At 73.1% G+C, this 56877-nt stretch carries 49 protein-coding genes, 1 pseudogene and 1 riboswitch (2 of these 51 running past the window's edge); of the genes and pseudogenes, 24 read left to right on the top strand and 26 right to left on the bottom strand.

Going from position 1 to position 56877, the window contains the following annotated elements; all coding sequences use genetic code 11:
• The 3 genes from ACFYT4_RS01415 to ACFYT4_RS01425 all read right to left on the bottom strand — a co-directional run.
• Window positions 1–113: the beginning of a DoxX family protein gene (locus ACFYT4_RS01415; RefSeq protein WP_389264078.1), read on the bottom strand. 352 nt of this gene lie to the left of the window's left edge; 113 of the gene's 465 nt are visible here — the first part of the coding sequence; its start codon is at window positions 111–113; the stop codon falls past the left edge of the window.
• 183 nt (window positions 114–296) lie between these two features.
• Window positions 297–1985 (bottom strand): alkaline phosphatase D family protein, encoded by a 1689-nt coding sequence (locus ACFYT4_RS01420; RefSeq protein WP_389264080.1) that lies wholly within the window; start codon window positions 1983–1985, stop codon window positions 297–299.
• A gap of 134 nt (window positions 1986–2119) precedes the next feature.
• Window positions 2120–2800: an HNH endonuclease family protein gene (locus ACFYT4_RS01425; RefSeq protein WP_389264082.1), complete on the bottom strand. Its 681-nt coding sequence runs from the start codon at window positions 2798–2800 to the stop codon at window positions 2120–2122.
• 174 nt (window positions 2801–2974) lie between these two features.
• Here ACFYT4_RS01425 and ACFYT4_RS01430 point away from each other — a divergent pair, with 174 nt between their 5' ends.
• Together ACFYT4_RS01430 and ACFYT4_RS01435 are read left to right on the top strand one after the other, a co-directional pair.
• Window positions 2975–3712, top strand: a complete 738-nt coding sequence (locus tag ACFYT4_RS01430) for an ABC transporter permease (RefSeq protein WP_389264084.1) — start codon at window positions 2975–2977, stop codon at window positions 3710–3712.
• A 471-nt stretch (window positions 3713–4183) separates the two neighbouring features.
• Window positions 4184–4765, top strand: a complete 582-nt coding sequence (locus ACFYT4_RS01435; protein ID WP_389264086.1) for a TMEM165/GDT1 family protein — start codon at window positions 4184–4186, stop codon at window positions 4763–4765.
• A gap of 136 nt (window positions 4766–4901) precedes the next feature.
• On the opposite strand, the gene ACFYT4_RS01440 is transcribed toward ACFYT4_RS01435, so the two are convergent.
• A complete protein-coding gene (locus ACFYT4_RS01440) occupies window positions 4902–5561 on the bottom strand; it encodes an HAD-IA family hydrolase (protein WP_389264088.1) in 660 nt (219 codons plus the stop codon).
• Window positions 5562–5774: 213 nt separating this feature from the next.
• On the opposite strand from ACFYT4_RS01440, the gene ACFYT4_RS01445 reads away from it, so the two are divergent.
• Entirely contained in the window at window positions 5775–7838 is a 2064-nt protein-coding gene (locus ACFYT4_RS01445) for a DHA2 family efflux MFS transporter permease subunit (RefSeq protein WP_389264090.1), read from the top strand.
• Between the two features lie 519 nt (window positions 7839–8357).
• Here the strand turns inward: ACFYT4_RS01445 and ACFYT4_RS01450 are convergent.
• Window positions 8358–8726 carry an antibiotic biosynthesis monooxygenase family protein gene (locus ACFYT4_RS01450; RefSeq protein ID WP_389264092.1) on the bottom strand — a complete coding sequence of 123 codons (369 nt, stop codon included), beginning with the start codon at window positions 8724–8726 and terminating at the stop codon, window positions 8358–8360.
• 83 nt (window positions 8727–8809) lie between these two features.
• Complete coding sequence (locus ACFYT4_RS01455; protein WP_389264094.1) at window positions 8810–9394, bottom strand: TetR/AcrR family transcriptional regulator; 585 nt, start codon at window positions 9392–9394, stop codon at window positions 8810–8812.
• Window positions 9395–9466: 72 nt separating this feature from the next.
• On the opposite strand from ACFYT4_RS01455, the gene ACFYT4_RS01460 reads away from it, so the two are divergent.
• Entirely contained in the window at window positions 9467–10009 is a 543-nt protein-coding gene (locus ACFYT4_RS01460) for an SRPBCC family protein (protein ID WP_389264096.1), read from the top strand.
• Between the two features lie 180 nt (window positions 10010–10189).
• Here ACFYT4_RS01460 and ACFYT4_RS01465 read toward each other — a convergent pair whose 3' ends face one another.
• On the bottom strand, window positions 10190–10648 hold the full coding sequence (locus ACFYT4_RS01465; protein WP_389264098.1) for a pyridoxamine 5'-phosphate oxidase family protein: 459 nt from the start codon (window positions 10646–10648) through the stop codon (window positions 10190–10192).
• A gap of 335 nt (window positions 10649–10983) precedes the next feature.
• Window positions 10984–11679: an O-methyltransferase gene (locus ACFYT4_RS01470; RefSeq protein ID WP_389264100.1), complete on the bottom strand. Its 696-nt coding sequence runs from the start codon at window positions 11677–11679 to the stop codon at window positions 10984–10986.
• 300 nt (window positions 11680–11979) lie between these two features.
• On the opposite strand from ACFYT4_RS01470, the gene ACFYT4_RS01475 reads away from it, so the two are divergent.
• Window positions 11980–14133 carry a bifunctional glycosyltransferase 87/phosphatase PAP2 family protein gene (locus tag ACFYT4_RS01475; RefSeq protein WP_389264102.1) on the top strand — a complete coding sequence of 718 codons (2154 nt, stop codon included), beginning with the start codon at window positions 11980–11982 and terminating at the stop codon, window positions 14131–14133.
• 343 nt (window positions 14134–14476) lie between these two features.
• Here the strand turns inward: ACFYT4_RS01475 and ACFYT4_RS01480 are convergent, their stop codons facing one another.
• Window positions 14477–15724 (bottom strand): cytochrome P450, encoded by a 1248-nt coding sequence (locus tag ACFYT4_RS01480; protein WP_389264256.1) that lies wholly within the window; start codon window positions 15722–15724, stop codon window positions 14477–14479.
• A gap of 281 nt (window positions 15725–16005) precedes the next feature.
• Between ACFYT4_RS01480 and ACFYT4_RS01485 the strand changes: the two genes are divergently transcribed.
• Window positions 16006–17175 carry a steroid 3-ketoacyl-CoA thiolase gene (locus ACFYT4_RS01485; RefSeq protein ID WP_389264104.1) on the top strand — a complete coding sequence of 390 codons (1170 nt, stop codon included), beginning with the start codon at window positions 16006–16008 and terminating at the stop codon, window positions 17173–17175.
• 178 nt (window positions 17176–17353) lie between these two features.
• On the opposite strand, the gene ACFYT4_RS01490 is transcribed toward ACFYT4_RS01485, so the two are convergent.
• On the bottom strand, window positions 17354–17890 hold the full coding sequence (locus ACFYT4_RS01490; RefSeq protein WP_389264106.1) for a CPCC family cysteine-rich protein: 537 nt from the start codon (window positions 17888–17890) through the stop codon (window positions 17354–17356).
• A 291-nt stretch (window positions 17891–18181) separates the two neighbouring features.
• Here ACFYT4_RS01490 and ACFYT4_RS01495 point away from each other — a divergent pair, with 291 nt between their 5' ends.
• From ACFYT4_RS01495 to ACFYT4_RS01505, 3 genes are all read left to right on the top strand, one after another.
• The gene (locus ACFYT4_RS01495; protein ID WP_389264108.1) at window positions 18182–18325 is read left to right on the top strand and encodes a hypothetical protein; all 144 of its coding nucleotides are present in this window, start codon (window positions 18182–18184) and stop codon (window positions 18323–18325) included.
• Between the two features lie 267 nt (window positions 18326–18592).
• On the top strand, window positions 18593–19138 hold the full coding sequence (locus tag ACFYT4_RS01500; RefSeq protein WP_389264110.1) for an RICIN domain-containing protein: 546 nt from the start codon (window positions 18593–18595) through the stop codon (window positions 19136–19138).
• A 683-nt stretch (window positions 19139–19821) separates the two neighbouring features.
• Window positions 19822–20793, top strand: coding sequence for a helix-turn-helix domain-containing protein (locus ACFYT4_RS01505; protein WP_389264112.1), 972 nt, complete (start codon window positions 19822–19824; stop codon window positions 20791–20793).
• Here the strand turns inward: ACFYT4_RS01505 and ACFYT4_RS01510 are convergent.
• From ACFYT4_RS01510 to ACFYT4_RS01535, 6 genes are all read right to left on the bottom strand, one after another.
• Window positions 20738–21673 carry an ECF transporter S component gene (locus ACFYT4_RS01510; protein ID WP_389264257.1) on the bottom strand — a complete coding sequence of 312 codons (936 nt, stop codon included), beginning with the start codon at window positions 21671–21673 and terminating at the stop codon, window positions 20738–20740. The two genes, ACFYT4_RS01505 and ACFYT4_RS01510, sit on opposite strands and share 56 nt — an antisense overlap.
• A gap of 62 nt (window positions 21674–21735) precedes the next feature.
• The gene (locus ACFYT4_RS01515; protein WP_389264114.1) at window positions 21736–23361 is read right to left on the bottom strand and encodes an ABC transporter ATP-binding protein; all 1626 of its coding nucleotides are present in this window, start codon (window positions 23359–23361) and stop codon (window positions 21736–21738) included.
• The gene (locus ACFYT4_RS01520; RefSeq protein WP_389264116.1) at window positions 23358–24494 is read right to left on the bottom strand and encodes an energy-coupling factor transporter transmembrane protein EcfT; all 1137 of its coding nucleotides are present in this window, start codon (window positions 24492–24494) and stop codon (window positions 23358–23360) included. The genes ACFYT4_RS01515 and ACFYT4_RS01520 overlap by 4 nt, the downstream gene beginning before the upstream one ends.
• A 146-nt stretch (window positions 24495–24640) precedes the next feature.
• Window positions 24641–25348: an SCO2322 family protein gene (locus tag ACFYT4_RS01525; protein ID WP_389264118.1), complete on the bottom strand. Its 708-nt coding sequence runs from the start codon at window positions 25346–25348 to the stop codon at window positions 24641–24643.
• A complete protein-coding gene (locus ACFYT4_RS01530; protein ID WP_389264120.1) occupies window positions 25345–26595 on the bottom strand; it encodes a prenyltransferase/squalene oxidase repeat-containing protein in 1251 nt (416 codons plus the stop codon). Before ACFYT4_RS01530 ends, ACFYT4_RS01525 begins: the two co-directional genes overlap by 4 nt.
• 129 nt (window positions 26596–26724) lie before the next feature.
• Window positions 26725–26823: riboswitch (cobalamin riboswitch) on the bottom strand.
• 236 nt (window positions 26824–27059) lie between these two features.
• Complete coding sequence (locus ACFYT4_RS01535) at window positions 27060–28094, bottom strand: MBL fold metallo-hydrolase (protein ID WP_389264122.1); 1035 nt, start codon at window positions 28092–28094, stop codon at window positions 27060–27062.
• 135 nt (window positions 28095–28229) lie between these two features.
• Here ACFYT4_RS01535 and ACFYT4_RS01540 point away from each other — a divergent pair, with 135 nt between their 5' ends.
• Window positions 28230–29690: an aldehyde dehydrogenase gene (locus ACFYT4_RS01540; protein WP_389264124.1), complete on the top strand. Its 1461-nt coding sequence runs from the start codon at window positions 28230–28232 to the stop codon at window positions 29688–29690.
• Window positions 29690–29923 carry a ferredoxin gene (locus ACFYT4_RS01545; protein WP_389264126.1) on the top strand — a complete coding sequence of 78 codons (234 nt, stop codon included), beginning with the start codon at window positions 29690–29692 and terminating at the stop codon, window positions 29921–29923. The genes ACFYT4_RS01540 and ACFYT4_RS01545 overlap by 1 nt, the downstream gene beginning before the upstream one ends.
• Before the next feature lie 195 nt (window positions 29924–30118).
• Here ACFYT4_RS01545 and ACFYT4_RS01550 read toward each other — a convergent pair whose 3' ends face one another.
• Complete coding sequence (locus ACFYT4_RS01550) at window positions 30119–30757, bottom strand: TetR family transcriptional regulator (RefSeq protein WP_389264128.1); 639 nt, start codon at window positions 30755–30757, stop codon at window positions 30119–30121.
• A 228-nt stretch (window positions 30758–30985) separates the two neighbouring features.
• Between ACFYT4_RS01550 and ACFYT4_RS01555 the strand changes: the two genes are divergently transcribed.
• The 3 genes from ACFYT4_RS01555 (at window position 30986) to ACFYT4_RS01565 (ending at window position 34297) form a co-directional block, all read left to right on the top strand.
• On the top strand, window positions 30986–32311 hold the full coding sequence (locus tag ACFYT4_RS01555) for a glycosyltransferase family 4 protein (protein WP_389264130.1): 1326 nt from the start codon (window positions 30986–30988) through the stop codon (window positions 32309–32311).
• A 181-nt stretch (window positions 32312–32492) separates the two neighbouring features.
• Entirely contained in the window at window positions 32493–33224 is a 732-nt protein-coding gene (locus ACFYT4_RS01560) for a class I SAM-dependent methyltransferase (protein ID WP_389264132.1), read from the top strand.
• Entirely contained in the window at window positions 33221–34297 is a 1077-nt protein-coding gene (locus ACFYT4_RS01565; RefSeq protein ID WP_389264134.1) for a prenyltransferase/squalene oxidase repeat-containing protein, read from the top strand. The genes ACFYT4_RS01560 and ACFYT4_RS01565 overlap by 4 nt, the downstream gene beginning before the upstream one ends.
• A gap of 30 nt (window positions 34298–34327) precedes the next feature.
• On the opposite strand, the gene ACFYT4_RS01570 is transcribed toward ACFYT4_RS01565, so the two are convergent.
• From ACFYT4_RS01570 to ACFYT4_RS01590, 5 genes are all read right to left on the bottom strand, one after another.
• Window positions 34328–34618 (bottom strand): hypothetical protein, encoded by a 291-nt coding sequence (locus tag ACFYT4_RS01570; RefSeq protein WP_389264136.1) that lies wholly within the window; start codon window positions 34616–34618, stop codon window positions 34328–34330.
• 232 nt (window positions 34619–34850) lie between these two features.
• A complete protein-coding gene (locus ACFYT4_RS01575) occupies window positions 34851–35861 on the bottom strand; it encodes an LLM class F420-dependent oxidoreductase (protein ID WP_389264138.1) in 1011 nt (336 codons plus the stop codon).
• A gap of 189 nt (window positions 35862–36050) precedes the next feature.
• The gene (locus ACFYT4_RS01580) at window positions 36051–36887 is read right to left on the bottom strand and encodes a hypothetical protein (protein ID WP_389264140.1); all 837 of its coding nucleotides are present in this window, start codon (window positions 36885–36887) and stop codon (window positions 36051–36053) included.
• 224 nt (window positions 36888–37111) lie between these two features.
• Window positions 37112–38158: an N-acetylmuramoyl-L-alanine amidase gene (locus ACFYT4_RS01585; protein ID WP_389264142.1), complete on the bottom strand. Its 1047-nt coding sequence runs from the start codon at window positions 38156–38158 to the stop codon at window positions 37112–37114.
• A gap of 23 nt (window positions 38159–38181) precedes the next feature.
• Window positions 38182–38871, bottom strand: coding sequence for a class I SAM-dependent methyltransferase (locus ACFYT4_RS01590; protein ID WP_389264144.1), 690 nt, complete (start codon window positions 38869–38871; stop codon window positions 38182–38184).
• 336 nt (window positions 38872–39207) lie between these two features.
• Between ACFYT4_RS01590 and ACFYT4_RS01595 the strand changes: the two genes are divergently transcribed.
• The 3 genes from ACFYT4_RS01595 to ACFYT4_RS01605 all read left to right on the top strand — a co-directional run bounded on the left by ACFYT4_RS01595 (window position 39208) and on the right by ACFYT4_RS01605 (window position 44446).
• Window positions 39208–41535, top strand: a complete 2328-nt coding sequence (locus ACFYT4_RS01595) for an acyl-CoA dehydrogenase (RefSeq protein WP_389264146.1) — start codon at window positions 39208–39210, stop codon at window positions 41533–41535.
• Window positions 41536–41564: 29 nt separating this feature from the next.
• Window positions 41565–42755: a lipid-transfer protein gene (locus ACFYT4_RS01600; protein ID WP_389264148.1), complete on the top strand. Its 1191-nt coding sequence runs from the start codon at window positions 41565–41567 to the stop codon at window positions 42753–42755.
• A gap of 236 nt (window positions 42756–42991) precedes the next feature.
• The gene (locus tag ACFYT4_RS01605) at window positions 42992–44446 is read left to right on the top strand and encodes an MFS transporter (RefSeq protein WP_389264150.1); all 1455 of its coding nucleotides are present in this window, start codon (window positions 42992–42994) and stop codon (window positions 44444–44446) included.
• A 293-nt stretch (window positions 44447–44739) separates the two neighbouring features.
• On the opposite strand, the pseudogene ACFYT4_RS01610 reads toward ACFYT4_RS01605, so the two are convergent.
• A pseudogene (locus tag ACFYT4_RS01610) lies at window positions 44740–45209 on the bottom strand (response regulator); the annotation flags it as partial.
• 664 nt (window positions 45210–45873) lie between these two features.
• Between ACFYT4_RS01610 and ACFYT4_RS01615 the strand changes: the two are divergent.
• The 3 genes from ACFYT4_RS01615 to ACFYT4_RS01625 all read left to right on the top strand — a co-directional run bounded on the left by ACFYT4_RS01615 (window position 45874) and on the right by ACFYT4_RS01625 (window position 49366).
• Window positions 45874–46728, top strand: coding sequence for a MaoC/PaaZ C-terminal domain-containing protein (locus tag ACFYT4_RS01615; RefSeq protein ID WP_389264152.1), 855 nt, complete (start codon window positions 45874–45876; stop codon window positions 46726–46728).
• Between the two features lie 130 nt (window positions 46729–46858).
• A complete protein-coding gene (locus tag ACFYT4_RS01620; protein WP_389264154.1) occupies window positions 46859–47935 on the top strand; it encodes a Zn-dependent alcohol dehydrogenase in 1077 nt (358 codons plus the stop codon).
• A gap of 480 nt (window positions 47936–48415) precedes the next feature.
• Entirely contained in the window at window positions 48416–49366 is a 951-nt protein-coding gene (locus ACFYT4_RS01625) for a 3-oxoacyl-ACP reductase (RefSeq protein WP_389264156.1), read from the top strand.
• A gap of 427 nt (window positions 49367–49793) precedes the next feature.
• Here the strand turns inward: ACFYT4_RS01625 and ACFYT4_RS01630 are convergent, their stop codons facing one another.
• Window positions 49794–49958, bottom strand: a complete 165-nt coding sequence (locus tag ACFYT4_RS01630) for a hypothetical protein (protein ID WP_389264158.1) — start codon at window positions 49956–49958, stop codon at window positions 49794–49796.
• 60 nt (window positions 49959–50018) lie between these two features.
• Entirely contained in the window at window positions 50019–51431 is a 1413-nt protein-coding gene (locus ACFYT4_RS01635) for a hypothetical protein (protein ID WP_389264160.1), read from the bottom strand.
• Window positions 51432–51701: 270 nt separating this feature from the next.
• Between ACFYT4_RS01635 and ACFYT4_RS01640 the strand changes: the two genes are divergently transcribed.
• The 4 genes from ACFYT4_RS01640 (at window position 51702) to ACFYT4_RS01655 (ending at window position 56163) form a co-directional block, all read left to right on the top strand.
• On the top strand, window positions 51702–52742 hold the full coding sequence (locus ACFYT4_RS01640; protein ID WP_389264161.1) for an ABC transporter substrate-binding protein: 1041 nt from the start codon (window positions 51702–51704) through the stop codon (window positions 52740–52742).
• Window positions 52743–53153: 411 nt separating this feature from the next.
• Window positions 53154–53993, top strand: coding sequence for a Nif3-like dinuclear metal center hexameric protein (locus ACFYT4_RS01645; protein ID WP_389264163.1), 840 nt, complete (start codon window positions 53154–53156; stop codon window positions 53991–53993).
• On the top strand, window positions 53990–54733 hold the full coding sequence (locus ACFYT4_RS01650) for a zinc ribbon domain-containing protein (RefSeq protein WP_389264259.1): 744 nt from the start codon (window positions 53990–53992) through the stop codon (window positions 54731–54733). Before ACFYT4_RS01645 ends, ACFYT4_RS01650 begins: the two co-directional genes overlap by 4 nt.
• On the top strand, window positions 54733–56163 hold the full coding sequence (locus ACFYT4_RS01655; protein WP_389264165.1) for a bifunctional RNase H/acid phosphatase: 1431 nt from the start codon (window positions 54733–54735) through the stop codon (window positions 56161–56163). The genes ACFYT4_RS01650 and ACFYT4_RS01655 overlap by 1 nt, the downstream gene beginning before the upstream one ends.
• A 395-nt stretch (window positions 56164–56558) precedes the next feature.
• Here the strand turns inward: ACFYT4_RS01655 and eda are convergent, their stop codons facing one another.
• A protein-coding gene (gene eda / locus ACFYT4_RS01660) for a bifunctional 4-hydroxy-2-oxoglutarate aldolase/2-dehydro-3-deoxy-phosphogluconate aldolase (RefSeq protein WP_389264167.1) crosses the window boundary here: on the bottom strand, window positions 56559–56877 show its 3' portion. 299 nt of this gene lie beyond the right edge of the window; the window shows 319 of its 618 coding nt (coding positions 300–618); the start codon falls outside the window, past its right edge; its stop codon occupies window positions 56559–56561.

Raw genomic sequence — 56877 nt, forward strand, 5'->3', positions numbered from 1 at the left:
AACAGGGAGGCCGCTCCGTGACAGGCGAACAGCAGTCCGACGACGATGCGGAACAGTCCGAGAACGTATGGCTGGGAGCGGTCCAATCGGGAGGTCAACGAGGTGTTGGCCATGGGGGGACTCCTACGTGTGGGGACGTGGTGAGCCCCAAGTTAGGTATCCCTCACTTTGCTTACAAGTTCAACATCCGTCTGTGGTCGGATTCTCATCCGACTCTCATTCCGGATCCGCATTCCGGTTACCGGGTTCCGGATCTCGCGCCGACACTCCCACCGGCACGCTTCCGGCCGGGGATCTCACTCCCGTTCGGACCGTGCGGGCGTCCGCGAAGCGGTCAGTTCCCGGGCGTCCGCGGTCACCAGGCGCACCCCGTCCTCCTCCGCCCGCGCCTGGTCCAGCCGCAGGGTCGCCGAGCGCCCGCGCAGGGACAGGGTCATCAGATGGTTGCCGAACCAGGGGCCGCCCGTCCGGTCCCAGTGCACCGACGGTCTGCCCGTGCGGCCGTGGCGTGCCAGCAGATGGCCGAGCCGGCGTCCCGTACGGCTCCAGCCGAAGCGGAAGCCCCACTGGATCGAGCGCGGAATGGAGTTGTGCACGGGGGAGCAGGTCAGTTGCAGCACCCGGGAGTCCGGCTCTCCCGCGCCGCGCCAGTCCGGCTCGGCGACGTACGCGTGATGGACGTCCCCCGACAGGACGCAGACGGTCGCCGGGGCGCCTTCGCCGGTGCCCGCCTCCGCGATCAGCCGGGTCAGCGCCTCGAAGGAGTCGGGGAAGGCCGCCCAGTGCTCCAGATCGGCGCGTCTGCGCACCTTCTCCCCGAAACGGGCCCAGCGCGGGCCGCGCTCGCCGCGGCTCAGCGCCGCGTTCCAGCTCTCCGCGTCGTGGATCAGGGGCGGCAGCAGCCAGGGCAGCGAGGTGCCGATGAGGAGGTGGTCGTACGTCCCGGGGGCGTCCAGGGCCTGGTCGCGCACCCAGCGCGCCTCGTGCGCGTCCAGCATCGAGCGGTGCTGCTCGTCGAGCACCCGGGCGGCGCGGGTGTCGACCATCAGCAGCCGGGTCCGGCCGAAGTCACGGCGGTAGCTCCAGCGTGTGAAGGCGGGATCGGCGTCCGCGCGGGCGGCGAACTCCCGCAGCGCGCCCGTACCGTCGGGAGAGGTCCGCACGGCCGTGAAGACCGGGTCCGCCGCGAGCGCGGCGGGGGAGAGGTTGCCCAGGTGCTGGTGGACCCAGTACGACATGAGTCCGCCGAGGACCCGCTCCTCCCACCAGGGCAGGGCCCGCATCTCGGCCCGCCAGGACTCGCTGGTGTTCCAGTCGTCGATCAGATCGTGGTCGTCGAAGATCATGCAGCTGGGGACGGTGGACAGCAGCCAGCGCACCTCGGGGTCGAGCCAGGACTCGTAGTAGAGCCGGGTGTACTCCTCGTAGTCCGCCACGTCCGGGCCGGGCGGCTCGCTCAGATCGCGGCGCCCCGCGATCCACGCCCGGGTCGCCTTGGACGTCTCGTCCGCGTACACCTGGTCGCCGAGGAGGAGCAGTACATCGGGGCGGGCGGCGGCCGGGTCGGCGGCGAGCCGTGCGGCGAGGGTGTCGAGGGCGTCCGGGCCGATCGGGTCGTGCTCGTCGAGGGGCGGGGCGGCCCAGCGGCAGGAGCCGAAGGAGACGGTGACCCCCGGTGAGGGGACCTCGGGCGCGGTGATCGTGGACGCGGGGAAGCGGGAGCCGTCGACCGGCCACACCCGGTCGGCGCCGAGCAGGACTTCGTACGCGGTGGTCGTGCCGGGTGTCAGGCCGGTCACCGTCACCAGGGCGTAGTGGTGTCCGGCGACGGTGAAGGTGGGCGCGGAACCGCCGGCTCCGTCCGCGCACCGGACCTCGACCGCGCACGGCCGGTCGACCTCGACCCACACGGTCGCGGTGCCTCCCGTCTCCCAGTCCACGTACCGCAGCAGCGGTCCCAGGCGAAGCCGTGCCGTGGCGGCCATAGTCCGTCCTCCTCAAGGGCCTGTCGCCGGGTCGGGCGCCAGTCGCCCCGTACGGTACGGAACGACCGGGGGGTACGGACAGGTTCCGGCGCGCGTCCGCCGGAACCCGTCCGGCCGCAGGCGGGGAGCGGGGCTCAGCAGCCGCCGAGCACGGAGGTGAGCGCGTTCTTCTCCGCGGTGTCCACGGTCAGGCCGTAGTGGTGCTTCACCTGGACCCACATCCGGGCGTAGACGCAGCGGTACGACGGGCGCGGCGGCAGCCACTCGGCCGGGTCCAGGTCGCTCTTGGCCTGGTTCACACGGTCGGTGACGGCGATCAGCTGCGGGCGGGTGAGGTCGTTGGCGAACGCCTGGCGCCGGGCCGTGGTCCAGCCGCTGGCGCCCGAGCGCCATGCCTCGGCGAGCGCGACGACGTGGTCGATGTCCACGTCGGAGGCCGCGGACCAGGTCGCGCCGTCGTACTCCGAGTACCAGGTGCCGCCGGTCGCGGCGCAGGAGGCGTTCTGGACGACGTTCCTGCCGTCGCGGTGGAGGACGACCTCCCGGGTGTTGCACGCGCCGTACTGGGTGGTCCAGTGGGGGAAGAGAGCGCGGCTGTAGCCGCTGGAGGAGCCCTCGGCGCGCACGGTGAGCTGTCCGAGGTAGAGCCGGGCGGTGGCCGCGCTAACGGGGGTGGGCGGGGCGGCCTGGGCGGCGGGCGCGGTGGCGAGGAATCCGGTCGCGGCGACGGCGGCGGCCAGGGTGAGGACGGTGGTGCGGCGGATACGGCGCGTACGCGGTATCCGGCGGTCGTGACGCGCGTAGATCGTGGGCATGACAACTCCTTGGGTGTGAGGGTCCGGCCGGCGGGGCGCGGCCGTGCCGGGCGCGCGGCATGGTGCGGGGCGGGCGCCGGGTAACAGAGTGACGTCATGGACACGTCATATCAAGGGCTGGGCGGCCCGATCTGACGGAACGGCACCCGCCCCCGGGCGTCGTAGGGTTGACGGGTGCTGCTGACCGTCAATGTCACGTTCGGGGCGGTCCTGGCCGTTCTCCTGGCCGCCGCGGCGACCGTGACCGCCGTCGCCCGGCTGGGGCGCTCCCGCGAGATCGTCGTCGCGGGCGTACGGGCCGCGGTCCAGCTCGCCGCCGTCTCCCTGGTCATCGGCTGGGTGGTCCACGCGCTGCCGCTGCTGCTCGGGTTCGTGCTGCTGATGTACGCGGTGGCGGTACGCACCGCGGGGCGCCGCATCACCCGCAACCGGACCTGGTGGTGGGCCTCGGCGCCCATCGCCGCCGGGGTGTTCCCCGTTCTCGCCGCGCTGCTGCTCACCGGGCTCGTACCGCTCAAGGGCATCGCGCTCGTCCCCGTCGCCGGAATCCTCATCGGCGGCGCGCTCACCGCGACCGTGCTCGCGGGGCGGCGGGCACTCGACGAGCTGAAGCTGCGGCACGGGGAGGTGGAGGCCGGCATGGCCCTCGGGCTGCTCGACCGCGACGCCCGGCTGGAGGTCGCCCGGGTCTCGGCGGCGGACGCGCTGCTGCCGGGCCTCGACCAGACGAGGACGGTGGGGCTCGTCACGCTTCCGGGCGCCTTCGTCGGCATGCTCCTCGGCGGGGCGTCACCGCTGCTGGCCGGAGCAATTCAGCTGTTCGTCCTGGTGGCGCTGATGGCCGTGCAGGCGGTGGCGGTCGCGGTGGTGCTGGAGCTGGTGGCGCGGGGGCGGCTGTACCGGGAGCCCTGAGGGGCGGTCCGGAGCGGGGGCGGGGCCGGAGTACGAGGCGCCGGGCCGGGCCGTGGCGGGAGTGCTCCGGGCCGGTCCGGGGCGCGGATGTTCCCGGCGGGTGCGGTGCGCGGGTTCTTTGGGCTGGTACGGGCGGGTGCGGTGCGGGCGGGTGCGGTGCGGGTGCGGGGCCCGGGCTCCGGTGTGGCGTACGTCGCAGTGGGCCGGGCCGGGCGTCGCGTACCCTGAACGGAGCAGAAGGGGAGTAGCTCTTCGCCGGACCGTCGACATACTGCTGGGCCTCGTGCCCGGCCGGCGCCCGGAGGCGGAGTTCCGCGCCCATGAGCCGCCGAGGCCCATGAGCCGGGTGCCCGCCAGCGAGACCTTCGGCCGCAGTGTCCTGTTGTCATGACGCTGCCGTGCCGAAGCGACCCCTTTTCAGTCTCGCGGTCTCTCGGTACGGGCAGCCCGACCGATTGAGGAATCCCACCCGTGATCAGCTTCACCATCATGGCGATCACCTTCGGCGTCGTCTTTCTCGCCGAACTCCCCGACAAGACGGCGCTCGCCGGTCTGATGCTCGGCACGCGCTACCGCGCCTCCTATGTCTTCGTGGGGGTCGCGGCGGCCTTCGCGGTGCATGTGGCGCTCGCGATCGCGGCCGGCAGTGTCCTGACCCTGCTGCCGCACCGGCTGGTGCAGGCGGTGGTGGGCGTGCTGTTCCTCGCGGGCGCGCTCGTGCTGCTCCTGCGCAAGAGCGACGACGGCGAGGAGAACATCAAGGCGCCCGCCGACCAGTCCTTCTGGAAGGTCTCCGGGGCAGGCTTCATGCTCATCCTGGTCGCGGAGTTCGGCGACCTCACCCAGATCATGACGGCGAACCTCGCCGCCCGGTACGACAACCCCGTCTCGGTCGGCATCGGCGCGGTCCTGGCGCTCTGGGCGGTCGCGGGCATCGGCATCGTCGGCGGCCGGACGCTGATGAAGTACGTACCGCTGAAGCTGATCACCAAGGTGGCGGCGGCGCTGATGCTGGTCCTGGCGGGATTCAGCCTCTACGAGGCGCTGGGCTAGGGACCGGGGGCGGGCGCTCGCCCGGTGCGGGTTCCCGCCTTACCCCCGGGCGCCCGCGCCCGGGGGTAAGGCGGGAAGGGGCAGCCCCGCCGGTGATCGAGGCGCGAGGGGCCCGCTCGCCGGGGCGGCGGCAGGGTCACGGGGTACGGGCGCGGAGGCGGACGTGAACCCCGGTGATCGTCAGCTCCAGCGCCGTGAGGTCCTCGACATGGAGGTCCGGGGCGAGCCGGGAGGCGCGGGGGCCGACGCCGACCACCCGCATGCCCGCGGACCGCGCCGCCGCGATCCCCGCCTCGGAGTCCTCGAAGGCCACACAGTCCGCCGGGGTGAACCCCAGCTCCGCGGCCCCCTTCAGAAAGCCCTCCGGGTCGGGCTTGCTCGCGCCGACGGACTCCGCCGTGACGCGGACACCCGGCATCGGCAGGCCCGCGGCCCGCATCCGGGCCCGGGCGAGCGCCTCGTCGGCCGAGGTCACCAGCGCGTGCGGCAGTTCCGCCAGCGCGGCCATGAAGGCGGGTGCCCCCGCCACCGGGACCACGCCCTCGATGTCGGCCGTCTCCCGCGCGAGCATCACCGCGTTGTCCGCGTGGTTCTGCTCCATGGGCCGGTCCGGCAGCAGCGCCGCCATCGTCGCGTACCCCTGCCGTCCGTGGACGACCTTGAGCGTCTCCTCGGGGTCGAGGCCGTGCTCCAGCGCCCACTCCCGCCAGCAGCGCTCGACCACCGCGTCCGAGTCGACGAGTGTGCCGTCCATGTCGAGGAGAAGGGCCCGGGCGGTCAGGGTGCTTTCCGGCATCGGCGTACTCCAGGGCGTTGGCGCGGGAAGAAGCACAAGAGCGGCTCCGCCCACCGGTCAGGGAGACGGGCGGAGCCACTTTGTTTAAGGATGATACAAAGCGGCTCCCGGGAAAGCCACCCCTCGCGCCCTCCGCAGGACGTAACGGGACATAGCCGCCAATATGAAGGGGTTGAAGGGGTTGACAGGGTTCCGGTCGCGAGGAGTTTCCGTATGGCCCAAGAAGTGCGCACCCAGCCCATGAGTCCGGCCCCCGGCGAGGGACAGAGCCGGCGGACCGTCCTCGCCGCTGTCGGCGCACTGCTGCTCGGGATGCTGCTCGCCGCGCTCGACCAGACGATCGTCTCCACCGCACTGCCCACCATCGTCAGCGACCTCGGCGGGCTGGAGCATCTGTCCTGGGTGGTCACGGCCTATCTGCTGGCGTCCACGGCGGCGACCCCGCTGTGGGGCAAGCTCGGCGACCAGTACGGCCGGAAGAAGCTCTTCCAGACCGCCATCGTCATCTTCCTCATCGGCTCCGCGCTCTGCGGCCTCTCGCAGAACATGCCGCAGCTCATCGCCTTCCGGGCCCTCCAGGGACTCGGCGGCGGCGGGCTCATGGTCCTGTCCATGGCGATCGTCGGCGATATCGTCCCGCCCCGCGACCGCGGCCGCTACCAGGGACTCTTCGGCGTGGTCTTCGGCGCCAGCAGCGTCCTCGGCCCCCTGCTCGGCGGATTCTTCACCGAGCACCTCTCCTGGCGGTGGGTCTTCTACATCAATCTGCCCATCGGAGCGGTCGCCCTCGCCGTCATCGCCGCCGTGCTGCACATCCCCGCCCGCCCCACCAGACACACCATCGACTACCTCGGCACCTTCCTCATCGCGTCCGTCGCCACCTGTCTCGTCCTGGTGGCCTCACTCGGCGGCACCACCTGGGGCTGGGCCTCCCCGCAGATCATCGGGCTCGCCGTGCTCGGCGCGGTGCTGCTCGTCCTGTTCATCGGCGTCGAACGCCGGGCCGCCGAACCCGTGCTGCCGCTGCGCCTCTTCCGTATCCGTACCTTCACGCTCGTCGCCGTCATCAGCTTCATCATCGGCTTCGCGATGTTCGGCGCGATGACCTTCCTGCCGACCTTCCTCCAGGTCGTCCAGGGCATCAGCCCCACCCTGTCCGGCGTCCATATGCTGCCGATGGTGGTCGGCATGCTGGTCGCCTCCACCGTGTCCGGGCAGATCGTCAGCGACACCGGCCGCTGGAAGGTCTTCCCGGTCGTCGGGACCGCCGTCACCGCGATCGGGCTGCTGCTGCTCCACCGGCTGACGGAGTCCAGCCCCACCTGGGAGATGAGCGTCTATTTCTTCGTCTTCGGCGCGGGACTCGGCCTGGTCATGCAGGTGCTGGTGCTGGTGGTGCAGAACGCGGTCCGTTACGAGGACCTCGGCGTCGCCACCTCCGGTGCCACCTTCTTCCGCTCCATCGGGGCCTCCTTCGGCGTCGCCATCTTCGGCACGATCTTCAGCAACGGGCTCCAGGACAAACTCTCGGCCGCGCTCACCGGCCGGCCGGTCCCGCCCGGCGCCGGAGCGAGTGAGCTGGCCGCGGACCCCCATGCCATCGCCAAGCTGACGCCCGCCCTGCGCGAGCCCGTGATCCACGCCTACGCCTCCGCCATCACCAACGTGTTCCTGTACGCGGTGCCCATCATGGCCCTGGCGTTCGTCGTCTCCTGGTTTCTGCGGGAGGACCGGCTCCGGGCCTCCGTCACCGCCCCGGACCCCAGCCAGACGCTCGCCTCCAACCCGGTCGAACGCTCCTCCCGCGAGGAGGTCGCCCGGGCGCTGTCCGTTCTCGGCTCGCGCGAGGGCAGACGCCGGATCTACGAGAAGATCATCGTGCGGGCGGGATACGACCTGCTGCCCGCAGCCGGCTGGCTCCTGCTGCGCATCCGCCGTCACGGGACCGTGGAGCCGGGGCTGCTCGCCGACACCACGCCCGTGCCGCTGCGGGCGATCACCGACGCCGCCGTACAGCTGGAGGTGCGCGGGCTCGCCCGCCGTGAGGGGGTGCAGCTGGTCCTCACCGAACAGGGGCTCGACACCGCCGTGCGTCTCGCCAAGGCCCGGGAGGAGTCGCTCGCCGAACTGCTCGGCGACTGGTGGGGTCCCGACCGGCCGACCGATCTGGTGCAGCTGGTGGAGGAGCTGAACGCCGAGCTGTGCGGATCGGACCGGGAGCGCCCGACCGGCCCCGGACCCCGGCGCGACCACGCGCCCCCGGGCCGCGGCCACTGATCACGCGGTGAAGACGGCGGGGTACGCGCCGCGGGCCACGCTGCCGGAGCCGGAGCCGGAGCCGAGGCCATGCGGCGGGTCGCGGTCGCCCCGGTCACCCGCCGTCCCGGTGACGGCGGGCGGCTTCCGGCGCGTGCGGGGTCCGGCTTCCGAGGCGCGGCCTGCGGCCCTCCTCCTTCGGTTCCGGCCTCCGGGCGCGGTCACCCGGCTCCGGAACCGGACCGCCCGGCCCCGTCCGCCGGGCGCTCGCCGGAGCCGGCTCCTTGCCGTACCGGATCGCCACGGGGCGGGCGGACCGGGAGGCAGAGGGGCGGCCGGGCGCCGGGAGATGGGCGGGCTTGCCGTACGTACGCACCCGCCGGGTGTCCTGTACCGGCCGGAACCGGGCCGGAACCGCCGGGACCGGACCACCCTGGACGGTCTTCCCGGACGGATCGCCCGGACCACCGTGGACGGTCTTCCCGGACGGATCGCCCGGGACCGGGCCCACAGGCCGGGGCCCGGAAGCCGGATGCCGGATCAGTCCTGGGACTTGGGGCCCGCCGACTGGACCACCTCGAACGACCAGAGCGTGGCCCCGGTCGCCGCGGGCTTGGCCTGCTCGCCGCCCTGGTCTCCGGCACCGGGCGCGCCGCCGCCCTGGGCACCGCCCTGCGGGGCGTGCGCGCCGCGCATCGAACCGGCCATCCACGCCTCGAAGTCGGCCTCGCTGCGCCAGCGGGTGTAGACGAGGTACTGGTCCGTGCCCTCCAGCGGGCGCAGCAGTTCGAACCACTCGAACCCGTCGGAGTTCTCCACGCTTCCCGCGCGGGCGGCGAACCGCTTCTCCAGGACCTCGCGCTGCTCGGCGGGGACGGTCAGGACGTTGATTTTCACCACGCTGGCCACAAGGACATCCTTCGCATAGGAGGGATCTCGACCGTACCCCCCGACGGGGTCCGCCCTCGTCCCGGGGCACCCCGGGTCACCCGTCAGCCGGGCTCCGGCCCGGGGAGCAGGGACTTCGCGCACTCCTCGGCGAGGTCTTCGGCGTGCCGGGGCAGGGGCGTACCGGCCCGCAGATGGCGGCGTACGAGCGAGAGCGGCAGATCGACCAGGGCGAGCGCGGCCTTTTCGAGGGCGCGGGGGCCCTCGGCTCCCCGGGCCCGGGCGAGGCCGGTGAGGGCGAGGCGCACCTGCCGGTTCCCCCGGTGCGCCCGGTCGCGGTGCTCCTCGGACCAGTCGGCGCGTCCGAAGTCCTCGGGGCCGTACAGCAGCAGGGCGGCCTCGGCGGGATGCGTACGGCTCCAGGCGACGACATGGCGGGCCGCGGCGCCCCCGGAGGGATCCGACGCGAGAGCCCGGAGAAAGCCGTCCTGGAACCGGCCGACCGTCCGCAGCCACACCTCGGCGAGCAGCGCCGGACGGCCCGGGAAGCGGTGGTAGACCGACCCGCTCGGTGCCCCGACCTCCTGGGCGACCGCCGACATCGTCACCCCGGACGGCCCGGACGCGGCGGCGAGCCGTACGGCGGCGTCGAGGAACTGGTCCTTGTCGAAACGGGGTGGTCTGGCCATGAAGTAGAGAGTACTCTCCACAATAATGGAGAGGTCTCTCCAGAACTGACGGACGCGGGGGAAGGGGACCGGATGGGCGTCTACAACGTGCACGAGCGGCTGCTGGCGGTGGATCAGGCCGTCGCGGGAGCCCTCATCGACACCCTGTCGTCGGGGGACGGCGACCGCCTGTGGCCGTATCGGAGCTGGCCGCGGATGCGGTTCGACCGCGCTCTGGAGGCGGGCGCGGTCGGCGGCCACGGCCCGGTCCGCTACACCGTCACCGCATATGTTCCCGCCACCTGGGTGCGGTTCGCTTTCACCGGCCCGCGCGGCTTCCACGGCTTCCACGAGTTCGCCGCGCTGGCGGCGGGGGAGGGGCACACGGTGCTGCGCCACACCCTCGCCATGAGCCTCCGCGGCCCCGCCCGACTCACCTGGCCCCTGGTCTTCCGGCCGCTCCACGACGCCCTGCTGGAGGACAGCCTCGACCTGGCCGAACGGGCGTGTACGGGCACGGTGTCGCGCCCCGCCCGCCGGAGTCGTTACGTACGGCTGCTGCGGAGCCTCGCGCGAACCGCCGACCGCCGGAGCTCTGATCCGGCGTCCGCCGACCGCCGGACCGCGAACCGGTGACCCGCCGACTCCTGCCTGTGGGCCGCCGACGGCTGCCGCCGACCGGTGCCGCTGAACCCGGCCGGCCGGTCGCCCGGCCCGCCGGGTGGTCCGTACGCGGAGAAACCGGTCGGCGCCCACTGCTGGACGTTCTGGTGGGACCGAGCCGGTCCCCCGGCGGGCGCGGCCCGGCCCGCCGGGTCAGCCGCTGACGTCGAGCGCCGTCCCGTACAGCCGTCCCACCTTCAGCCGGATCACGACGCGCCGCTCGGCCACCAACTGCTCCAGGAAGGCACCCTCGTCGTCGGGCCGGGCGGCCTCGGGCAGCATCGCCAGCAGTTCGCGCCCGGTCGCGTCCCCGGCGGCCGAGGTCACGTCGGAGACCTCCGCCTCCCCCTCGGCCACGGCGAACGACCACACGTCGTCGCCCCTCACATGCAGGGCCGCGCGCGGGTCGCGCCGGAGCTGCTTGACCTTGATGCGGTCGGCGGTGGTGGAGAACCGTACGATCCGGTCCTCCGGGTCCCACCGGTAGAGCATCGTCGTCAGATGCGGATGGCCGCTGCGTTTGTTGGTGGCGAGCGTGCCGAACTGCTGTGAGTCCAGCAGTTCGGAGAGGGCGTCGTCGGTCAGGGCGCGGGGTGCTGGTCCTTTGGTCATGACAGGGCAACTCCCGCGAGGGTCGCCGGGTTCCGGAACTCCGGGAATACGTGTACCCGGCATGGGGGGGAGCGCGCGTGCGGGAGGGGCGGCCGTACCGCCCGCCCCTCGACGGCGGGCCACCGCCCTGGCCCGGGGCGGCGGCGGCCGGAGGTCAGCCGCGCCCGTACCGCGTGCCCGACTCCGACTCCTGGGCCGGCCGCCGCAGGGCCGACAGCGCGGGCGGCGGCTGGACGCGCAGGCCGCCGGGCAGGCCCGCGCAGGCGGCGCCGAGCCGCGGCCGCCCGGCGGTCCGGGAAGCCCGGCCTGACCCGGACGTGCCGCCCCGGGGCGTGTCAGGAGACCACGCGCGCCAGCAGGAAGCCGTCGTACCCCTTCGAGCCCACGGTCTGCACCGCCGTCGCGTCCAGCCGGGGCTCCCGCGCCACCAGCTCGTACATCTCGCGCGTGCCCCGCACGGCGGGGTCGTCGGTGCCCGCGTCCAGGATCGATCCGCCGCGTACGACGTTGTCGACGACGATCAGGCTGCCGGGGCGGGAGAGCTTCAGGGCCCATTCCACATAGCGCGGGTTGTTCACCTTGTCCGCGTCGATGAAGAACAGGTCGAACGGACCGGCGCCCGGCTCCGCCGCCAGCATCGGCAGGGTCTCCAGCGCGGGTCCCGTCCGGATCTCGGCGATCGAGTCCAGACCGGCACGCGCCAGATTGGCACGGGCCACCTCCGCGTGGTCGGGGCTGTACTCCAGGGAGATCAGCCTGCCGGTCGCCGGAAGCGCTCTGGCCAGCCAGATCGTGCTGTAGCCGCCCAGAGTGCCGATCTCCAGCACCGTCCGCGCGCCCAGCGTCCGCGCCAGCAGATGCAGCAGCTTTCCCTGATTGGCCGCGACCGCGATCGAGGGCAGCCCGGCCGCGTCACTGTCCGCGAGCGCCCGGGTGAGCGCCTCGTCGGGCGGGGCCAGCAACTCGGTCACATAGCGGTCGACCGCATCCCACCGCCGGCGCCACTGGTCCGGTGTCAGCTCCTGAGTCATGGGTCCAACCTATGCCGACCGGTGGCCGCCCGCGCCCTCCGCAGGGAGAACCCGCAGGTGCGGGGCGCTCCGTTCTTGTATGTTCCCCCGCATGCCCTCCGCGCGGCCGTACCGGCGTCCACACCGGGACGTCCCGGGGCGGGGCTGCCGGACATCCGAACAAAACCGGGTGACTGTCAGGCAAAGAGGGGGTTGCCCGAGTCTTTTTCATCGGGCAATGGGAGGCTTCTCCGGGGCATCGACCGGTCCCGGGGGCCGGAACAACGCGGACATACGGACGTAGGGGAGGCGCGGCGCGACGTGGCGAACGCGGAGCACAGCGTGCGCGGAAGTGCGACGACGGACACGAGGATGGGCGCGGTGAGGGCCGCGCTGTGGCTCGTGGCCGCCGTCCTCGCCGTACGGCAGACGGCGGCGGTTCTGCGCCAGCCGCCCGGTGAACGGCTGATGGACCTGGAGACCTGGATCGGCCCCAACGGCGTGCTGCATGTGAACGGCTCGCTGTACGACGCCGACCGGTTCACCGGTACCCCCTTCGCCGGGCTGGTACTCAAGCCGCTCACGCGCTCCGCCGAGCAGAGCCTCGGCGTCGCCTGGACCTTCGGCACCCTGCTGCTGGTCGCCGGCATCGGCATGCTCGTCGCCCGCGCCCTGCCGGGGCCCGTCTCGCGCCGCAGCGGACTCCTCGCCGCTCCCATCGCGATCAGCCTGCTGATGCTCTCCCTGCCGGTGCGCAACAGCTTCTACCTCGGCCAGACCAGCATCATCCCGGTGCTGCTCGTCCTGCTCGGCTGCTTCGCCGCCCGCGGTGAACGGGCCTCCGGGCTGCTGATCGGCATCGGGGCGGCCCTCCAGCCCACCGTCCTGCTGTTCGCGCCGCTGCTGTGGTTCACCGGGCGCAGACGCGCGGCCGTCGCCACGGCCGCCACCTTCACCGCCGCCACGGCGCTCGCCTGGGCCGCCATGCCGAGCGACTCGTGGACGTACTGGGTCCACCACGTGGCCGGAGCCGGGCTCGGCAGCCGCCCCGACGGGCTCGCCAACCAGTCCCTGCACGGCGCACTCCTGCGCTTCGGCCTCGAAGGCCCGCTGGAGATCGTGCTCTACCTCTCCCTCGCCGCCGTCGTCGCCTGGTTCGGACTGCGCCGCGCCATCCGGTACGCGAAGGACGGCCAGCTCCTCCTCGCCGTCGCCGTCACCGGCTGTGTCGCCGTCGCCGTCTCGCCCACCACCTGGCAGCACCAGCTGCTGTGGGTGCTCCTCGCCGTCGTCGGCCGGGTCGGCAAGCGGGCCGCCGACCGGATGCTCTGGCCGGTGCTGGTCGTCCTCACGATGACCCTGCCCAACAAGATGCTCCTGCCGAACATGGAGGTGCTCCACCCCGTACGCGACAACGCCGTGCTCATCGCGGCGCTCGCCGCCGCCTGTGTGGTGCCGTTCCTCTCGCGCACCGCACCGGAGTTCCGGCGCCCCGTGCCGACCGAGTACGCCACACCCGTCGCGTCCCGCTGGAGCCGTATCCCGCTGCTGCCCTTCTGGCGGCGAGCGCTGAGCCGGCCCAATCTGCTGCTCGAACTCCTGGTGATCCGCGTCGGATACTCCATCTACTCGCAGATCCGGCTGGCCGCGACCGCGAGCACCGCCACGGCCGAGGAACACGGACGGCAGATCGTCTCCATCGAGCGGGCCCTCGGCATCGACATCGAGCACTGGGTCAACCAGGCCACGGTGAAGGTCCAGTGGCTGGAGGACTTCCTCGGCTTCTACTACACGTCGTTCCACTTCCCGGTGCCGCTGGCGATTCTCGCGATCCTCTACATCCGGCGTCCCGCGGAGTACCGCTGGGCGCGCGCCTCGCTGGCCTTCGCCACCCTCCTCGCGCTGGTGGGTTTCTGGCTCTACCCGCTGGCCCCGCCGCGTCTGATGCCCGGCATGGGCTTCGTCGACACGGTCCACGGCACCCAGGACCTCGCCAACCCGGAGTTCGGCGCGATGACCGCCGTCACCAACCAGTACGCGGCGATGCCGTCGCTGCACTTCGGCTGGTCCCTGTGGTGCGGTGTGGTCGTCGTCGTCCTCGCGCCGAAGCTGTGGATGAAGGCACTGGGACTGCTCCACCCGCTCATCACGCTCTATGTGATCGTGGCCTCCGCCAATCACTGGGTGCTGGACGCGGTGGGCGGCGCGGCCGTCGTCGGTGCGGGCTTCGCCCTGACATACGTCCTGTCGGGGCGGCGGAAGCTGCTGCCGCGGGCGGGCACGGGCAGCGGTACGGGCACGGACTCCGCAACAGGCGGCGAGACGCGTACCGGTGCGGGTACGGGTGCCGTACCGGCGGCGCGGACGTCCGGAGACCAGGACCGGGGCGCGGGTTCGGCGGCCGGCGCGGGGTCCGGGACGAAGACCGTACCGGGCAGCCGCGAGGAATCCGCGGTCCCGGCCGCACCGAAGTAGCCCGCCGGAGCGGCCCCACGCGCGCAACGGCCCCCGGGGGGTACGGACAAGGGACTGCCCGTACCCCCCCCGGGAGTGGATCGCCGCGTTCAGCCAGGATCCGCCGACTCGCGGGGTTCCGCCACTCGGGAGCGGTCATGACGCGGCCGAGGCGATGGTGTCCCGGCCGGAACACATGCCGTACGGACCCGAACCGGTGCCGTGGGGACCCGATACCGGTGCCGTGTGGCGCCGGAACCCGTAGGGCGCCGAACCGAGGGCGCGCGGGGCCGGGGTGGCCGGGCCGGCACCGGACCGGCGGGGCCCGGCGACGGGTTGGGGTGCCGGTTCGGTGCCGGATCGCTCAGGCGCCAGCGGTGACCTGGAGTTCCTTGATGCCGTTCAGCCAGGCCGAGCGCAGCCGCCGGGGGTCGCCCGCGAGACGCAGGTCGGGGAGGGCGTCGGCGATCGCGTTGAACATCAGGTTGATCTCCATCACCGCGAGGGACTTGCCCAGGCAGAAGTGCGGGCCCCCGCCGCCGAAGCCGAGGTGCGGGTTCGGGTCGCGGGTGATGTCGAAGACCTCGGGCGAGTCGAAGACTTCGGGGTCGTTGTTGGCGGAGGAGTAGAACAGCCCGACCCGGTCTCCCTTCTTGATCTCCTGACCGCCGAGGACGAGGTCCTCGGTCGCGGTCCGCTGGAAGGAGACGATGGGAGAGGCCCAGCGCACGATCTCCTCGGCGGCCGTCTCCGGGCGTTCGCGTTTGTAGAGTTCCCACTGCTCGGGGTGGGTGAGGAAGGCGTGCATCCCGTGCGTGATGGCGTTACGGGTCGTCTCGTTGCCCGCGACCGCCAGCAGGATGACGAAGAACCCGAACTCGTCCGACGACAGATTGCCCGAGCCCTCCGCCGCCACCAGCTTGGTGACGATGTCCTCGGCCGGGCACTCCTTGCGGGCGGCGGCGAGGTTCATCGAGTACGCCATGAACTCCATCGTCGCCTCGACGCCGGCCTCCTCGGTGATCGCGAACTCGGGATCGTCGTACGAGGCCATGGTGTTGGACCACTCGAAGATCCTGGCCCGGTCCTCCTGGGGGACGCCGATCAGCTCGGCGATGGCCTGGAGGGGGAGTTCGACGGCGATGTTCGACACGAAGTCGAAGGATCCACCGGTCCGTGAGCGCTCGACGGCCGCGGCCACGATCCGGTGCGCGCGGTCCCGGAGCGCGGCCTGGAGGGAGTTGACCGAGCGGGGGGTGAAGCCCCGCTGCACGATCTGCCGTACGCGGGTGTGCTCGGGCGGGTCCATGTTCAGCATGATCAGCCGCTGGACGTCGATCTGGTCGCGCTTGATGGACTCGTTGAAGCGGATCACGGCGGTGTTGGTCCAGGACGAGAACAGCTCGGGGTGCGTGGAGACGTACTTGACGTCGGCGTGCCGTGTCACGGCCCAGTAGCCCTCGTCGTCGAAGCCGGACACACCGCGCCGCTGGGCGCACCACGACACCGGTGCGGTCTTTCTCATCAGGGCGAACTCGGGGTGCGGCACCCGGGTTCGCAGCAGATCGGGATCGGTGAAGTCGAACCCTTCGGGCAGGTGGGGGCAGGACATCGGCAACTCCAGGTCCGGCGGCTGTGTCAAGGTCTCTGGGTGCGGCTCGGGTGACACGAGTATCTCTGACGATCCATCAGAAGTTGACCGAAAGCTAATAACGAGTTCTACAAGTGGCAAGGGTCATGGAGGGATCTGTTGCGCATCGTGCGCGCAGTTAGGGCATGCAAGACCCTTGCGTACCGAGGGTAACTCTCATAAGACTGGCAGGAGAACTAGAACGCGTACTAGTTCTTGCGTGGAGCGCCGGGACGCCCGCGCAGTTGAGGAGAGGACGAGCCATGGCCGCCGAACCCGTCATCGTCGAAGCCGTACGCACTCCGATCGGCAAGCGCCAGGGAGCGCTCGCCAATCTTCATCCCGCCTATCTGCTGGGTGAGACCTACCGTGAACTGCTCGGCCGCACGGGCATTCAGCCCGACTGCGTCGAGCAGATCGTCGGCGGCACGGTCACCCACGCCGGCGAGCAGTCCATGAACCCCGCGCGCAACGCCTGGCTCGCGGTGGGGCTTCCGTACGAGACGGCCGCGTCCACGGTGGACTGTCAGTGCGGATCCTCGCAGCAGGCGTCGCACATGGTCGCGAACATGATCTCCGCCGGTGTCATCGACATCGGCATCAGCTGCGGTGTGGAGGCGATGTCCCGGGTGCCCCTGGGCAGCGGCTCCAAGCACGGGCCCGGAAAGCCGTTCCCCGACGAGTGGAACGTGGATCTGCCCAACCAGTTCGAGGCGGCGGAGCGGATCGCCCGCCATCGCGGGCTGAGCCGCGAACGCGTCGACTCGCTCGGACTCGTGTCCCAGGAGCGGGCCGCGATCGCCTGGTCCGAGGAGCGCTTCAAACGCGAGACCTTCGCGGTACAGGTGCCGACGACGGAGGAGGAGCAGGCGGCGGGCCACGGCATGTGGCGGCTCGTCGACCGGGACGAGGGGCTGCGCGACACCAGCATGGAGGCGCTGGCCCGGCTGAAGCCCGTACTGCCGACCGCCCTGCACACCGCGGGCACTTCCTCGCAGATCTCCGACGGCGCGGCCGCGATCATGTGGGCGTCGAAGCGGATGGCCCGGGCGCTGAAGCTCAAGCCCCGCGCGCGGATCGTCGCCCAGGCGCTGGTCGGTGCGGACCCGCGCTTTCACCTGGACGGTCCGATCGACGCGACCCGGACGGTGCTGGGGAAGGCGGGGATGTCCCTCAAGGACATCGACCTCGTCGAGATCAACGAGGCGTTCGCCTCGGTCGTGCTGAGCTGGGCGCAGGTCTTCGAACAGGACCTGGAGAAGGTGAACGTCAACGGCGGCGCGATCGCCCTGGGCCATCCGGTCGGAGCCACCGGGGCGCGGCTGATCACGACCGCCCTGCATGAACTGGAACGCCGTGACAAGGAGTTCGCGCTGGTGACGATGTGCGCGGGCGGGGCGCTGGCGACGGCGACGATTCTGCAGCGGCTGTAGGCGGGCGCGGTTCGGTGCGGAGGGCGCCGGAGGCAGGCCGGGGCGGGGCGCCCGGAGCGGCGCGGGTCGCTCGCCGAGCGCCGCCCCGGGCGCCCGCGCCTCACAGGCCGGGGGCGCGGGACCGAGCGGGCAGCGCTCCCTGTCGATTCCCTCCCGGGTCACCGCGTGAACAGGACGATCAGGAGTCCGGTCGGCCGGGGTGCGCTGACGGTCGTTCGTCGCGCCGCCAGAAGGTCGGGCGCCACCAGTAGAGCACCGTCAGGTCGTCGGGCCATGTCGCCTCGCTGCCCGGGCCCTCAAAGGAGTCCCGGGTGAGGTCGATGGGCCGCCAGCCCGGATCCAGCGGTTCATCGCCCCTCGGCGGCCTCACCTTGCTCCGGAAGCGTTCTTCCATCGCGCCGAACCGCTGGTAGTTCCGCTGGGCCTCCACCAGCGAGACGGCGTTGGCCCCGTCGGCCATCAACGGCCAGCGCATCTGCAGGAGATCGTCCTCCCAGAAACACACGGAGCAGATCTCGTAGTCCCACATCTCGCCGAACATCTGGTGTCCGCAGCAAGGGCAGGGGAACCAGCCCTCCGGGGGCGGCTGCACCTGACCCTCCGGTTCCGGGAAGGGATCCTCCGGTTCCGGGTAGGGCTCTCCCCGTGCATCCGCGGCTTCCCGTGCCTCCAGCTCCTCAAGTTCCGCGCGTATCTGATCGTCCAGTTCTTCCACCGGGAGATCGTATTCCAGCCGGTCAGGTCTGTTCAGGCCATTTTCGAGGGGCGGACGGCATGGTTTCGAGGCCACCTGGCTGACCCGTGCCTGAAGCAGCGCGGCGCAGGGTGCTCCACACACGACTCGGGGTGTGTGGCTCTCTCGTACGTCCACCCGGATGCTCCGTTCCCCGCTACCGCGTCCGCCGACCGGTCCCGAGCAGTGGGGGAGTTGGAGATCCGGCTATGGCCCCGTTTCTCCCCGCTCGTGTGGTGCCTGCACAGGACCCGACGACAACGGCGACCACTCATGGCCGCGCTGCGTCGACGGGAAACCGGCCCCGCGTTCGCCGAGCGCCGCGCCGCCCTGTACGACGCGTGGGAGCAACAGCAGATCGACCGGGCGGTCGCCGAACTGCTCCGGGCCCTCGCGGACAAGGGCGGCCGGGAATGAACGGACCGCTGCCCACGCGCGCGTACGTGGTGCAGTACGCCTGCCCGGAGCACGCAGGAACCGTTGCAGCCCGCCCGCGATAACCGGTGAACCTCTGCGGCGGCAGACGCACTGTGCACGGATCGTCGGGTGATCCTGCAGTCTCGGTCGACTCACGGGCCACGCCGGACAGTAGGTTCACACGCACATCGTTCATCGGCAACGAGATCGGGAGAGCGTATGCGGATCCGCAGAATCACCAGTGCCGTGGCTTTAGTGGGAGCGGTCATGGCCACGACAGTGCTGGCCACCGCTTCATCGAGTGGCGCTGTCGGCAGGCAGGACGTGAGTGCCGCCGCCCAGGCGCGGGCGATCGGCTCTTCCGGGACGCAGGCCGTCTCCACGCCCGATTCCAGGAGATCAATGGCGTCCCGGATGCTGAAGAACTTCTACAGCGGTCGGTGCGCCGGAGTGGGCAGCCAGACCGGCAACGGCGCCCCGGTGATCCAGTGGACCTGCAACAATGCACTGGATGAGCTTTGGGACTTGGTCCCGACCACGGACTACAACGGCTTCCGCGCTTACTTCCTGAAGAACCGGTACTCCGGGAAGTGCTTGGGGGTGGGATCCAGTCTCGCCAACGGGGCCGGGGCCATCCAGTACACGTGCAACGGTGCCTTCGACGAGAAGTGGTGGTGGGACTCCACCGACCTATCGTTTCGGAACGTCTACTCCGGCAAGTGCCTCGAAGTGCCGTCGACCACGACACCCGGAGCCAGGGTGATTCAGTGGACCTGCAACAACGGCATGCACCAGTCGTGGCTTAGCTCCTGACGGGCGCGGGTCGTGGTCCTGCCGGTCGAGGGCCGGCGGACGGCCACGGGCACGACCACGCCGCTCGGGGTCGCGGATCCGGTCGGCAGGCTCCGGAGCTAGGACGCCTTCGCCCACCCGTTCCGCCGGGGGAACTCTTCGGTGTCCGGACACCGGCCGCTTCGGACGGCTTCCGGCGTGGAGACGGCGGGTCGACCGACGGCTGGCGTCGGCCGGGCGAGCGGGACCGCTGCCGGCCGGTACACCCGGCAGCCCGGTGCCCTCGGCCAACGGACGTGTAGCCAAGGACATCTGAGAGCGCCTTCGCGCCGTCCAACCGCCGGGCCATCGGCGCCCGGCCGCGTCTGTCCGCGACCTCTTCCCCCCACCGGCATCGGGCCGTCGGCTGAGCCCCGCCGACGGCCCGATGCCCCGGCCGACCGGTGTACGGCCCTGCCGTACACCGGTCCCGGACCGGGAACAGACCCATGGCGCCCCTGCTCACTCCCCGCCTGCGCAAGCGGGAGGTCATCACGCTGCCTGCTCCATGTTCACCGCTGTCCGGTGCGCCCTGTCCGAAAGCCCGGTTCCAGGCGGGCAGAACGGTCCATAGAGTCATGGCGGCACGAGGGATCGAGGGGGCCGGCTCCGGGCGAGACGTGCCGACCCGTCGTGGCGGGGAGGAGAAGCCGATGTGGACGTGCATGTCCACCCAGGACCTGCCCGAAGAGGACAGGCCCGACTGGTACCACGAACTCATCGGTCGCTCAGTTGCTCCCACCCGGCTCGCCATCGAGGACCCGACCACGTTCCACGCCAGCGCCGGGACAGTGGAACTCGGAGCCTGTGATGTGTCGAGCTTCAGCCACGGCGCCCTCCGGTCGTGGCGTACGCCCACCCTGATCAGGCGCGGCGATCCGGGTCAGTACCTTCTGGCGCTGATCACCGAGGGCTCCATGTGGATCTCCCAGCGCCGTAACGACGCCGAGATCGCCGCCGGGGACGTGGTGGTCTTCGACACCTCGCATCCCCTCACCGCGGGAACGGGAGCCCATGGACACGACACACGGCTGATCATGCTGCACCTGCTGCGGGAGGCGGTACCGCTCCCCGGGAACAGAATCGACCAGTTGGTCGCACGATCCCTGACAGCCCATCGGGGCGTGGGCGTCTTCCTGAGCCGGTTCCTGCGGACCCTGGCAACCCATGCCGTCGACTGCTCACCGTGGGAAAGGCGCCGGCTCGGGACTCTGGCGGTGGACTTGGCGTCCGGCTTCCTCGCCCATCACCTGGGGGCCCGGGACCGGCTTCCCGCCAGAACGCGCGCACAACTGCTGATGGAGCAGATCGACGCCTTCATCGACCACAACCTCCACGATCCCGCCCTCAACCCCCGTGTCGTCGCCGCCCGCCACCACATCTCTGTGCGCACGCTGTACGCGGCCTTCGAACAGCGGGAGGAGAGTGTGGCCGCCTCCATCAGACGCCGCCGTCTGGAGCGCTGCCGTGCCGACCTCGCCCGTCCCGAACTGGCGGCCCAGCCCGTCCATGTGATCGCCGCCGGCTGGGGCTTCACCAACGTGACCGTCTTCGGGCGCGCGTTTCGCGACGTGTACGGCATCACTCCCGGAGCTTTCCGTCACCAGGTCCGGGGGGGCTCCCACCGGGAGGACTGAGTGTCTTGCCGTCCGACGGGACGACGGGCCCCTCGAAGGCGACGGGCCCCTCGAAGGCGACCGGTGCCTCGAACGCGGCCCGGCGGGTTGCGCGGCGGAGGGCCTTGAGCACGGTGGGGCCGAGGGTGACGGTGAGGACGACCGTGAGCAGCGCCCGGCCGAGGTCCCATCCGAGCGAGGTCGCCGTGACGTACGCGAGGAAGCGGGTCAGGTTCTCGTGCAGCGGATCGCCGGGGTGGAAGGAGATCCCGGACGCGCCGCCGAGGAGGTACGTCCACCCCTGGAGGTTCATCACCGTGCCGTAGGCGAACGCCGCGACCGCGCCGTACAGCGTCAGCATCAGCACCTCCGCCCGTCCCCGCAGCCGCTCCGGGCCCGGCAGCAGACCCGCGCCCATCGTGAACCAGCCCATCGACAGCATCTGGAACGGCATCCACGGACCCACCCCGCCCGTGAGCAGGGCCGAGGCGAACATCGTGATCGAGCCGAGGACGAAGCCGAATCCGGGCCCCAGCACCCGGCCGCTCAGCACCATCAGGAAGAACATGGGCTCCAGGCCCGCGGTGCCCGCGCCGAGCGGGCGCAGCGCCGCCCCCACCGCGGCCAGGACCCCGAGCATCGCGACCGGTTTGGCGCCCAGCCCGGTGTCGGCGATGGTCGCCACGACGACGGCCACCAGCAGGGGGAGCAGCAGGGCGAAGAGCCAGGGAGCGTCCCCGGAGTGCGCGAGGCCGGAGTTCGCCGAGGCCAGCAGCGGCCAGCCGAAGGCGACCACACCGACCGCGGTGACCAGCACGAGCGCCGCCGTGGAACGGGGCCCCAGCCGGATCGGCCGCGCGGATCCGTCCGCCGGCGTGCCGCCGGACCCGCCCGCCGCCACGCTCCGGCGCCCGCTCGCCCGTACCCGCTCGGAGCCTTCCGCCGGCACCGGCCCGGACCCGCTCACAGGGCGTCCCCGACCTGTGCGACGGTCAGCCAGCGCCCGGGCGCGAGGATCTTGGCGACCTGGGGCGCGAACGCGGGCGAGGACATGACGACCTCGGGCGTCGGGCCGTCCGCGACGACCTCGCCGTCCGCGAGGATCACCACGCGGTGTGCGAGTTCGGCCGCCAGCTCCACGTCGTGCGTGGCCAGCACGATGGCGTGCCCGTCGGCCGCGAGCCCCTTCAGCACCCCCACGAGCCGGGCCTTCGCCGCGTAGTCCAGACCCCGCGTCGGCTCGTCGAGCAGCAGCAGCGGGGGCCGTCCGGTGAGCACGATCGCCAGCGCCAGCGCCAGCCGCTGCCCCTCGGACAGATCGCGGGGGTGCGTCTCGTCCCGTACGCCCGTAAGCAGTTCGCCGACCAGGGTCCGGCAGGAACCGGGCTCGGCCCCCGCGTCCGCGTCGGCCGCGGCGCACTCGGCGGCCACCGTGTCCGCGAACAGCAGATCCCGCGGCTCCTGCGGGACGAGACCGACCCGGCGGATCAGCTCGCGCGGGTGCGCGCGGTGGGGTGTCAGTCCGCCGGCCGAGACCGTGCCGGAGGTCGGCGGGATCATGCCGACCACCGCGGACAGCAGGGTGGACTTGCCCGCTCCGTTACGGCCCATGAGCGCGACGGTCTCCCCGGCGGCCACGGTCAGCCCGATCCCGCGGAGCGCGTCGACGCGCCCCCGCCGGACCGCCAGCCTCTCGACGGTCAGCAGCGCCTCCCCGGCCGGGCACGCGGGCGGCGCCGGGGGCTCCGGCAGCCGCTCGCGCAGGCCGGCGGCCCGCCGCCGGGCGTCCCGTACGGACAGCGGCAGCGGGTCCCACCCGGCCAGCCGCCCGAGCGCCACCACCGGGGGGTGCACCGGGGAGAGGGCCATGATCCGGGCGGGGTCGCCCATCACCGGGGCCTCACCGGGGGCGGGCAGCAGGATCACCTGGTCCGCGTACTGGACGACCCGCTCCAGCCGGTGCTCGGCCAGCAGGACCGTCGTACCGAGGTCGTGCACCAGCCGTTGCAGCACGGCCAGCACCTCCTCCGCCGCGCCCGGATCCAGGGCGGACGTGGGCTCGTCGAGGACCAGCACCCTGGGGTGGGTGGTCAGCACCGAGCCGATCGCCACCCGCTGCTGCTGACCGCCCGACAGGGTCGCGATGGGCCGGTCGCGCAGCTCCGCCATTCCCAGCAGATCGAGCGTCTCCTCCACCCGGCGGCGCATCACCGCCGGAGCGAGACCCAGCGACTCCATGCCGTAGGCGAGTTCGTCCTCCACGGTGTCGGTGACGAAGTGGGCGAGCGGGTCCTGGCCCACCGTGCCGACGACATCGGCGAGTTCCCGTGGCTTGTGGGTCCTGGTGTCCCGGCCGTCGACGGTGACCCGCCCGCACAGGGTGCCGCCCGTGAAATGCGGCACGAGCCCGGAGACCGTGCCGAGCAGAGTCGACTTGCCGACCCCCGACGGGCCCACCAGCAGCACCAGCTCACCCTCCGGGACGGTCAGGTCGACACCCCGGACCGCCGGGCGCGCGGCCTCGCCGGAGCCGGCCCGCTCACCGCCGGACCGGTCATAGGTGACCGACACGTTCTCGAACCGGATCACGGGGCCTCCTTGGAAGAGCCGGCGGCACGCGGCGGCAGGGGCGCGACGAACGCCGGGAGCAGCCCGGCGAGGACCGAGAGCGCCGGCCACAGGGGCAGCGAGGGAGCGGTCAGCGGTACGACCCCGGGGGCCAGAGCCGTGGGATCGTACGCGCCCGCCCAGATCATCAGCCCCGCGACCGCCGCACCGGACCCGGCGACCAGCCAGGAACGCGGGCCGAACCGGTCGGGGCGGTACCGGGTGCGCACGGTCCTGCGGCCGCCCAGGCGCAGCCCCGCGAGGGACGCGGCCAGCCCGGCGGCGAGCACCGGCAGCCCGTACGAAGCGCCCTCCGACGCCAGCAGGGCGTACGAACCCGCGCACACCCCGAGCAGCCCGCCGAGCGTGAGAGCGGTCGTGGTGTGCCGTACGGCGGCCGGGACCTCGGCGCTGCGGCCGTAGCCGCGCGCGTCCATGGAGGCGGCGACCGCGACCGAGCGCTCCAGCGCGCCCTCCAGCACCGGCAGCCCGATCTGCGCGACCGCCCTGATCCCGCCCGTGGACCGGCCGCGCAGCCGGCGCGCGGTGCGCAGCCGGGCCACATCGGCGACCATGTTGGGCGCGAAGGTCATCGCGACGACGACGGCGACCCCGGCCTCGTACAGCGCGCCCGGCAGGGACTTGAGGAGGCGGGCCGGGTTGGCGAGCGCGTTGGCCGCGCCGACGCAGATGAGCAGCGTGGCGAGTTTCGCGCCCTCGTAGAGCGCGAAGACCACCTGCTCCGCGTAGACCTTCCCGCCGATCCTGATGCCCTTCGCCCAGTCGGGGAGCGGGACCTCGGGAAGGGCGAAGAGCAGATGCGTACCGGGGATCGGGGAGCCGAGCGCCATCGCGAACAGCGCCCGCACGGCGAGGACGATCAGACCGAGCTTCACGAAGGCGGTGTACGAACGGGCCCAGGGCGCGTCGGTCCGGCGCGCCGCCACCACATATCCGGCGACGCCGACGATCAGGCCGAGGAGCAGCGGATTCGTGGTCCGGGACGCGGCGACCGCCAGCCCGAGCGCCCACAGCCACCAGGCGCCCGCGTGCAGGGCGTTGGAGCGGTCCGCCTCGGGTGCCCGGAACCGCGACCGGGGGCGCGGGGGACGCACTCCGCCCCGGCCGGGTCCACCGGGCGCGGGGGTACCGTCCGCGCCGGGGGGACGACCGGGGCCCCCGGGCCCGGGAAGGGGGCGCCGCCGCCCGGCGGTCCCCGGCGGCGGGGGTGAGGGGTGCGGGTCCGGGGCGGGGCGGGGTGTCATCGGCCGCGGCGTCGGCGGGACTGCCAGACGGTGGCCGCGCCCAGGGCGAGGATCACCGCGGCGCCCGCGGCCACGCCCACCGACGGGCCGCCGCTGCCGGAGCCGCCGGAGTCCGGGCCACGGGAGCCGGAGCTCTTCGCGGTCGTGGTGAGCGGGCCGGGCGCTTGTGTGGCGGTGGGGCGCGGGCCCGAGACCTGTTCGCCGCAGCCCGACGCGGGGTAGCCGGTGATCGCGCACAGCAGCGCCTCGCCGTTGTACCGCAGCGGCTTCGCCACCTGCGCCAGCGCCTCGGCCGTCGTCGCGTCCCCCGGGACCCGGGCGCACGCGTTCCGCGGCGCGGGCGGGGTCTCGCCCCCGGGCGCGTCGGCGGCGGTGCCGGGGTCGATGACCAGGGCGACGCGCTTGTGCCCGGCCTTCGGGGGCGTACCGCCGCAGATCGCGCCGAAGTCCGGGGCGGTGCGCGGCCGCGCCGAGTCGGAGCTGTCCTCGCTGACGGCGAACCGGAAGCCGTTCACCGAGCCGTCCGCCGGGCGGGCCACGGCCGGGCCCTCGGTGGCGTACCTCCAGGTCGTGCCGTCGGCCTGCCAGAACGACCAGTAGCGGTATCCCGCCGCCTGCGCCGGGCCCGCGCCCAGCACGGTCAGCGCGACCCCGAGGACGAGCAGCAGGGGAAGCAGCCGCGGCAGCCGCCGGGCGCGGATCACGGCCGGGACTTGCGGCGGCCGCTGAGCAGGATGCCCGCGCCGACGCTCGCCGCGAAGAACGCGCCGACGATCCACCAGACGCCGACCCCGGTGTCGTCCTTCTTCTCGTCCCGCTGCTTCTCCCGCGCCGTGTCCGTCACGGTGAGCTGCGGGGCCGGGCCGGTCGCGTTCAGGGCGGCCACCAGATCGGTGCCGCCGAAGTCCTTCGGGTCCGTGCCCGTCGCGTGGGCCGCGAAGATCAGCTGCGCGTACGCCGCCGGGCCGGACTCCTTCGCCCACGCCGCCGCGTGCTGCTCCAGCCAGCCCAGGGACTTCTCCGCCTGCTCGGTCAGGCCCTGCGCGGACAGGGCGACGACCGCGTCGGCGGTGTTCCCGACGTCGGGCTTCACGGTGGTGTCCGTGGCGCCCGGCATCGGCGGGGCGTTCAGATGGCCGGTCTTCGCGAGGGCGGTCGCGAGATACGCGCCGCCGTTGTGGGCGGCGCCCCGGGCCGTGGTCGCGGGCTTGCACACGGCGCCGCCCGGGTCCTTCGCCCCCGCCGTCACCACCAGGCCCTTCCCGTGCGCGCCGATCACCGCGGCGGCGGTGGAGTCGGCGACGACACCGGGCTGCTGAGGCTGGAAGACGAACGCGCCGCCGTCCTTGCCGCCGCAGGGCCGCGCGAAGGTCAGCAGGGCGTCGTACGGCGACTTCCCGCCCTTCGACACCATGGCGTCCGGCTTCTCGCCCGCCGCGGCGAGCGCGCCGATCACGACGGAGGTGGAGTTGGCGTCGCTGGCCCCGCCCGGGTTGTAGCCCCAGCCGCCGTCCGCGTTCTGCACGGACTTCAGCCAGGCCACGGACTTCTTCACCGCCGTGTCCTGCCCGCCGAGCGCGACGAGGGCCTGGACGGCGGCGGCGGTGGCGTTGGAGTCCAGCGGCAGCTTGGGGTCGCACGGCCCGCTCATGTCCGCGCGGTACGAGGGGTACGCGCCGCTGTCGCACTGCTGGCCGGTCAGCCAGTCCACCGCCTTCCCGGCGGGCCGCACACCGACCGTGTCCTGGGCGAGCAGCGCGAGGGACTGGCGCCAGACGCCGTCGTACGCCGGGTCGGTCGTCCCGTACAGACCGGACGGTGTGACGGCGGCCGGAGGGGACGGCGGCGGGCTGGTCGCCGCGGACGCGGCCGGTGCGGCCGCGGGGACGACGGCCGCGGCCAGGACGGCGGAGGCGGCGAGCACGGCGGCGCGGCGGCGGGCGGTGGTCATGACGGGCGGTGCCTTCCCTGCGGTGGCCGGGCACGGGCACGGTGAGGCACCAGGGCTCCGGACCGTATTCCTCGACGGTGCCGGTCACCGGCGGCTGCCGGTGGCACGAGCCGGTCACGTCCGCGTCCAGGGCATTCCGACTCGCCGCCGGGTGGTGGGCGGCTCACGGTTGCGGGTCAGCGCCGGATTCGCACCGGCTTCCCCCTGTACGGGTGTGATACGACCCGCTCACTCTACCGGCCGGTGTTTCCCGCGGTGAGGGCGCGGGTTCCGCCGGGCCCCTCCTGCCCCGTTTGGTACGGGGGTTCCCGGCACGGGCGCGGTGTCACCCGTCCCCGGGCCGCCGCCGCGGTCGCGGGACGGGCACCTGCCGTGCCTCACGGAGTGCACCGCCCCCCGCGCGACCGGGCGGACGCGGGCGCCACGCCCGCCCCGGGGCCCGTCGCCCGCCGGGGCGGGGCCGCTCACACCGCCACGAACCTCGTCGGGAGGCCCGGGAGCGGCTCGGCCCGGCCCAGCTTCACCAGCCTGCGGATATGGGCCTCGGCCTCGGAGACGGCGATGCTGCGGGAGTCGTGGGGGATCTGCTCCCAGGGGCGGTTCCACTCCATGCGCTCGGCGAGCTGCCAGGGCGTGAGGGGCTCCACCAGGAGGGCGAGCAGGCCGTCGAGGCGTTCCTGATGGTGCCGGAGCAGCTCACGGACCCGTTCCCCGGCCGTCGTGAACGCGTACTGGTGCGCGGGCAGCACCTCCGCGGGACCGAGGCGGCCGACGCGTTCGAGGGAGTCGAGATAGTCGCCGAGGGGGTCGGCGGCACTCTCGTCGGCGGGGTCCTCGTAGAGCCCGATGTGCGGACTGATCCCCGGCAGCAGATGGTCGCCGGAGAACAGTCTGCCGCGGCCCGGCAGCCGCGCGGGGTGGTCCTCCTCCAGATGCAGGCACACATGGCCGGGGGTGTGCCCCGGCGTCCAGATCGCGCGCAGCCGGCGCCCGGCCAGGTCGAGCAGTTCCCCGGGGACGATCTCCCGGTCGGGCAGGGCCGCGCGCAGCCCGGGCAGTGTCCTCATCCGCCCCGAGGCGCGCGCCTGAAGCAGGGGGGCGGTGTGCTCCTCGGGCGCGCCCGCCCGGGCGAGCTTCTCGGCCAGATAGTCCAGCCAGACGGCGGGCTCGGACGCCCGGGTCCGGCGTACGACGTCCGTATCGGCGGCGTGCATCGCGATCCACGCGCCGGACGCCTCGCGGACCCGGCCGGAGAGCCCGTGGTGATCGGGGTGGTGGTGGGTGATGACCACACCGTGGACATCGGCGACGGACACCCCGAGGGTCTCCAGCCCGTCGGTGAGGGTGGACCAGGAGGTGGGATCGTCCCAGCCGGTGTCGACGAGGACCGGCCCGCGGTCGGTGTCGAGGAGGTGGACGAGGGTGTGGCCGAGGGGATTGTCCGGGATCGGAACCTCGATGGACCAGACGCCTCCGCCGTGGTCGGTCACCTGCGTCATGACGCCCCTCCTCTCTTCTCGGTCGGCCGGTCGTCGCGCTGACTCGTGACGACACGGGCATTGCTCACTATAACTAGAACTGGTATCAGTTCTGAAACAGTGTCAGATATGGCCCGGGCGCAGGAGGCAACAGCCATGACCGAGCTTGTGGAACACGGAAAGCTGTTCATCGGCGGGGAGTTGACCGACCCACTGGGCACCGAGACCATCGAGGTCGTCTCGCCCCACACCGAGCAGGTCATCGGACGGGTCCCGGGCGCCTCCCGGGCCGATGTGGACCGCGCGGTGGCCGCCGCGCGCACGGCCTTCGACGAGGGGCCCTGGCCGCGGATGACACTCGACGAGCGCATCGAGGTGGTCGGCAGGATCAAGGACGCGATCGCGGTACGGCACGACGAGCTGGCCCGCTCGATCAGCGCGCAGAACGGCTCCCCGTACTCGTGGAGCGTGCTGGCGCAGGCGCTCGGCGCGATGATGGTGTGGGACTCGGCGATCACGGTCGCCCGGGGGTTCGCGCACGAGGAGACCCGGGCGGGGGCGCTCGGGCCGATCCTCGTGCGGCGGGAGCCGGTCGGTGTCGTCGCGGCCGTGGTGCCGTGGAACGTGCCCCAGTTCACGGCCGCCGCCAAGCTCGGGCCCGCGCTGCTCGCGGGCTGCACGGTGGTGCTCAAGCCGTCGCCGGAGACGCCCCTCGACGCGTATCTCCTCGCCGACATGGCGCGGGAGGCCGGGCTGCCGGAGGGGGTGCTGTCGATCCTGCCCGCCGGACGCGAGGTCAGCGAGTATCTGGTCGGGCACCCGGACGTGGACAAGGTGTCGTTCACGGGCTCGGTCGCGGCGGGCAGGCGGGTCATGGAGGTCGCCTCCCGTCATCTCACCCGGGTCACCCTGGAGTTGGGCGGCAAGTCGGCCGCGGTGATCCTGCCGGACGCGGACCTGGAGTCCGCGATCGCCGGGATCGTGCCCGCGGCCTGGATGAACAACGGTCAGGCGTGCGTCGCCCAGACGAGGATCCTCGCCCCCCGCGGCCGGTACGACGAGATCGCCGAGGCCCTGACGGCGGCGGCGTCCGCGCTCGTGGTCGGCGACCCCCTGGACGCGGCCACCCAGGTCGGCCCGCTGGTCGCCCGGCGCCAGCAGCAGCGCTCCTTCGACTACATCGCGATCGGCCAGGAGGAGGGCGCCAAGGTCCTCACCGGCGGCGGCCGTCCGGACGGCCTGGAGCGCGGCTGGTACGTCGAGCCGACGCTCTTCGGCGATGTCGACAACTCGATGCGCATCGCCCGTGAGGAGATCTTCGGGCCCGTGATCTGTCTGCTGCCGTACGGGGACGAGAGCGAGGCCGCGAAGATCGCGAACGACTCCGAGTACGGGCTCAGCGGCAGTGTCTGGACCGGCGACGTGGAGCACGGCATCGACTTCGCGCGCCGCATCAGGACGGGGACGTACAACGTCAATACGTTCAGCCTGGACATGCTCGGGCCCTTCGGCGGCTACAAGAACTCCGGTCTCGGGCGGGAGTTCGGGCCCGAGGGGTACGGCGAGTACCTGGAGCACAAGATGATCCACCTGCCCGCCGGATACGGGGGCAACTGATGGGGGACCGCTGGCAGATCGAGGTCGACCGGGGGCTCTGCATCGGCTCCGGCATGTGCGTCGGGCACGCCCCTGACGGGTTCGCGCTGGACTCGGCGCGGCAGTCGCGCCCCCGGGATCCCGAGACGGACGCGAGCGAGGCGGTGCTGGCGGCGGCGGAGAACTGTCCCGTGGAGGCGATCACGATCACGCTGCTGGGGAGTGGTGAGCCGGTGTTCCCGCCGGAGGAGTGACGGTGGGTCCCGGCGGCGGGTCCCCGCGGTCCGCGGCGAACGGCCGCGCCGGACACGGCGGTCCGGTGCGGGCGCCCGCGGGAACGCTGCCGCCGGTCGCCGGTGCGGCGGCCTGCCGGGTGCCGTTCCCGGCCCCCTCCCCTCGGCACGTCGCCCGGGGAGCCTCCCGGCGGGCCGGAAGCGCGGGTCCGGGTCTCAGGAGGACCGCGGGCGCGTGGGGCGGGGGCCGGGGGAGGTCACCTCGATCAGCCGGCAGACCGTCTCGATGTCGATCTTCACCTGGGCGATCGACGCCCGGCCCGAGAGCCAGGTGATGAGGGCCGAGTGCCAGGTGTGCTCGATCACTCGGACCGCCGAGAGCTGTTCGGGCGTCGGGTTCTCCAGGCCCATGGCGTCCAGGATGATCGCCGTCGTCTGCCGGGACACCGTGTCCACCTCGGGGCTGACGCTGCGGTCGGCGAAGGTCAGCGCGCGGACCATCGCGTCCGCGAGATGCGGCTCGCGCTGGAGCGCGCGGAAGGCCCGCATCAGCGTCTCGGCGACCCGGTCCGCGGCGCTCTCCCCGCCCGGGGGCCGCTTGCGGAGGGTGGTGTGCATGTGCTGGAGCTGGTCCTGCATGGTGGCGACGAGGAGGTGGATCTTGGACGGGAAGTACCGGTACAGGGTTCCGAGGGCGACACCGGCGGCCTCGGCGACCTCGCGCATCTGCACCGCGTCGAAGCCGCCCCGGCACGCCAGCTGCGCGCTGGCGTGCAGAATGCGTCGGCGGCGCGCCTCCTGGCGCTCCGTCAGGGGCGGTGAGCCCGGTCCGGAGGGCTTGGCTTCGGCTGTCATGGCTCCCGCTCCACTGTTCCGCTCCGTACTGGTACCGGTGCTCCGTATTCCTGCCGACCGCACAGCATGGCAGGGGGGCCGTCGTGGCGCGAATCACCTGATCCGGCCCTTACGGCCGCGCTACCAGCCGGTAGATTCGAAGCCTCTTGAGCGATGAAGTCTGAAACTTGTTCTAGATTAGCGTGAGCGGTTACGCTCCGGCGAAACGCAGTGAGAAGGGGGCCGTGAGTGACCGCTGAGGCCATCGAGGCCGGCCCTCACACGGGTCGTACGGGCCCGCGCTCCGGCACCGGATCGTCCGGCGACGACGGCCGGCCGCTGCGCATCGCACTCCTCACCTACAAGGGCAATCCGTTCTGCGGCGGCCAGGGCGTCTACGTCCGCCATCTCTCGCGCGAGCTCGCCCGGCTCGGCCACAGCGTCGAGGTCATCGGCGCCCAGCCCTATCCCGTACTCGACGAGGGCGTGCCGCTCACCGAGCTGTCCAGCCTCGATCTGTACCGCAGCCCCGACCCCTTCCGTACACCCGCCAGGAGCGAGTACCGCGACTGGGTCGACGCCGTCGAGGTCGCCACGATGCGGACCGGGGGGTTTCCCGAGCCGCTGACGTTCTCGCTGCGGGCCCGCCGCCATCTGGCCGCGCGCCGGGGCCGGTTCGACGTCGTCCACGACAACCAGACGCTCGGGTACGGGCTGCTCGGCGATCTCGGCGCGCCGCTGGTCACCACCATCCACCACCCCATCACGGTGGACCGGCGGCTGGAGCTGGACGCGGCCGAGGGCTGGCGGCGCCGGGCCTCCGTACGCCGCTGGTACGGCTTCACCCGGATGCAGAGGCGGGTCGCACGGCGCCTCCCGTCCGTCCTCACGGTCTCCGGCTCCTCCCGGCAGGAGATCGTCGAGCACCTCGGAGTACGGCCGGAGCGCGTCCACGTGGTCCATGCCGGCGCCGACACCGGCCTCTTCTCGCCGGATCCGGCGGTCGCCGAGGTGCCCGGCAGGATCGTCACCACCTCCAGCGCCGATGTGCCCCTCAAGGGGCTGGTCCACCTGGTGGAGGCGCTCGCCAAGATCCGCACCGAGTACCCCGAGGCGCATCTCGTGGTCGTCGGCAGGCGCGCCGAGGACGGGCCGGTCGCCCAGCTGATCGAGCGGTACGGGCTCGGCGGCGCGGTCGACTTCGTCAAGGGCATTTCGGACGGGGACCTCGTCGACCTGGTGCGCGGCGCCCAGGTCGCCTGTGTGCCCTCGCTGTACGAGGGGTTCTCGCTGCCCGCCGCGGAGGCGATGGCCACGGGCACCCCGCTGGTCGCCACGACCGGGGGCGCGATCCCCGAGGTCACGGGCGCCGACGGCGAGACCTGTCTGGCCGTGCCGCCCGGCGACGCGGGCGCGCTCGCGTCGGCGATCGGGCGGCTGCTCGGCGACCCGGAGCTGCGGGCACGGCTGGGCGCGGCGGGACGGCAGCGTGTGCTGAACCGGTTCACCTGGGCGAAGGCGGCACAGGGCACGGCGGAGCTGTACCGCGCGGCCGTCTCCAGGGCGGCCCCGTGACGGCCTCGCCCGGGTCCGCCGGTGCCGGGTGCGCCGCGTGGGCCGGGTCGGTGCGCGCCGGAGCCGCGCACCCCGGGGACAGGTGCTCCGGGGCCGCGCCCGCCCGTGGTGGGCGCGCACGCCGTGGGCGCGAAGTGATCACCCGTACCACCCCCCGACTCGACCGTGAAGGCAGGACCGCGTGCTGACCGTCGACTTCTCCCGATTCCCGCTCGCCGCGGGCGATCGTGTCCTGGACCTCGGATGCGGCGCCGGACGGCATGCGTTCGAGTGCTACCGGCGCGGTGCGCGGGTCGTGGCGCTCGATCGCGACGGCGAGGAGATCCGCGAGGTCGCCAAGTGGTTCGCCGCCATGAAGGAGGCGGGAGAGGCCCCCGAGGGAGCGAGCGCCACCGCGATGGAGGGCGACGCCCTCAACCTCCCCTTCCCCGACGCCTCCTTCGACGTCGTGATCATCTCCGAGGTGATGGAGCACATCCACGACGACAAGGGCGTGCTCGCCGAGATGGTGCGCGTCCTGCGGCCCGGCGGCCGGATCGCGATCACCGTTCCCCGGTACGGCCCCGAGAAGGTCTGCTGGGCGCTCAGCGACGCGTACCACGAGGTCGAGGGCGGGCACATCCGTATCTACCGGGCCGACGAACTGCTGGGCAGGATCGAGGAGGCGGGGCTCGTGCCGTACGGAACCCACCATGCCCACGGTCTGCACAGCCCCTACTGGTGGCTCAAATGCGCCTTCGGCGTGGACAACGACCAGGCCCTCCCGGTCAAGGCGTACCACCGGCTCCTGGTCTGGGACATCATGAAGAAGCCCCTGGTCACCCGGCTCGCGGAGCAGGCGCTCAACCCGCTGATCGGCAAGAGCTTCGTGGCGTACGCGACCAAGCCGCAGCTTCCCCGGGCGCAGGCGTGACCACCCCCCGCACCGAACACCTCGTCCTGCCGGGGGTGCTGACGGCCGAGCAGGCCGCCGAGACCGTGGCCGGGATCCGGGCGGCCCAGCGCGACGACGGCGCGATCCCGTGGTTCCGGGGCCACCATCTCGACCCCTGGGACCACACCGAGGCCGCGATGGCCCTGGACGCGGCCGGCGAGCACGAGGCCGCGGCCCGCGCGTACGCCTGGCTGCTGCGGCACCAGAACGACGACGGGTCCTGGTACGCGGCCTACGACGACGGTGACGCGCGGCGGCCCACCGACCTCGGCCGGGAGACCAACTTCGTCGCCTATGTGGCCGTCGGGGTCTGGCACCACTACCTGGCCACCGGGGACGAGCTGTTCCTCGACCGGATGTGGCCCGTCGTCCGCGCGGCGATCGCGTTCGTGCTGCGGCTCCAGCAGCCGGGCGGCCAGATCGGCTGGAAGCGCGAGGCCGACGGGCGCCCGGTGAACGACGCGCTGCTGACCGGGAGTTCGTCGATCCACCACGCGCTGCGGTGCGCCCTCGCGCTCGCCGAGGAGCGCGAGGAGCCCCAGCCGGACTGGGAGCTGGCCGCGGGCGCTCTCGCGCACGCCATCGGCGGCCACCCCGAGCGCTTTCTCGACAAGCGCCACTACTCCATGGACTGGTACTACCCGGTGCTGGGCGGCGCGGTGACCGGGGCCGCGGCCACGTCCCGGATCGCGGAGCGCTGGGACGAGTTCGTCGTGCCGGGACTGGGGGTGCGGTGTGTGCTGCCCAACCCGTGGGTCACCGGCGGCGAGAGCTGTGAACTCGCCCTGACGCTCTGGGTGATGGGCGAGTCGGACCGGGCTCTGGAGATCCTCCAGTCCCTCGGGCATCTGCGCGCCGACGGCGGGATGTACTGGACGGGGTACGTCTTCGACGACCGGGCGGTGTGGCCCGAGGAACTGACGACCTGGACGGCCGGATCGCTGCTGCTGGCGGTGGCCGCGCTCGGGGGGGACGAGGCGACCACCGCCGTCTTCGGCGGAGAGCGGCTGCCACGGGGACTCGCGCCCGACTGCTGCGCGTCCCGGGGCTGACGCTGCCCGCTGCTCAGGGGGCGGGGTCGGTCAGTGGCGGCGCGGCCGGCCCGCCACGGCGTGCCCGACGAAGAGGTAGACCACGGCCGCGAGTCCGCACCCGGCGACGACGCGCGCCCACGCCTCGTCGAAGGTGAACAGGTCGTACGACCAGCCCGCCAGCCAGTGCGCGACGTCCTGGACGAAGGAGACCAGGTCGTTGGCGCGGTTGGCGTCCAGCAGATACATGAGAATCCACAGGCCGATGATCACGGCCATGACATCCGCGACGATCGCGATGACGGTCGCGGCCTGATGCGTTCCGCTTCTACGAGGACTCATGTCCCGCGGGTTGCCGCTTGTGGCCGTGTGAAACCCTCGCGGCATCGCGGGTGCCGGGTGCCGCGGCCGGGTGCCGGGTGGCCCGGCGGCCCCGGAGCCGGAGCGGCCCAGCGTGAGCCGGGGGGTGGGGCCGCCCGGAGCCGGGGGCGGTGCGGGTCGGTGCGGTGCCACGGTGAGACCGGTGGTGGGCGGGCGGTGCGGGGCCGGGGCCCGGGTCCGGTAACCGGGGTGCCTACAGAGCCAGTTCGGCCAGCACCCGCAGCGTCCGGGGATCGGGCGCGGTCACCAGCAGGTCGGTGACCGGACCCGCGCGCCACGACTCCAGCCGTTCGGCGATCCGTTCACGCGGTCCGACCAGCGAGATCTCGTCGGCGAAGGCGTCCGGCACCGCGAGCACGGCCTCCTCCCGGCGGCCCTGCGCGAACAGCCGCTGAATGTGCCGGGCCTCCCGCTCGTACCCCATCCGGGCCATCAGATCCGCGTGGAAGTTACGGGCCGAGTGCCCCATCCCCCCGATGTAGAAGCCGAGCATCGCCTTGACCGGCAGCAGGCCCTCCGTGATGTCGTCGCAGACCTGGGCCCGCACCAGCGGGGCGATCAGGAAGCCGTCCCTCAGCTCCGTCAGCGACGCCCGGTAGACATCGGTGCGCAGCGGGGACCAGTACAGCGGCAGCCAGCCGTCGGCGATCCGGGTCGTCTGCGCGATGTTCTTGGGTCCCTCCGCACCGAGGAGCAGCGGCAGATCCGCCCGCAGCGGGTGGGTGATGGGTTTGAGCGGTTTGCCGAGTCCGGTGCCGTCCTCGCCCGTGTACGGATGCGCGTGGAAGCGGCCGGCCAGCTCGACGGGCCCCTCGCGCCGGAGGACCTGGCGGATGATCTCGACGTACTCACGGGTCGCGGTGAGCGGGCTGGAGGGGAACGGACGGCCGTACCAGCCCTCCACCACCTGCGGGCCCGACAGTCCGAGGCCCAGCATCACGCGCCCGCCCGACAGATGGTCCAGCGTCAGCGCGTGCATCGCGGTGGCGGTGGGGGTGCGCGCGGCCATCTGGGCCACGGCGGTGCCGAGCCGGATCCGCGAGGTGCCGGCGGCGATCCAGGTCAGCGCGGTGAACGCGTCGGAGCCCCACGCCTCGGACGTCCAGACCGAGTCGTAGCCGAGCCGCTCGGCCTCCTGGGCGAGTCCGAGATGACCGGGGGAGGGGCCGCGTCCCCAGTAGCCGAGAGCGAGTCCCAGTCGCATGTCGCCGCCTCTCCTACCGATTCCCGACAAGAATCTGACGCAACGTCAGATCGTCTGGACGGCAGGGTATGCGAACGGCCCCTCGCCCGGAAGGGAGAGGGGCCGTTCGCCGAAGAGGTGTGCGCCCGCCGTACGGACGTCGCACGGAATCCGTACGGGGGCGGACTCGTCCGGCAGTCGTCCGGGAGGTCAGCCGCGCTGGATGCCCGAGGTGTCCTGCAGGACGCCCCGGCGGCCGTCCTGCGTCTGGGCGATCAGGCCGGAGCCGCGCTGCTCGACCGCCAGGTACCAGGTGCCGGGCGCCAGTTCGGCGATCGGGGCGGGCGAGCCGTCCTCGCCGTACAGCGGGCGGGCCACCGGCACCGCGAACCAGAACGGCGCGAAGTCCGGGGCCCCGCCCGGCGCGCCCGCGCTCGGCGCCGCCGGACCGGACTGGCCCGGCTGCCCGCCGAACTGCTGCTGGGCGGGCTGTCCCGCGCCGAACGGAGGCTGCTGCTGCCCGCCGCCCGGGTAGCCGTAACCGCCCTGCGGCTGCTGGCCGCCCGCGTACGGGGCCGGGGAGGGGGACGCCGGGCGCGGGGCGCCGACGAGCGGAGCCTTGAGCGCGGGCACGAGCTGGCCGCAGACCGCACCCGCCGCGAGCACCAGCGCGGCGATGAAACCGAGGATCAGGCCGGTGCCGGAGTCCGGGCTGAAGCCCTCGGCGTTCAGCGAGCCCCCGGGGTCGAAGATCGCGCCGAGTGAGGACCACGCGGTGAAGACCGCGGCGACGAGGCCGATGTGGCCGAGCTCGATCCCCAGGACCTTCGGCGGCTGCGGCAGCAGGTGCGACAGTGCGATCAGCGCGGCGGCGATGATTCCGCCGAGATAGACACCCAGGAGCAGGGACCCGTTGTCCCAGGCGTTCGGCACGTTGTCGCAGCCGCTGCCGGAGCAGTCGAACGTGTCGAGGAACGAGGCGATGAACAGCAACACCGCTGCTCCGATCACCACGCCATCGCCTCGAGTGAGGGAGCGGATGTTCACGTAAAAATCCTTCGTCGGTCGTCTCGGGTCGTCTCATCGGGGCGGTCCTCGCTGCCGCCGTGCGGGCGGTGTGCGCGGCGCGGAGTTCGGGGGTGACTCCCCGGCGTAGAGGTGAATCTATCGTCTGCCCGAACCGATCGTCTGCCCGGTATCGGGAGTTCCCTCTGATCGGAGGCCCGAACGGGATCCGGAGGGAACCCCGCCGGGGCCGGATCGGGATCTTGTCATCCCTGCCCCAGAAGGTGGGCGCGGACACCTCTGGCGATTCCCCGGGCCGCGCTCTGGCGCCAGCCCGCGTTCGTCAGGAGGGCGGCGTCCGCCGGATCGCGCATATTGCCGCATTCGATGAACACTTTGGGCACGGTGGACAGATTGAGTCCGCCCAGATCCCGGCGCACATCGAGCCCGGTGCCGCCGCCGACATAGTTGGACGGCGTGGTTCCGGTGGTGCGGGTGAACGCCTTCGCGATGCGTTCGCCCAGGTCACGGGAGGGGGCGACGATGGCCGAGGTGTCGGCGGCGCCCTCGCGGACCAGGCCGGGCAGGATCACGTGGAATCCCCGGTTGCCCTTGGCCGAGCCGTCCGCGTGCACGGAGACGACGGCGTCGGCGCGGGCGTTGTTGCCGATACGCGCCCGCTCGTCGATACAGGGACCGAACGCGCGATCGCCGTCATGGGTGAATTCGACCGTCGCGCCCTCTTTTTCGAGCAGCTTGCGCAGGCGTTCGGACACATCGCGGGTGAATGCGGCCTCGGTGTACCCGTCATCGGTGGACGTACCCGTTGTGTCGCATTCCTTGCGGTTGGTTCCGATGTCCACGAGTTTATTGATCTCGACCGTATGCCGGAAATTGCCGGGATTGTGTCCCGGGTCGATCACCACGACCTTGCCGGAGAGGCGGCCTTCCCGGGCGGGGCCGGAGGGCGGCGGGCCTCCGGACGCCGATGCGGCGGGGCCGGGCTTGGCGTCGCCGTCGTCCGGGGTGCCGGTGCCGGCACCCGGGCCCCCGCCGTCTCCCGGACCCGCGTCGGCTCCCGTGCTGGGGAGCGCCTTCGGCGGTCTCGGCTCGTCCGGGCCGTCCATCGCCCCCCAGACCAGCCAGCCGACCAGGGCGCTCGGCACCAGGGCGCCGACCGCGACGGCGAGGGTGCCGCGCCGGCGCGGTCGGGCGGGATCCTGGTCGTGGAGCCCGCCGCGCGGTCCGCCGTGGTCCCCGTTCTGGCGCTGGTACCGGTACTGGTCGTCTGGCTGGTTCTGGTCGTACGACACGTTCGCGATGCTAGCCCGGAGCCTCAGATTCCCGGTGCCGTACGCCGAAGGACGCGCAGCGAGTCCGTCACCGACACCTCGGTGAACGCGCCCGACGCGAGCGCCCGCAGGAAGACGCGGTACGGCGCCCGGCCCCCGTCGGCCGGGTCCGGGAACACATCGTGGATGACCAGCAGCCCGCCGTCGGCGACATGGGGCGCCCAGCCCTCGTAGTCGCCGCCCGCGTGCTCGTCGGTGTGGCCGCCGTCGATGAACACCAGCCCGAGCCCTGTCCCCCACACCCGCGCCACTTCCGGGGACCGGCCGACGACGGCGATCACCTGGTCCTCCAGCCCTGACCGGTACAGGGTGCGGCGGAAGGACGGCAGCGTGTCCATCCGGCCGACCTCGGGATCGACCACGGACGGATCGTGGTACTCCCAGCCCGGCTGCTGCTCCTCGCTGCCGCGGTGGTGGTCGACGGTCACGGCCGTCGTCCCCGCCGCGCGGGCCGCGTCGGCGAGCAGGATCGTCGAACGCCCGCAGTAGGTCCCCACCTCCAGCAGCGGCAGCCCCAGCGCACCCGCCTCGACCGCGGCGGCGTACAGGGCGAGCCCCTCGCGGAGGGGCATGAACCCCTTGGCCGCCTCGAACGCGGCCAGGATCTCCGGCCCGGGCATCGCCCGCCCGGCGGTCGCCCGCCCGGAAGGCTGCGGTGTGGGCGCGGTGTTCATGGGCGGGTTCCTCCTGGTGGTACGGGTGTCGCGGCCGGGGCCCATGGTGCCGTACCGGTCCCGCGCGGTCGACGCCGGGCGCGATCCGGTACGCCCCGCCCGATGCCCCCGGGGCCGGACCAGGGCCGGGAGGCCGGGCGCTCCCGTGGGCGGGCGAGTCGTTCACCGTGGGCGGGCGGCCTGGCTGCGGGAGTGGGCCAGGTCCTCGGTCTCCTGCCCACCGGGCCGGACGTGCCGGGTCCGCACGGCGGCCCGAGGCGCCGGGACCGGCTTCCGACCTGGAAACATCCGTATCTGACCTACCGTCAGATTGAAACGTGTTCTACTCTGCGGCTCATGGGCATCGGAATCACGCACGAACACCGGGAGTTGGCCACAGCCGTCCGCGGCTGGCTGGCGCGCGCCGTGCCGCCCGAGGAGGTGCGCAAGCTCCTCGACGTGCCGTCCGGGGGGCTCGGCCGGCCCGGTCACTGGGACGGGGCCGCCGGACAGGGACTGCTCGGGGTACATCTTCCCGAAGAGTACGGAGGCGGGGGCGGCACTCTGCTCGATCTGGCCGTCGTGCTGGAGGAGACGGGCCGGGCGGTGCTCCCGGGGCCGTATCCGATGAGCGCGCTCGCCGCCGAACTGCTGTGGCGCGCGGGCCGCTACGGCCTGGTCACCGAACTCGCGGAGGGCCGGCGGATCGGGTCGGTGGCCCTCGGCCCCGGTACGCTCACCGCCGTACGGGACGCGGACGGCGGTCTGCTGCTGGACGGCACCGCCCCTCCCGTGGCGGCGGGCGCGCAGGCCGATCTGCTGCTGCTCGCCGCGGAGTCCGCGGACGGCACGGTGTGGGCGGCCGTCGACGCGGAAACGCTCGCGGTCCGCGCCCAGGAGAGCGCCGATCCCACCCGCCCGACCGCCGAGGTCACCGCCCGCGGTGTCGCCGTGCCCGCGTCCCGCGTCCTGGCGATCGGCACCCCTCTCGTACGGGATCTCGCGTCCGTGATCCTCGCGGCGGAGGCGTGCGGGGTGGCCGCCCGCGCCCTGGAGACGGCCGTGTCCCACGCCAAGGTCCGGGAGCAGTTCGGCCGTCCCATCGGCCGGTTCCAGGCGGTCAAGCATCTGTGCGCACAGATGCTGCTCCGGCTGGAGCAGGCGCGCGCCCTGACCTGGGACGCGGCCAGGGCGGCGGCCGTCGGCGGCCTTCCCGGGGACCACACCGCGCACGGCCCGGACACCGACCGCACCGCCCCCACGGCACACACCGCGCCTACCGCGCACACCGACCCCACCGCGGACACCGGCCGCACCGACCCGGCAGCGCACACCCACCCCACCGCCGCGCCGGGGGACGGGGACCCGGGGCGTGCCCTCTCCCTCGTCGCCGCCCTCGCCGCCGGAACCGCCCTGGACACCGCCTACGGCTGTGCGAAGGACTGCATCCAGATCCTCGGCGGCATCGGCTTCACCTGGGAGCACGACGCCCATCTCTATCTGCGCCGCGCGCTGGTCGCCCGGCAGCTCCTCGGCCCGGGAGACACCCACCGCCTGCGGGCCGTACGCCTCGCCGCCGACGGCGTCCGCCGGGAGCTGCGCATGGAACCGCCCCCCGGGGCGTCGGCCCACCGCGAGCGGATACGGGAGGCCGTGGCCGCGGCCCGCGGGCTCGGGCCCGCCGACGCGCGGCGCGTGCTCGCCCCGGCCGGACTCGCCGCACCCCATCTCCCGCCGCCGTACGGGCTCGGCGCGGGCCCGGTCGAGCAACTCGCCGTCCAGCGGGAACTGAGCGACGCCGGTGTCACGATCAGCGGCCTGGGCATCGCGACCTGGGTCGTCCCCTCCCTCCTCGCCCACGGCACCGACGAGCAGAAGGAACGCTTCCTGCCGCCGACCCTGCGCGGCGAACTCCAGTGGTGCCAGCTCTTCAGCGAACCCGGCGCCGGCTCCGACCTCGCCTCGCTGCGCACCCGGGCCGAACACACGCCCGACGGCTGGCGGATCAACGGCCAGAAGGTGTGGACGAGCGCCGCGCTCTGGGCGGACCACGGCATCCTGCTCGCCCGTACCGGCTCCGGCGCCTCCAAGCACGAGGGGCTGACCTACTTCATCGTCGACATGAAGAACACCGACGGCATCGACATCCGCCCGCTGAAGGAGATCACCGGCGACTCCCTCTTCAACGAGGTGTACTTCGAGGACGCGCTCCTCCCGCACGACGCCGTCGTCGGCGAGGTGCACGGCGGCTGGAAGGTCGCCCGCAACACCCTCGGCAACGAGCGGGTCCACATGGCCGACCAGATGACCTTCGACTCCGGCCTCGAAGCGCTCCTCGAACGGGCGCCCGCCCTGGACGGCGCGTACCGCGCCCGGATCGGCGCCCTCGCCGCGGAGGCACACGCCCTCGGCTGCATCGGGCTGCGTACGACGATGCTCCAGGTGTCGGGGCTCGAACCCGGCGCGGGCGCGTCCGTGCGCAAGCTCGTCCAGACCCTCCACCAGCAGAGGACCGCCGAACTCACCCTCGAACTCCTCGGCCCCGAGGGCGCGGTGTGCGAAGGCGCGGGGGAGCGGGCCGTCCGGGGGCTGCTGATGTCACGGTGTCTGACCATCGCGGGCGGCACCACCCAGGTCCAGCTCAATGTCGTCGCCGAGCGCATCCTCGGCCTCCCCCGGGACTGACCCCGGGACCGACCCAAGGAGAACCAGCCGTGAAGAGCTATGTCGTCGGCGTCGGAATGACGAAGTTCGAGAAGCCCGAGTCCGGGGACCGGCAGTACTGGGACTTGGCGAAGGAGGCGGGCTCCCGGGCCCTCGCCGACGCCGGGATCGCGTACACGGACGTCCAGCAGGTCGCCGTCGGCTACTGCTTCCAGCCCTCGACGGCCGGGCAGCGCGCCGCCTACGAACTGGGTCTGACCGGGGTGCCCGTCTACAACGTCAGCAACAACTGCGCCACGGGCTCGACCGCGCTGATGATGGCCCGTCAGTTCGTGGAGGGCGGGATCAGCGACTGTGTGCTGGCGCTCGGCTTCGAGAAGATGAAAAAGGGCTCGCTGGGCGGGGCGGACGGCGGCGCGGACTTCGCGGCCTCGCCCGTCGCCCGGCACTACGGGGTGATGGCGGCGGGGCACGGCTTCGAGATGTCCCCGCCGACCGCGCAGATCTTCGGGAACGCCGCCCGTGAGCACATGGACCGCTACGGCACGACCGAGGCGCAGCTCGCCGCCGTCGCCGCCAAGAACCACCGGCACTCGGCGCACAATCCGTTCGCCCAGTTCCAGGACGTGTACGCGGTCGACGAGATCCTCGCCGCCCGGACCATCCACTGGCCGCTGACCAAGCTCCAGTGCTCCCCGACCTCGGACGGTTCGGCCGCGGCCGTCGTCGTCTCCGAGCGGTTCGCGCAGGAGCACGGGCTCCGCGACAGGGCCGTGGAGATCGCCGCCCAGGTCATGACGACCGACACGGAGGAGTCCTTCGCCTCCGGCTCCTGCATCGACGTCGTCGGCCGGCCGATGTCACGGGCCGCCGCGCGGAGGGCTTACGAGATCTCCGGGCTCGGCATCGAGGACGTCGATGTGATCGAGCTGCACGACTGCTTCTCCGTGAACGAGCTGCTGACCTACGAGGCGCTCGGCCTGTGCGCGGACGGTGAGTCGGGGAAGCTGGTGGAGAGCGGTGCGACGACCTATGGCGGGCGGTGGGTGGTCAACCCGTCCGGCGGGCTGATCTCCAAGGGCCACCCGCTGGGCGCGACCGGGATCGCCCAGGCGGCCGAACTGGTCTGGCAGCTGCGCGGCGAGGCCGGTGAACGCCAGGTGAAGGACGCGCGGGTGGGCCTCGCCCACAACATCGGCCTCGGCGGGGCGGCCGTCGTCACGGTGCTGCGCAAGGACTGACGGCCTCGGACACGGTGGGGCACCGGCCGGACGGCGGCCCCGGGACGGGTGGCGGCTCTGCGCGGGACGGCGGGCGGCGGCCCCGGGACAACGGCGGCCGGGTGGGCGGTGGCTCCGGGAAGGGCGGCGGCTTCGCACGGGCTGTCCACGGCCCCGGTGGGCCGCAGGACCCAGGACTTCCGGCCCCGTCTCGTCCACCGATATGCCGATGTACGGCCCACAGCCGGGCTGAGACCATGACGGCCATGGTTCACACCCCCACGGACTCGGACACAGACCCCCGGCGGACCGGGACAGCCGCCCCCGCGAAGCGGACCGCGCGCACCTGGCTGGTACTGCTGACCGCGTGCGCGGGGCAGTTCCTCGTCGTCCTCGACGTGTCCGTGGTCAATGTGGCACTGCCGTCCCTGCGCGCCGACCTCGGGCTCTCCACCAACGGGCTCCAGTGGGTGCTGAACACATACGCGATCGCGTTCGCCGGGTTCATGCTGCTCGGCGGGCGGGCCGCCGACATCTTCGGCCGGAAGCGGACCTTCCTGGTCGGGCTGGGGCTGTTCACGGCCGCGTCCCTCGCGGGCGGGCTGGCCCAGGAGGGCTGGCAGCTCCTCGCGGCACGGACGGTGCAGGGGCTGGGCGCGGCCGTCCTCGCCCCGTCGACGCTCACCATCGTGACCTCCGCCGTGGCCCCGGGAGCCGCGCGCACCCGGGCGATCGGGACCTGGTCGGCGGTGGGCGCGGCGGGCGGTGCGGCCGGGGGACTCGTCGGCGGAGTCCTCACCGATCTGCTGTCCTGGCGCTGGGTGCTGCTGATCAATGTGCCGGTCGGCGCGCTGGTGCTGCTGGGCGCGGTCTTCTGGATCACCGAGAGCCGTGGTGGCGCGGGCCGCCGGCTGGACCTGCCGGGCGCGGTGCTGGTCACCGGCGGGCTCGCGGCCGTCGCGTACGGCATCGTCCAGACGGAGGAGTCCGGCTGGACCGCCCCCGCGACCCTGCTGCCCCTCCTCGGCGGGCTGGCCCTCCTCGGGGCGTTCGTGGCGGTCGAGGCGAGGGCCCCGGTTCCGCTGATGCCCCTGAAGGTCTTCCGCTCCCGGGCGGTCACGGCGGCCAACGTCACCATGATGGTGATCGGTTCCGCCTCCTTCTCGATGTGGTTCTTCATGACGGTCTACGCACAGACCGTGCTGGGCTACTCGCCGCTGGAGGCGGGCCTGGCGCTGATACCCAGCTCGGTCAGCGTGGTCGTCGGCTCCACACTCGCGCCCCGGCTGATGGCACGGGCCGGTGCCACGACCGTCGCCGTCATCGGCGCGCTGATCGGCGCGACCGGCTTCGGCTGGCAGTCGACGATGACGGCCGACGGCAGCTTCCTGACCACGATCCTCGGCCCCGGTGTCCTGATGATGCTGGGCATCGGGCTCGCCGCCACCCCGCTCGCCGCCCTCGCCACCACGGGTGCCGAACCGGGGGACGCGGGACTGGTCTCGGGGCTGATCAACACCTCCCGCACGATGGGCGGCGCCCTCGGCCTCGCCGTCCTGACCACGGTCGCGGCGTCCCGCACGGCCGGTGCCTCGGACCCGGCGGACCTGGCGGCCGGATACGCCCTGTCGTTCCGCTGGGGTGCGGGGCTGCTGCTGCTCGGCGCGGTGCTGATGCTGTTCTGGCTGCCGCGCCGGACGGCGGAGCGGTAGCGGGCCCTCTCGGGCGGCCCCGGCGGCGGGCGCCCGTACGGCCTCCGTACGGGCGCGAGCGGCCGTCCTGGCGATGGCGGACGCCGGGAGGTCCGTACGGCCGGAAAGTCCCGTACGGCCGGCCCGGACGGCCGGAGCGCCCCCGGGACGACGGAGACGGCCGCGCCCGCCGTCCAGCACGTTCCGTCCGGCACGTTCCGTAGGTTCCGTTCGGCACGTCCCGTTCAGCGGGTGCCGTTCAGCGGGTGCCGTTCAGCGCGTGCCGTTCAGCGGGTCCCGGTCCGGTTCAGCGGCCTCCCGGTCAGCGGGCCGGGTCCCCGTCGCCCGGCTCGGCGGCGACGAGCGCCGGATCCACCACGGTCTCCCCGGTGATCACCCGCCGGATCGACCGGGCCAGCTCCTCGACGGGCCCGTCCCTGACGAGCAGACCCGCCGCCCCCGCCTCCATCGCCCGCCGCAGATACCCGGGCCGCCCGGAAGTGGCCATGATCACCACCCGGCAGTCCGGCACCTCCTCCCGCAGCCGGACGGCCGCTTCCAGCCCGCTGCACCCGGGCAACTCCGTGTCCAGCAGGGCGACATCGGGCCGCCGCTCCAGGGCCGTCCGTACGATCCCGTCCCCCCGGTCCACCTGGGCGACGACCTCGATGTCCGGCTCCAGCCCGAGCAGCAGCGCCAGCGCGCCCCACGTCATGCCCGGGCCCTCCGCCAGAAGGACCCGTACCGATGTGGCCGGGCGGTGATCCCGGGGCATCTCTTCCATGGGGTCAGATTAGGGCGGCGCCCCGCCCCGAGCAGCGGAAACGCGGCCGGGTACGGCGAGCGGAGCCCGCCGGGATCCCGTCGGCCGGGTGCCCGCGGCCGGGCCCGCGGGCGCGCCACGGGCACGATCGGCTCCGGCTCGGGGCCTGGCCGTGCGCCGGTTCCGGGTCGGTGCACCCCGCCGCCGCCCGCCAGGGCCCGGCCCGCGAGGTCCGGTCCACCGGGTGCCGACCGCCCGGGTGCCGTGTGGCCCGGGTGTGGTGTCCCCAGGCGGTCCGTCCCAGGGGTGTCCGTCCGTGTTCCGCCGCCGCCGGTCCCGGTGGCGGCGGGAGGGCCGAGTGTCCCGCCCTCACCCGCCGGGCCCCGGGCCCGCACCCGGTCATCCGGCGCCCGCACATCACCGCCGACACACCCCCCCCCCGAACTCGTGTCTGACTGAGTGTCATATCGAGTTTCTGACATGGCGTCAGCACTCTTCACAACTGTTGGGGCCTGCGTTATACATAGGCCAACCGGTCCTAGAACGCGTTCTAGAAGGGGCGCCGGGAGCCGGTCCCGTACGACCTCGGTGCGGCCGACGGTGCGGACGGCCGCGCCGAGGTCTTCCACAGCGGGAGCGCACGACAGCACCACCGTCCGCCGGAGCAGCAAGGAGCAGCATCCTCATGCCCATCGATCCCGAGAGGGCCGTCGCCGCCGAACCCCGCAGCGCCGAGATCAGCTGGGACCACAAGGACGTCCAGCTCTACCATCTCGGCCTCGGCGCGGGCGTCCCCGCCACCGACCCCGACGAACTGCGCTACACCTTCGAGTCACGGCTCCATGTGCTGCCCAGCTTCGCCACCGTCGCGGGCGCGGGCAAAGGCATCGCGGGCGGCCTCACCGGCCCCGGCCTCGACATCGACCTCACCTCCGTGCTCCACGGCGGCCAGACCGTCCGGCTGCACCGGCCCATCCCGCCCGTCGGGACCGCCGTGTCGGCCACCAGGGTCGCCGCCGTGTACGACAAGGGGAAGGCCGCCGTCCTCGTCCTGCGCACCGAGGCATCCGACGCCGACGGCCCCCTGTGGACGAACGACTCCCAGATCTTCGTCCGGGGCGAGGGCGGTTTCGGCGGCGACCGGGGTCCCTCCGTCCGTACCGAACTCCCCGCCCGCGACCCGGACAAGACCGTGGAGAAGCGGATCCGCGAGGACCAGGCCCTGCTCTACCGGCTCTCCGGCGACCTCAACCCCCTGCACGCGGACCCCGGGTTCGCCGCGCTCGCCGGATTCGACCGGCCCATCCTGCACGGCCTCTGCTCGTACGGAATGACCCTGAAGGCCGTCGTCGACACCCTGCTCGGCGGGGAGGTCGCCCGGGTCCGCTCGTACACCACACGCTTCGCCGGGATCGTCTTCCCCGGCGAGACCCTGCGCATGCGGATGTGGGCCGGTGACGGCCGCGTCCAGGTCGCCGTCACCGCGGCCGAGCGGGACGACGCGCCCGTGCTCGCGGACACCGTCGTCGAGCACACCTGACCGCGTCCGGCCGTACACCGCACTCGGCGTACACCACACCCGAACGCGGACCACGGACAGGCGCGCAGGCAGTCACAGGCAGCCCCAGGCAGTCCGACGTACCGACAGTCCAACGAAGAGGAGCCGCACCGTGCGCGCAGCCGTACTGCACGAGACCGGGCAGGACAAACTCGAAGTCCTCGACGATGTGGAGGCCGTGGGCTTCGGCCCCGGCAAGGTCAGGATACGGATCCGGGCCACGGGTCTGTGCCACTCCGACGTCTCCGCGATGAGCGGGGTCCTGCCCCAGCCCGTGCCCTTCGTCCCCGGCCACGAGGGCGCGGGGGAGATCCTCGACGTCGGCGACGGTGTGACCCGGGTGAAGCCGGGTGACCGGGTACTGATGTGCTGGCTGCCGTCCTGCGGTCAGTGTCCGTCCTGCCGGCGCGGCCAGACCCATCTGTGCCTCGCCGGATTCCTGAACGCGGGCACCCCCAACTTCAAGCGCCCCGGCGGCGATGTCTTCGGCTTCGCCGGCACCGGCACCTTCGCCGAGGAGGTCGTCGTCGACGCCGCGTGCGCCGTGCCGATCCCCGACGACGTCCCGTACGACATCGCCGCGCTGATCGGCTGCGGAGTGACCACCGGACTCGGCGCGGCCGTCAACACCGCTGATGTCACGGCCGGTTCGTCGGTCGCCGTGATCGGCTGCGGCGGCGTCGGGGTCTCCGCGATCCAGGGCGCCCGTCTCAAGGGCGCCGCCCAGATCGTCGCGGTCGACCCGGTCGCCTCCCGCCGTGAGTCCGCGCTCCGGTTCGGCGCGACGGAAGCCGTCTCGCCCGACGAACTCGGCGACGCCAAGCAGCGCGTCACCGGCGGCGAGGGCTTCGACTACGTCTTCGAGGTCGTCGGCAAGTCCGCCACCGCGCGGACCGCGTACGAGACGACCCGGCGCGGCGGCACCCTCTGCATCGTCGGCGCGGGCGCGATGGACGACTTCCTCCGGCTCAACATGTTCGAGCTGTTCTTCGACGAGAAGCGGATCCTGCCGTCGATGTACGGAGGCGGGGACGTGCTCACCTCCTACGAGCGGGCCATCGCGCTCTGGCGCGCGGGCCGCATCGACCTGGAGGGCCTGATCACCCACCGGGTGCCGCTCGCGCGGATCAACGACGCGCTGGACCAGATGCGGACCGGGGAGTCGTTGCGCACCTGTATCGAGATCTGAGCGCCGCGACCCAGGCTCCCCGCCCGGACGGTCCGATGCCGATGCCGGGTTCGGTCCTGCTCCTGGTCCTGGTCCCCGGACGGGGCCGGGCCCGGAGCGGTGCGTCCCGTCAGGGTCGGGCGACCTGCCGTCACAGGTCCGCCGGTCACCGGACCCGCCGTCGGTCGCCCCGGACGCAACACGGACCACTGCGCCGGGACCGGGCTCGTCCGATCGCCCGCCGCACCATGCGGGACCCGGGGCCGGGACCGTCCGGACACCCGGGACCGGGCCCGCTCGCCCATCCCGGCACCGGGAACGTCCGGACGCGCGCTCCCTCGCGTCCGGACGGCTCCCGGGACTCCCCTCCCGCAGCCCGGCTTCCCGTCCGGACGCGGACACCTTCCGCCGGGCCCGGGCCGGGCACAGACCCTTCCGTCCGGTCGTCCGACCGTTCGCCAGGCCGCCGGACTCCCTGCCCGGCCAGCTGAAAGGAACCCGATGTCACTGCCGAATCTGCCGCTCGACGGACTGTCCGCGATCGTCACGGGAGCGGGCCGCGGCCTCGGGCGCGCGGAAGCGCTCGAACTGGCCCGCCTCGGCGCGAGCGTCGTCGTCAACGACTACGGACAGCCGGGCCGGGACGGTACGGGCGAGTCCTCGGCGACTCCCGCGGAGGAGGTCGCCGAGGAGATCCGCGCGGCCGGGGGCTCGGCCGTCGCCCACCACGGCGACGTCTCCGACTTCGAGCGGGCCCGCGAACTGATCGGCCTCGCCGTCTCCGCCCACGGCGGGCTCGACATCCTCGTGAACAACGCGGGCATCCTCCGCGACCGGATGATCTTCTCCATGAGCGAGAGCGAGTGGGACTCGGTGATCCGCGTCCATCTCAAGGGCCACTTCAACACGACCCACTTCGCGTCCGTGCACTGGCGGGAGCGCTCCAAGGCGGCCGGCGGCCCGGTCTACGGCCGGATCGTGAACACCTCGTCGGAGGCGTTCCTCGCGGGCTCGGCGGGCCAGCCGAACTACGCGGCGGCGAAGGGCGGCATCGTCGGCCTGACGACGTCCACGGCGCTCGCCCTCGCCAAGTACGGCGTCACGGCGAACGTGATCTGCCCCCGTGCCCGTACGCGGATGACGGAGGACGTCTTCGCGGGCTTCCAGGAGCCGGAGGAGGGCACGCTCGACTTGCTGGCGCCCGAGCACGTGTCCCCGCTCGTGGGCTACCTCGCCTCTCCGGCCGCCGACGGGGTCAACGGGCAGCTGTTCGTCGTCCACGGTGGAATGGTGGCGATCGTCGAACGCCCCAGGGTGGCGGCCAAGTTCGACACCACCAAGGAGTCCTTCGGCTACGACGAGCTGGACGCGCTGCTGACTCCCCACTACGCCTCGCGCCCGCCGAACGAGACCTTCGCGGCGGCGGAGGTGCTGACCCTGAAGAAGGGCTGAGCCCCGAGCGCCACCCCGAGGCCGGGCCGGGCGCCGCCCCCGCCTGCCCGCGCCCGCCCGCGGGCCGTTGCGGAGGCCGCAGGCCGGTCCACCGACCTGTTGGGAGCGGTGGTGCCTTGAGCCGGGCTCGCCCGGTCGGCGGACCGGGTGCCTGCGGCCGCTCCGGTGCAGGGTTCCCCGGCGCCGGGTGCGGCTGCCGCCGGGTCGTCGGCGGCCCGGCCGTTCCGGCCTCGCGCCCGGCGCCGGACGCGTCCCGCGCACCCGGGTGGCGGACGACCGGGCCGTGGTCCATCCGCTCGTACGGACCGGCCGTGTTCCCGGTCGCCGGACGCGGGCCGGGTCGGCGGAAAGCGGGCTCAGTCTTCTGGGCGTTCGAGGAGCGGGGGCCGGGGCAGTGCCTCCGGGAAGGACTCGCGCGGGGTGCGGATCAGGCCGCGGCCCCGGGCTTGCGGTGCTTGCCGTGCGGCTCCGCCTGAGCGTCGTCCCTCGCCGCCACACCCCTGTGCTTGCCCGCCCCTCCGGCGTCGGGCCTCTCCGTCGACGCCTGTCCCTGCGGGCGCGTCTGGGGCGTGTCGGTCTGTATGTGAGACATGTGGGAGCTTCCCCCGTCGTGGTCGCCGGCCGTCGGTGAACTACGTGCAGGCGGGAGAGTTTAGCGAGGCACCGTCCGGCCTCTGAGAGGTGCCTGCTGCAAGGGAATCGGCTTGCACATGACCAGCACTTTCGCCGTTCCCGGCGGCAGTTCCGCCGAGGCCGTCCCGGCGGCGGGTACGTCCTCGCGGAACACCTCGGCCGCGTCCACCCGCGCCACCCCGCACTCCACCGCCCGGGTGGCGTACGGCAGTCGCAGGACGCCCTCCCGGCTCCAGTGGCCCGCCCCCGGGAACCATCCCCCGGGCGGGGCGAGCCGATGCAGCCGCCGCCCCGAGGGCCGCCACATTCCCAGCAGGCCGTCACCCGCCCCGGTGTCGATCCGCAGGGCCACCGCGCAGTTCTCCGGCAGCAGCGCCTGGCCCGGCTGGACGGCGAACGGAGTCACCTCGCAGCCGGGCAGCCGCAGACACTCGGGGAAGCGGACCGGGCGGCGGCTGCCGAGCACCCCCCAGCCCAGGCGGTCCTGGCCCGGCGCGTTCGACCGGATCAGAAGGAGACCGCTGTCGGGCGCGGCCAGCAGCAGGCGGTCGTCGCTGTCCTCGGCGATCTGGAGGAGCGGCGTCACCTCGCCACCGCGCTCCAGATCGACCGCCACCGCCTTCACCGGGCCGTCGTCCAGCCGCCGGTCCAGCGCGAGCATCCGGCCCGTACGGTCCAGCCACACCCCGCCGGAGCAGTGCCCCGGTACTTCGGCGACACGTTCCGGCCCGAACGCGCCTCCCGCCACGAGCCAGACCGCCGTCGACCTCTTCCCGGGCGCCACGGCGTACACCCGGACGCTGTCCGGTGCGGATGGGAGGAGTACCAGCTCCGTCGACTCGACTCCGCCGAGCGGGAGTTCGCCCGTCCCGGGGCCCGTCGGGTACAACAGCGAGAAGAGGTGGCGCTCCATCACCCGCCGGCGGATCAGCACCCGCCCGTCGGCCAGCGGCAGCACCTCGGTGCCGTGCTCCTCGGGCCGGTCCAGCGGCAGCGGTACGGGGTAGGGCTCCGGCCCGTCGAGCGTCCAGCGCTCGGGGAACAGCGCCTCGGCGTCCCCGGCCAGCAGGGCGGCGTACGCGCCGTCGGCGGAGACCGAGAACCCCCTGCGTACCGTGGCCGGTTGCGCCACGGCGACGGCCGCGATCGTGGCCGTCGCCGTCCCGGCGGTGCCGCCGTCCTCGGCGAAGGCGAACCCCTCGTCCTCAGGAACCTCGCCGTCCTCCGGGGCCTCGCGGACCTCCAGGGCCCCGCCGACCGCCACGAGTTCGGCGGGCTCCTCGATTCCGGCGGGTTCGTCGATTCCGGCGGGCCGCGTGGTTCCGGCGGGCTCTGCTGCGTCCGCGGGCTCGGCGGGCAGGTCGGCCCCATCGGGCCCGTCGTCCTCGGGGGACCGGGCGGCCCCGGCGGTCTCGATGGCACAGACTGTCATCGGCTCGTCACCTCCGGCCACGAAGCTAGGTTTCGTACTTCCTGCCGAACAATGCAAGCCATTCCACTTCACACATATGGGTGGCGATGCCCGGATTCACCTGAGGAAGCGGGCGTGAGTGTGCTCACGGGACGGCCGTATGCCCGCCGGGAAGCCGGGGACGTAACCTACTGAGGTTAGGCATTCCTAAGTGACCGCCGGTGGTCGCGACCGGCCGCGTCCTGCCCCGGTCGCGTCCTGCCGGCCCCGCAGCCGGATCAGGAGCACGACATGACTCTTCGCCGCCGCAGTACCGCAGTTGCCGCACTCGTCGCCGCCGCCCTCACCCTCTCCGCGTGCGGTGGCGGCGACGGCGGGGACAAGGACTCGGCCGCCACGGGGCAGCAGGGCAGCGGCAAGAAGTCGGTGGCCCAGGGCAGCAAGGAGTCCGACGAGGCGAAGGCGCGGACCGCGGCGATGGGCACGGACGCGGCGCCGGGCCAGTTCCCCCGTACCGTCGACCACGCCCTCGGGAAGACAGAGATCAAGGCCCAGCCCCGCCGGGTGGTGGTCCTGGACGTCGGCGAACTGGACAACGTCGTCTCGCTCGGGATCGAGCCCGTCGGCTACGCGCCCACCGAGGGCAACGCGGGCATCCCGTCCTACCTCGGTGCGGGTGCCGGCGGGCCCAAGGAGGTCGGCACCGCCAACAACCTCAATCTGGAGGCGATCGCGGCCCTCAAGCCCGATCTGATCCTCGGCAGCGAGATGAGAGTCGCCGACAAGTACAAGGCGCTCTCAGCGATCGCCCCGACGGTGCTCACCGTCCGCCCGGGCTACACCTGGAAGGAGAACTACCTCGTCAACGCCGCCGCCCTGGACAGGACGGCCCAGGCGAAGGAGAAGCTCGCGGCGTACGAGGCGAAGGCGGACAAGCTCGGCGCGGACGTGGGCGAGCCCAAGCCGACGATCACCATGCTCCGGCACATGCCCGGCGAGATCAGGCTGTACGCACAGGCGTCGTTCATCGGCACCGTCCTGAGCGACGTCGGTCTGCCCCGGCCCGCCAACCAGCAGGCCAAGGAGTTCGCGGTGGCGGTCAGCCCCGAGGAGATCGACTCGGCCGACGCCGACTGGATCTTCTCCGGTGTCTACGGCGACCCCAAGGCCACCAAGCGGGACGCCGCCCTCGCCAACCCGCTGTGGAAGAACCTCGCGGCGGTCAAGGAGGGCAGGGCCAAGGACGTGACCGAGGAGACCTGGTACCTCGGCGTCGGCGTCACCGCCGCGGACGAGGTCCTCGACGACCTGCGCGGCTTCCTGGTCAAGTAGCCCCCGGCCCCCTGCCCGCATCCCGGGCCTGGTCCCGGGCCCCGGTTCCGTCCACCGGTGATCCCGGCGGCCGGGGCACGCCCGCGCTCCGGGGTGGCGGTAGCCCCTCGCCAACAGTCCCGGCCTGCCCCGGTGGGCGTCGCCGGTACGGCGCAGGGTGGGCGGACGGGCGGTACGGCGCGGGCGGACGGCGGCTCCGCCGGTGGTCCCGGTCCGGAGCCGTCCGCGGGCCGGGGGCCGCCCGCCGCCGACCAGGCCCCCGGCCCCGTACCCCCGTACCCCCGTACCCCCGTACCCCCGTACCCCCGTACCCCCGTACCCCTGCCCTCGGGCCCGCACGGGCGGCCCCGTGGCGCGGCGCTCGCGGACGGTCCAGAACGAGGGGACACGGGGCGCGGGTAGCCTGTACCCGTGCCCCGCCTCTCCGAAGTCATCGCCGCCCTCGACGCCCTCTGGCCCCCCGAGCGGGCCGAGCAGTGGGACGCCGTCGGTACCGTCTGCGGCGACCCGGACGCGCGGGTCGACCGCGTACTGTTCGCCGTCGACCCCGTCCAGGAGATCGCGGACGAGGCGATCGGGCTCGGCGCACAGCTGATCGTCACCCACCACCCGCTCTACCTCCGCGGTACGACGACGGTCGCGGCCGGTCATTTCAAGGGCCGGGTCGTCCACACCCTGATCAAGAACGACATCGCCCTGCACGTCGCCCACACCAACGCCGACACCGCCGACCCCGGAGTCTCCGACGCCCTCGCGGGCGCGCTCGACATCCGCGTCGTGGGGCCGCTGGTGCCGGACCCCACCGACGCGTCCGGCCGCCGTGGGCTCGGCCGCGTCTGCGAACTGGACCATCCCGAGACGCTCGCCCTGTTCGCCGAGCGGGCCGCCAAGCGGCTGCCCGCCACCGCGCAGGGCATCCGCCTCGCGGGCGACCCGGACGCCGTCGTCCGCACGGTCGCCGTGAGCGGCGGCTCCGGCGACAGCCTCTTCGACGCCGTACGCGCCGTGGGCGTGGACGCCTTCCTCACCGCCGATCTGCGCCACCACCCGGTCTCCGAGGCCACCCAGCAGTCGCCGCTCGGCCTGGTGGACGCCGCGCACTGGGCCACCGAGTGGCCCTGGTGCGAACTGGCGGCCGCCCAGCTCGACGAGATTTCCGACCGGCACGGCTGGAACCTCAGGGTCCATGTCTCGTCCACGGTCACCGATCCCTGGTCATCCCGACACTCTTCTCCTGGAGCCCCCAACTGAACGCCGCGCCCGCCGACCAGATCCGACTTCTCGACGTCCAGGCCCTCGACGTACGACTGTCGCAGCTCGCCCACAAGCGGAAGTCGCTGCCCGAGCACGCCGAGATCGACTCGCTCACCAAGGACCTCGCCCAGCTGCAGGACCTGCTGGTCGCAGCGCAGACGCAGGAGAGCGACACCGCCCGCGAGCAGACCAAGGCGGAGCAGGACGTCGACCAGGTGCGCCAGCGCGCCGTGCGCGACCAGGAGCGTCTGGACTCCGGCGCGATCACCTCGCCCAAGGACCTGGAGAACCTCCAGCGCGAGATCGTCTCCCTCGCGAAGCGCCAGGGAGACCTGGAGGACGTCGTCCTCGATGTGATGGAGCGCCGCGAGTCCGTGCAGGAGCGGGTCGCCGAACTGACCGACAGGGTCGCCTCCGTCCAGGCCAAGACCGACGACGCCACCGCCCGGCGGGACGTCGCGCTCCAGGAGCTGGACGACCAGGCCGCCGCGGCGACCAGGGAGCGCGAGTCCGTCTCCGCCGTCGTCCCCGCCGATCTGCTGAAGCTCTACGAGAAGCTCCGCGTCCAGCAGGGCGGCGTCGGCGCGGCCCGGCTCTACCAGCGCCGCTGCGAGGGCTGCCGCCTGGAGCTGAACATCACCGAGGTCAACGAGGTGCGCGCCGCCGCGCCCGACGCGGTGCTGCGCTGCGAGAACTGCCGCCGCATCCTGGTCCGTACCGCCGAGTCCGGCCTCTGATGAACAGGTTCGTCGTTGAGGCGGACGGCGGCTCCCGGGGCAATCCCGGCCCCGCGGGCTACGGCGCGGTGGTGATCGAAGCGGCCACGGGGGAGACCCTCGCGGAGGCGGCCGAGTACATCGGCGTGGCGACGAACAACGTCGCCGAGTACAAGGGCCTGATCGCCGGACTGCGGGCCGCGCACGCGATCGACCCGGCCGCCCGGGTCCATGTCCGGATGGACTCCAAGCTGGTCGTCGAGCAGATGTCCGGCCGCTGGAAGATCAAGCACCCCGACATGAAGCCGCTGGCGGCCCGGGCCGCCGGGATCTTCCCCGCGTCCTCGGTGACCTACGAGTGGATCCCGCGCGAGAAGAACAAACACGCCGACCGGCTGGCCAACGAGGCGATGGACGCGGGCCGCCAGGGCAAGCAGTGGGAGCCTTCGCGGTCCACCGCCGGCCCGGGTGCGCGGGACGCCTCCGGCGGCGGGCGCGACGCCGGAGCGGCCCGGGTCGTCGGCGACGCGGCGGCGGGTGCGGCCAAGGCCCGCGCCGCCCTCACGAACTCCTCCGGCGCAGGCACTTCCGGTACGGGCAGGGGCGCGGGCGCCTCCGACGTCGCCCCGGCCCGGTCCGCCGCGGCGTCCGAAGCACCCCCGGCACCCCTTGCCCCGGGCCCGGCGGGCTCCGGCGCAGAGAGCGGCGGACCCACCGCCGGAACGCGGCTCGCGACGGCCACCATGCCCGGGGAACCGGCCTCCGCGACGGCCCGGACACTGCCGAGCCCGCCCCCCGTCGGCTGGGCCGCCCCCGCCGATCTGGGCGCGCCCGCCACCTTCGTCCTGCTCCGCCACGGCGAGACCGCGCTCACCCCGGAGAAGCGGTTCTCGGGCAGCGGCGGCAGCGACCCCGAACTCTCCCCGGCCGGAGAACGCCAGGCCGAGGCCGTCGCCGCCGCGCTGGCCGCGCGCGGCACGGTACAGGAGATCGTCAGCTCTCCGCTGAAGCGCTGCCGTCAGACGGCCGAGGCGGTCGCCGGCCGGCTGAACCTCGACATCCGTATCGAGGACGGTCTGCGCGAGACGGACTTCGGCGCATGGGAGGGGCTGACCTTCGCCGAGGTCCAGGAGCGCTACCCCGAAGACCTCACCGCCTGGCTGACCTCCGCGAAGGCGGCCCCAACCGGGGGCGGCGAGAGCTTCACGGCCGTCACCCGCCGGGTCGCGGCGGCCCGCGACAGGCTCGTCGCGCGGTCCGCGGGCCGTACGGTCCTGCTGGTCACCCATGTCACCCCGATCAAGACCCTGGTGCGCCTGGCGCTCGGCGCCCCGCCGGAGTCCGTGTTCCGGATGGAGCTCTCGGCCGCCTCGGTCTCGGCGGTGGCGTACTACGCCGACGGCAACGCCTCGGTACGCCTGCTGAACGACACCTCCCATCTGCGCGGTTGACACCCGGCGGGCTTGAACCTGCCGGGCCCCCCGGCCCGGCAGGAGCCCGTGTGTCCGGTGGCCGGGGCTGCCCCGCCTGCCCGGTCACGGCGCGCCCGCCTCGTCCGCTCCGGCACCGTCCGCCAGCGCGCGCCGTCCGCCCCCGGGGCTGCTCGCGGGGCCGGCCGGAGACCCTGCGCCCCGTGGCACCGGAGCCTGGGCATCCCCTGGCAGCGGACGCACGGCAGGGCCGCCCGACTCGGCAGGACCGGGCAAGCCGAGGCCCATCGGACACCCACACCCTTCTCCTCGCCACACCCGGCGCCCGTTGCCGTCGGGGTGCGCGGCGCCGGTCGGGGCGCCCGCTGTTCCGGGCGACGGGTACTCCGGGTGCGGGGAGCCCGGGTGACGGATGCTCAGTCGCGCAGAGCCGCCGTCTGCGCCGCCAGCGACTGGACGCGGGCCCAGTCCTTCGCCGCGAGGGCATCGGCCGGCAGCATCCAGGTGCCGCCGACGCAGCCCACGTTCGGCAGCGCGAGATAACCGGGGGCGGACGAGAGGGAGATACCGCCCGTCGGACAGAACCGCGCCTGGGGGAGCGGCCCCGCCAGGGACTTCAGATACGCCGTGCCACCGGCGGCCTGCGCGGGGAAGAACTTCATCTCGCTCACCCCGCGCTCCAGCAGCGCCACGACCTCGGAGACCGTCGAGACCCCCGGGAGGAAGGGCTCCCCG

The organism is Streptomyces sp. NPDC004609 (genome assembly GCF_042873655.1).
Taxonomy (GTDB): Bacteria; Actinomycetota; Actinomycetes; order Streptomycetales; family Streptomycetaceae; genus Streptomyces.

Coding starts and splice junctions, on each gene's coding strand:
- ACFYT4_RS01605 (WP_389264150.1), top strand. CDS start 42,992: ATGACGGCCATGGTTCACACCCCCACGGACTCGGACACAGACCCCCGG.
- ACFYT4_RS01655 (WP_389264165.1), top strand. CDS start 54,733: ATGAACAGGTTCGTCGTTGAGGCGGACGGCGGCTCCCGGGGCAATCCC.
- ACFYT4_RS01570 (WP_389264136.1), bottom strand. CDS start 34,618: ATGAGTCCTCGTAGAAGCGGAACGCATCAGGCCGCGACCGTCATCGCG.
- ACFYT4_RS01545 (WP_389264126.1), top strand. CDS start 29,690: ATGGGGGACCGCTGGCAGATCGAGGTCGACCGGGGGCTCTGCATCGGC.
- ACFYT4_RS01535 (WP_389264122.1), bottom strand. CDS start 28,094: ATGACGCAGGTGACCGACCACGGCGGAGGCGTCTGGTCCATCGAGGTT.
- ACFYT4_RS01550 (WP_389264128.1), bottom strand. CDS start 30,757: ATGACAGCCGAAGCCAAGCCCTCCGGACCGGGCTCACCGCCCCTGACG.
- ACFYT4_RS01425 (WP_389264082.1), bottom strand. CDS start 2,800: ATGCCCACGATCTACGCGCGTCACGACCGCCGGATACCGCGTACGCGC.
- ACFYT4_RS01595 (WP_389264146.1), top strand. CDS start 39,208: ATGGGCATCGGAATCACGCACGAACACCGGGAGTTGGCCACAGCCGTC.
- ACFYT4_RS01640 (WP_389264161.1), top strand. CDS start 51,702: ATGACTCTTCGCCGCCGCAGTACCGCAGTTGCCGCACTCGTCGCCGCC.
- ACFYT4_RS01420 (WP_389264080.1), bottom strand. CDS start 1,985: ATGGCCGCCACGGCACGGCTTCGCCTGGGACCGCTGCTGCGGTACGTG.
- ACFYT4_RS01480 (WP_389264256.1), bottom strand. CDS start 15,724: ATGTCCTGCCCCCACCTGCCCGAAGGGTTCGACTTCACCGATCCCGAT.
- ACFYT4_RS01465 (WP_389264098.1), bottom strand. CDS start 10,648: ATGACCAAAGGACCAGCACCCCGCGCCCTGACCGACGACGCCCTCTCC.
- ACFYT4_RS01625 (WP_389264156.1), top strand. CDS start 48,416: ATGTCACTGCCGAATCTGCCGCTCGACGGACTGTCCGCGATCGTCACG.
- ACFYT4_RS01460 (WP_389264096.1), top strand. CDS start 9,467: ATGGGCGTCTACAACGTGCACGAGCGGCTGCTGGCGGTGGATCAGGCC.
- ACFYT4_RS01590 (WP_389264144.1), bottom strand. CDS start 38,871: ATGAACACCGCGCCCACACCGCAGCCTTCCGGGCGGGCGACCGCCGGG.
- ACFYT4_RS01440 (WP_389264088.1), bottom strand. CDS start 5,561: ATGCCGGAAAGCACCCTGACCGCCCGGGCCCTTCTCCTCGACATGGAC.
- ACFYT4_RS01575 (WP_389264138.1), bottom strand. CDS start 35,861: ATGCGACTGGGACTCGCTCTCGGCTACTGGGGACGCGGCCCCTCCCCC.
- ACFYT4_RS01485 (WP_389264104.1), top strand. CDS start 16,006: ATGGCCGCCGAACCCGTCATCGTCGAAGCCGTACGCACTCCGATCGGC.
- ACFYT4_RS01635 (WP_389264160.1), bottom strand. CDS start 51,431: ATGACAGTCTGTGCCATCGAGACCGCCGGGGCCGCCCGGTCCCCCGAG.
- ACFYT4_RS01495 (WP_389264108.1), top strand. CDS start 18,182: ATGGCCGCGCTGCGTCGACGGGAAACCGGCCCCGCGTTCGCCGAGCGC.
- ACFYT4_RS01445 (WP_389264090.1), top strand. CDS start 5,775: ATGGCCCAAGAAGTGCGCACCCAGCCCATGAGTCCGGCCCCCGGCGAG.
- ACFYT4_RS01630 (WP_389264158.1), bottom strand. CDS start 49,958: ATGTCTCACATACAGACCGACACGCCCCAGACGCGCCCGCAGGGACAG.
- ACFYT4_RS01615 (WP_389264152.1), top strand. CDS start 45,874: ATGCCCATCGATCCCGAGAGGGCCGTCGCCGCCGAACCCCGCAGCGCC.
- ACFYT4_RS01505 (WP_389264112.1), top strand. CDS start 19,822: ATGTCCACCCAGGACCTGCCCGAAGAGGACAGGCCCGACTGGTACCAC.
- ACFYT4_RS01540 (WP_389264124.1), top strand. CDS start 28,230: ATGACCGAGCTTGTGGAACACGGAAAGCTGTTCATCGGCGGGGAGTTG.
- ACFYT4_RS01470 (WP_389264100.1), bottom strand. CDS start 11,679: ATGACTCAGGAGCTGACACCGGACCAGTGGCGCCGGCGGTGGGATGCG.
- ACFYT4_RS01530 (WP_389264120.1), bottom strand. CDS start 26,595: ATGACCACCGCCCGCCGCCGCGCCGCCGTGCTCGCCGCCTCCGCCGTC.
- ACFYT4_RS01500 (WP_389264110.1), top strand. CDS start 18,593: ATGGCCACGACAGTGCTGGCCACCGCTTCATCGAGTGGCGCTGTCGGC.
- ACFYT4_RS01455 (WP_389264094.1), bottom strand. CDS start 9,394: ATGGCCAGACCACCCCGTTTCGACAAGGACCAGTTCCTCGACGCCGCC.